Origin of the sequence: Citrobacter sp. CFNIH10, from assembly GCF_002934585.1 — a bacterium.
Taxonomy (GTDB): domain Bacteria; phylum Pseudomonadota; class Gammaproteobacteria; order Enterobacterales; family Enterobacteriaceae; genus Citrobacter_A; species Citrobacter_A amalonaticus.
Genome location: NZ_CP026213.1, coordinates 57,672 through 114,746, shown reverse-complemented (window position 1 = coordinate 114,746; position 57,075 = coordinate 57,672). Strand labels below are relative to the sequence as shown.

Annotated in this window: 56 protein-coding genes and 9 pseudogenes (2 of these 65 running past the window's edge); 38 read left to right on the top strand and 27 right to left on the bottom strand. The window is 50.2% G+C overall.

Annotated elements, in window-relative coordinates:
• The 5 genes from C2U53_RS02395 to C2U53_RS02375 all read left to right on the top strand — a co-directional run.
• Positions 1-273: the 3' portion of a hypothetical protein gene (locus C2U53_RS02395; protein WP_016241553.1), read on the top strand. It extends 27 nt beyond the left edge of the window; only the last 273 of its 300 coding nucleotides appear in the window; its start codon lies off the left edge, out of view; it ends in the stop codon at positions 271-273.
• Positions 273-1,097 (top strand): hypothetical protein, encoded by an 825-nt coding sequence (locus C2U53_RS02390; RefSeq protein WP_007372328.1) that lies wholly within the window; start codon positions 273-275, stop codon positions 1,095-1,097. Before C2U53_RS02395 ends, C2U53_RS02390 begins: the two co-directional genes overlap by 1 nt.
• 61 nt (positions 1,098-1,158) lie before the next feature.
• Positions 1,159-1,818, top strand: a complete 660-nt coding sequence (locus tag C2U53_RS02385; protein ID WP_008786574.1) for a hypothetical protein — start codon at positions 1,159-1,161, stop codon at positions 1,816-1,818.
• Between the two features lie 48 nt (positions 1,819-1,866).
• A complete protein-coding gene (locus C2U53_RS02380; RefSeq protein WP_007372330.1) occupies positions 1,867-2,112 on the top strand; it encodes a hypothetical protein in 246 nt (81 codons plus the stop codon).
• A 203-nt stretch (positions 2,113-2,315) separates the two neighbouring features.
• A complete protein-coding gene (locus C2U53_RS02375) occupies positions 2,316-5,693 on the top strand; it encodes a hypothetical protein (protein WP_007372331.1) in 3,378 nt (1,125 codons plus the stop codon).
• 221 nt (positions 5,694-5,914) lie between these two features.
• Here the strand turns inward: C2U53_RS02375 and C2U53_RS02365 are convergent, their stop codons facing one another.
• Positions 5,915-6,238: a hypothetical protein gene (locus tag C2U53_RS02365; RefSeq protein ID WP_007372332.1), complete on the bottom strand. Its 324-nt coding sequence runs from the start codon at positions 6,236-6,238 to the stop codon at positions 5,915-5,917.
• A gap of 91 nt (positions 6,239-6,329) precedes the next feature.
• The gene (locus C2U53_RS02360) at positions 6,330-6,521 is read right to left on the bottom strand and encodes a hypothetical protein (RefSeq protein WP_007372333.1); all 192 of its coding nucleotides are present in this window, start codon (positions 6,519-6,521) and stop codon (positions 6,330-6,332) included.
• Between the two features lie 143 nt (positions 6,522-6,664).
• Between C2U53_RS02360 and C2U53_RS02355 the strand changes: the two genes are divergently transcribed.
• The 5 genes from C2U53_RS02355 (at position 6,665) to C2U53_RS02335 (ending at position 9,655) form a co-directional block, all read left to right on the top strand.
• Positions 6,665-7,189, top strand: a complete 525-nt coding sequence (locus C2U53_RS02355; RefSeq protein ID WP_016241551.1) for a hypothetical protein — start codon at positions 6,665-6,667, stop codon at positions 7,187-7,189.
• 71 nt (positions 7,190-7,260) lie between these two features.
• Entirely contained in the window at positions 7,261-7,806 is a 546-nt protein-coding gene (locus tag C2U53_RS02350; protein WP_007372335.1) for a hypothetical protein, read from the top strand.
• Between the two features lie 136 nt (positions 7,807-7,942).
• Entirely contained in the window at positions 7,943-8,245 is a 303-nt protein-coding gene (locus C2U53_RS02345) for a hypothetical protein (protein ID WP_007372336.1), read from the top strand.
• 111 nt (positions 8,246-8,356) lie between these two features.
• Positions 8,357-8,782: a hypothetical protein gene (locus C2U53_RS02340; RefSeq protein ID WP_016241550.1), complete on the top strand. Its 426-nt coding sequence runs from the start codon at positions 8,357-8,359 to the stop codon at positions 8,780-8,782.
• A 153-nt stretch (positions 8,783-8,935) separates the two neighbouring features.
• Positions 8,936-9,655, top strand: a complete 720-nt coding sequence (locus C2U53_RS02335; RefSeq protein WP_007372337.1) for an HNH endonuclease signature motif containing protein — start codon at positions 8,936-8,938, stop codon at positions 9,653-9,655.
• 1,528 nt (positions 9,656-11,183) lie between these two features.
• On the opposite strand, the gene C2U53_RS02325 is transcribed toward C2U53_RS02335, so the two are convergent.
• Positions 11,184-12,302 (bottom strand): RepB family plasmid replication initiator protein, encoded by a 1,119-nt coding sequence (locus C2U53_RS02325; protein WP_016241547.1) that lies wholly within the window; start codon positions 12,300-12,302, stop codon positions 11,184-11,186.
• A gap of 925 nt (positions 12,303-13,227) precedes the next feature.
• Between C2U53_RS02325 and C2U53_RS02320 the strand changes: the two genes are divergently transcribed.
• The 9 genes from C2U53_RS02320 to C2U53_RS02280 all read left to right on the top strand — a co-directional run bounded on the left by C2U53_RS02320 (position 13,228) and on the right by C2U53_RS02280 (position 20,416).
• The gene (locus C2U53_RS02320) at positions 13,228-13,476 is read left to right on the top strand and encodes a hypothetical protein (protein ID WP_016241546.1); all 249 of its coding nucleotides are present in this window, start codon (positions 13,228-13,230) and stop codon (positions 13,474-13,476) included.
• A gap of 572 nt (positions 13,477-14,048) precedes the next feature.
• A complete protein-coding gene (locus tag C2U53_RS02315; RefSeq protein ID WP_008786567.1) occupies positions 14,049-14,915 on the top strand; it encodes a RepB family plasmid replication initiator protein in 867 nt (288 codons plus the stop codon).
• 410 nt (positions 14,916-15,325) lie between these two features.
• Positions 15,326-15,811, top strand: a complete 486-nt coding sequence (locus C2U53_RS02310; protein WP_007372340.1) for a hypothetical protein — start codon at positions 15,326-15,328, stop codon at positions 15,809-15,811.
• Positions 15,812-15,898: 87 nt separating this feature from the next.
• Positions 15,899-16,216, top strand: coding sequence for a hypothetical protein (locus tag C2U53_RS02305; RefSeq protein WP_009651680.1), 318 nt, complete (start codon positions 15,899-15,901; stop codon positions 16,214-16,216).
• 21 nt (positions 16,217-16,237) lie between these two features.
• Entirely contained in the window at positions 16,238-16,636 is a 399-nt protein-coding gene (locus C2U53_RS02300) for a hypothetical protein (RefSeq protein WP_016241545.1), read from the top strand.
• 126 nt (positions 16,637-16,762) lie between these two features.
• The gene (istA, locus tag C2U53_RS02295; RefSeq protein ID WP_048213832.1) at positions 16,763-17,935 is read left to right on the top strand and encodes an IS21 family transposase; all 1,173 of its coding nucleotides are present in this window, start codon (positions 16,763-16,765) and stop codon (positions 17,933-17,935) included.
• Positions 17,935-18,732, top strand: a complete 798-nt coding sequence (gene istB, locus C2U53_RS02290; protein ID WP_048213831.1) for an IS21-like element helper ATPase IstB — start codon at positions 17,935-17,937, stop codon at positions 18,730-18,732. The genes istA and istB overlap by 1 nt, the downstream gene beginning before the upstream one ends.
• A 205-nt stretch (positions 18,733-18,937) precedes the next feature.
• The gene (locus C2U53_RS30220) at positions 18,938-19,312 is read left to right on the top strand and encodes a hypothetical protein (protein ID WP_223226822.1); all 375 of its coding nucleotides are present in this window, start codon (positions 18,938-18,940) and stop codon (positions 19,310-19,312) included.
• Between the two features lie 240 nt (positions 19,313-19,552).
• Positions 19,553-20,416 (top strand): hypothetical protein, encoded by an 864-nt coding sequence (locus C2U53_RS02280; protein ID WP_016241543.1) that lies wholly within the window; start codon positions 19,553-19,555, stop codon positions 20,414-20,416.
• 35 nt (positions 20,417-20,451) lie between these two features.
• On the opposite strand, the gene C2U53_RS02275 is transcribed toward C2U53_RS02280, so the two are convergent.
• Positions 20,452-20,775, bottom strand: a complete 324-nt coding sequence (locus C2U53_RS02275; RefSeq protein WP_007372343.1) for a hypothetical protein — start codon at positions 20,773-20,775, stop codon at positions 20,452-20,454.
• A 282-nt stretch (positions 20,776-21,057) separates the two neighbouring features.
• Here C2U53_RS02275 and C2U53_RS02270 point away from each other — a divergent pair, with 282 nt between their 5' ends.
• The 3 genes from C2U53_RS02270 to C2U53_RS02260 all read left to right on the top strand — a co-directional run bounded on the left by C2U53_RS02270 (position 21,058) and on the right by C2U53_RS02260 (position 23,947).
• Positions 21,058-21,276, top strand: a complete 219-nt coding sequence (locus C2U53_RS02270) for a hypothetical protein (RefSeq protein WP_007372345.1) — start codon at positions 21,058-21,060, stop codon at positions 21,274-21,276.
• A gap of 260 nt (positions 21,277-21,536) precedes the next feature.
• Positions 21,537-21,773 carry a hypothetical protein gene (locus tag C2U53_RS02265; RefSeq protein WP_071602877.1) on the top strand — a complete coding sequence of 79 codons (237 nt, stop codon included), beginning with the start codon at positions 21,537-21,539 and terminating at the stop codon, positions 21,771-21,773.
• 560 nt (positions 21,774-22,333) lie between these two features.
• Entirely contained in the window at positions 22,334-23,947 is a 1,614-nt protein-coding gene (locus tag C2U53_RS02260; protein WP_007372347.1) for an HNH endonuclease signature motif containing protein, read from the top strand.
• A gap of 297 nt (positions 23,948-24,244) precedes the next feature.
• On the opposite strand, the gene C2U53_RS02255 is transcribed toward C2U53_RS02260, so the two are convergent.
• Positions 24,245-24,942 (bottom strand): IS1-like element IS1B family transposase gene (locus tag C2U53_RS02255; RefSeq protein ID WP_095033700.1). Its coding sequence is split into 2 segments (ribosomal slippage): positions 24,245-24,693 and positions 24,693-24,942, totalling 699 coding nucleotides; the frame shifts between segments, so codons are not numbered across the junction.
• A 56-nt stretch (positions 24,943-24,998) separates the two neighbouring features.
• On the opposite strand from C2U53_RS02255, the pseudogene C2U53_RS02245 reads away from it, so the two are divergent.
• From C2U53_RS02245 to C2U53_RS02235, 3 genes and pseudogenes are all read left to right on the top strand, one after another.
• Positions 24,999-25,241: pseudogene (locus C2U53_RS02245) on the top strand (IS3 family transposase); the annotation flags it as partial.
• A gap of 160 nt (positions 25,242-25,401) precedes the next feature.
• Complete coding sequence (nhaA, locus tag C2U53_RS02240; protein ID WP_001000602.1) at positions 25,402-26,553, top strand: Na+/H+ antiporter NhaA; 1,152 nt, start codon at positions 25,402-25,404, stop codon at positions 26,551-26,553.
• Between the two features lie 192 nt (positions 26,554-26,745).
• Entirely contained in the window at positions 26,746-27,450 is a 705-nt protein-coding gene (locus C2U53_RS02235; RefSeq protein ID WP_045347821.1) for an IS6-like element IS26 family transposase, read from the top strand.
• 58 nt (positions 27,451-27,508) lie between these two features.
• Here the strand turns inward: C2U53_RS02235 and C2U53_RS30660 are convergent.
• Positions 27,509-27,625, bottom strand: a pseudogene (locus C2U53_RS30660) (DUF4158 domain-containing protein); the annotation flags it as partial.
• Between the two features lie 94 nt (positions 27,626-27,719).
• On the opposite strand from C2U53_RS30660, the gene C2U53_RS02225 reads away from it, so the two are divergent.
• On the top strand, positions 27,720-28,325 hold the full coding sequence (locus tag C2U53_RS02225; protein WP_000509966.1) for a recombinase family protein: 606 nt from the start codon (positions 27,720-27,722) through the stop codon (positions 28,323-28,325).
• A gap of 35 nt (positions 28,326-28,360) precedes the next feature.
• Here the strand turns inward: C2U53_RS02225 and C2U53_RS02220 are convergent.
• From C2U53_RS02220 to C2U53_RS02185, 7 genes and pseudogenes are all read right to left on the bottom strand, one after another.
• Positions 28,361-28,429, bottom strand: a pseudogene (locus C2U53_RS02220) (IS6 family transposase); the annotation flags it as partial.
• A gap of 63 nt (positions 28,430-28,492) precedes the next feature.
• Positions 28,493-30,799: pseudogene (lacZ, locus tag C2U53_RS02215) on the bottom strand (beta-galactosidase); the annotation flags it as partial.
• A 121-nt stretch (positions 30,800-30,920) separates the two neighbouring features.
• Positions 30,921-32,003: a DNA-binding transcriptional repressor LacI gene (gene lacI, locus C2U53_RS02210; protein ID WP_024196106.1), complete on the bottom strand. Its 1,083-nt coding sequence runs from the start codon at positions 32,001-32,003 to the stop codon at positions 30,921-30,923.
• A gap of 167 nt (positions 32,004-32,170) precedes the next feature.
• Positions 32,171-32,638 carry a hypothetical protein gene (locus tag C2U53_RS02205; RefSeq protein ID WP_246876122.1) on the bottom strand — a complete coding sequence of 156 codons (468 nt, stop codon included), beginning with the start codon at positions 32,636-32,638 and terminating at the stop codon, positions 32,171-32,173.
• A 151-nt stretch (positions 32,639-32,789) separates the two neighbouring features.
• The gene (locus C2U53_RS02200) at positions 32,790-32,978 is read right to left on the bottom strand and encodes a hypothetical protein (RefSeq protein ID WP_007372207.1); all 189 of its coding nucleotides are present in this window, start codon (positions 32,976-32,978) and stop codon (positions 32,790-32,792) included.
• Between the two features lie 35 nt (positions 32,979-33,013).
• Positions 33,014-33,991, bottom strand: coding sequence for a hypothetical protein (locus tag C2U53_RS02195; RefSeq protein WP_371415042.1), 978 nt, complete (start codon positions 33,989-33,991; stop codon positions 33,014-33,016).
• Between the two features lie 99 nt (positions 33,992-34,090).
• Positions 34,091-35,071: an IS5-like element ISKpn26 family transposase gene (locus C2U53_RS02185; RefSeq protein ID WP_104445627.1), complete on the bottom strand. Its 981-nt coding sequence runs from the start codon at positions 35,069-35,071 to the stop codon at positions 34,091-34,093.
• Between the two features lie 398 nt (positions 35,072-35,469).
• Between C2U53_RS02185 and C2U53_RS02180 the strand changes: the two are divergent.
• Positions 35,470-35,718, top strand: a pseudogene (locus C2U53_RS02180) (transposase); the annotation flags it as partial.
• Positions 35,719-35,727: 9 nt separating this feature from the next.
• On the opposite strand, the gene C2U53_RS02175 reads toward C2U53_RS02180, so the two are convergent.
• Positions 35,728-36,879 carry an IS30-like element IS30 family transposase gene (locus tag C2U53_RS02175; protein WP_001254932.1) on the bottom strand — a complete coding sequence of 384 codons (1,152 nt, stop codon included), beginning with the start codon at positions 36,877-36,879 and terminating at the stop codon, positions 35,728-35,730.
• Positions 36,880-36,943: 64 nt separating this feature from the next.
• Here C2U53_RS02175 and C2U53_RS02170 point away from each other — a divergent pair.
• From C2U53_RS02170 to C2U53_RS02155, 3 genes and pseudogenes are all read left to right on the top strand, one after another.
• Positions 36,944-37,372: pseudogene (locus C2U53_RS02170) on the top strand (IS3 family transposase); the annotation flags it as partial.
• 672 nt (positions 37,373-38,044) lie between these two features.
• Positions 38,045-39,553, top strand: coding sequence for a group II intron reverse transcriptase/maturase (ltrA, locus tag C2U53_RS02160; protein WP_001189111.1), 1,509 nt, complete (start codon positions 38,045-38,047; stop codon positions 39,551-39,553).
• Between the two features lie 80 nt (positions 39,554-39,633).
• Positions 39,634-40,110 (top strand): annotated as a pseudogene (locus C2U53_RS02155) (IS3 family transposase); the annotation flags it as partial.
• 152 nt (positions 40,111-40,262) lie between these two features.
• On the opposite strand, the gene C2U53_RS02150 reads toward C2U53_RS02155, so the two are convergent.
• The 3 genes from C2U53_RS02150 to C2U53_RS02140 form a co-directional block, all read right to left on the bottom strand.
• Complete coding sequence (locus tag C2U53_RS02150; RefSeq protein ID WP_016241518.1) at positions 40,263-40,688, bottom strand: hypothetical protein; 426 nt, start codon at positions 40,686-40,688, stop codon at positions 40,263-40,265.
• Between the two features lie 13 nt (positions 40,689-40,701).
• Positions 40,702-41,130 (bottom strand): hypothetical protein, encoded by a 429-nt coding sequence (locus C2U53_RS30210; RefSeq protein ID WP_032155219.1) that lies wholly within the window; start codon positions 41,128-41,130, stop codon positions 40,702-40,704.
• Positions 41,131-41,263: 133 nt separating this feature from the next.
• Complete coding sequence (locus tag C2U53_RS02140) at positions 41,264-41,578, bottom strand: hypothetical protein (protein WP_009652923.1); 315 nt, start codon at positions 41,576-41,578, stop codon at positions 41,264-41,266.
• Between the two features lie 815 nt (positions 41,579-42,393).
• Between C2U53_RS02140 and parM the strand changes: the two genes are divergently transcribed.
• Both parM and C2U53_RS02125 read left to right on the top strand, forming a co-directional pair.
• On the top strand, positions 42,394-43,404 hold the full coding sequence (gene parM / locus C2U53_RS02130; RefSeq protein WP_223883253.1) for a plasmid segregation protein ParM domain-containing protein: 1,011 nt from the start codon (positions 42,394-42,396) through the stop codon (positions 43,402-43,404).
• A 13-nt stretch (positions 43,405-43,417) separates the two neighbouring features.
• Positions 43,418-43,804, top strand: coding sequence for a plasmid partitioning/stability family protein (locus tag C2U53_RS02125; RefSeq protein ID WP_009652914.1), 387 nt, complete (start codon positions 43,418-43,420; stop codon positions 43,802-43,804).
• 26 nt (positions 43,805-43,830) lie between these two features.
• Here the strand turns inward: C2U53_RS02125 and C2U53_RS02120 are convergent, their stop codons facing one another.
• The gene (locus C2U53_RS02120; protein ID WP_242529909.1) at positions 43,831-44,187 is read right to left on the bottom strand and encodes a GntR family transcriptional regulator; all 357 of its coding nucleotides are present in this window, start codon (positions 44,185-44,187) and stop codon (positions 43,831-43,833) included.
• A gap of 160 nt (positions 44,188-44,347) precedes the next feature.
• Between C2U53_RS02120 and hdeB the strand changes: the two genes are divergently transcribed.
• Positions 44,348-44,599, top strand: a complete 252-nt coding sequence (gene hdeB, locus C2U53_RS02115; protein WP_007372196.1) for an acid-activated periplasmic chaperone HdeB — start codon at positions 44,348-44,350, stop codon at positions 44,597-44,599.
• A 51-nt stretch (positions 44,600-44,650) separates the two neighbouring features.
• Here the strand turns inward: hdeB and C2U53_RS02110 are convergent, their stop codons facing one another.
• The 5 genes from C2U53_RS02110 to C2U53_RS02090 are packed head-to-tail and all read right to left on the bottom strand — an operon-like array spanning position 44,651 to position 50,024.
• The gene (locus C2U53_RS02110; protein ID WP_007372195.1) at positions 44,651-45,454 is read right to left on the bottom strand and encodes an MIP/aquaporin family protein; all 804 of its coding nucleotides are present in this window, start codon (positions 45,452-45,454) and stop codon (positions 44,651-44,653) included.
• A 53-nt stretch (positions 45,455-45,507) separates the two neighbouring features.
• Complete coding sequence (locus tag C2U53_RS02105; RefSeq protein WP_007372194.1) at positions 45,508-47,319, bottom strand: diol dehydratase reactivase subunit alpha; 1,812 nt, start codon at positions 47,317-47,319, stop codon at positions 45,508-45,510.
• Positions 47,320-47,329: 10 nt separating this feature from the next.
• Positions 47,330-47,758: a diol dehydratase small subunit gene (locus C2U53_RS02100; RefSeq protein WP_007372193.1), complete on the bottom strand. Its 429-nt coding sequence runs from the start codon at positions 47,756-47,758 to the stop codon at positions 47,330-47,332.
• A 2-nt stretch (positions 47,759-47,760) separates the two neighbouring features.
• Entirely contained in the window at positions 47,761-48,345 is a 585-nt protein-coding gene (locus tag C2U53_RS02095; RefSeq protein WP_009652918.1) for a propanediol/glycerol family dehydratase medium subunit, read from the bottom strand.
• 11 nt (positions 48,346-48,356) lie between these two features.
• Complete coding sequence (locus C2U53_RS02090; RefSeq protein WP_016241522.1) at positions 48,357-50,024, bottom strand: propanediol/glycerol family dehydratase large subunit; 1,668 nt, start codon at positions 50,022-50,024, stop codon at positions 48,357-48,359.
• Between the two features lie 392 nt (positions 50,025-50,416).
• Here C2U53_RS02090 and C2U53_RS02085 point away from each other — a divergent pair, with 392 nt between their 5' ends.
• Genes C2U53_RS02085 through C2U53_RS02070 form a run of 4 tightly spaced genes read left to right on the top strand, consistent with a single transcriptional unit; the run spans position 50,417 to position 52,932 of the window.
• Complete coding sequence (locus C2U53_RS02085; protein WP_007372190.1) at positions 50,417-50,845, top strand: heme-binding protein; 429 nt, start codon at positions 50,417-50,419, stop codon at positions 50,843-50,845.
• A gap of 22 nt (positions 50,846-50,867) precedes the next feature.
• Positions 50,868-52,031: a 1,3-propanediol dehydrogenase gene (dhaT, locus tag C2U53_RS02080; RefSeq protein WP_007372189.1), complete on the top strand. Its 1,164-nt coding sequence runs from the start codon at positions 50,868-50,870 to the stop codon at positions 52,029-52,031.
• A gap of 16 nt (positions 52,032-52,047) precedes the next feature.
• Complete coding sequence (locus tag C2U53_RS02075) at positions 52,048-52,401, top strand: glycerol dehydratase reactivase beta/small subunit family protein (protein ID WP_007372188.1); 354 nt, start codon at positions 52,048-52,050, stop codon at positions 52,399-52,401.
• The gene (locus tag C2U53_RS02070) at positions 52,402-52,932 is read left to right on the top strand and encodes a cob(I)yrinic acid a,c-diamide adenosyltransferase (RefSeq protein ID WP_007372187.1); all 531 of its coding nucleotides are present in this window, start codon (positions 52,402-52,404) and stop codon (positions 52,930-52,932) included.
• Here the strand turns inward: C2U53_RS02070 and dhaR are convergent.
• Both dhaR and C2U53_RS02060 read right to left on the bottom strand, forming a co-directional pair.
• Positions 52,910-54,835, bottom strand: coding sequence for a dihydroxyacetone kinase operon transcriptional regulator DhaR (gene dhaR, locus C2U53_RS02065; RefSeq protein WP_009653098.1), 1,926 nt, complete (start codon positions 54,833-54,835; stop codon positions 52,910-52,912). The genes C2U53_RS02070 and dhaR overlap by 23 nt on opposite strands.
• A gap of 89 nt (positions 54,836-54,924) precedes the next feature.
• On the bottom strand, positions 54,925-56,022 hold the full coding sequence (locus C2U53_RS02060; protein ID WP_007372185.1) for a glycerol dehydrogenase: 1,098 nt from the start codon (positions 56,020-56,022) through the stop codon (positions 54,925-54,927).
• Between the two features lie 560 nt (positions 56,023-56,582).
• Here C2U53_RS02060 and C2U53_RS02050 point away from each other — a divergent pair.
• A pseudogene (locus tag C2U53_RS02050) lies at positions 56,583-56,798 on the top strand (dihydroxyacetone kinase subunit DhaK); the annotation flags it as partial.
• Here C2U53_RS02050 and C2U53_RS30655 read toward each other — a convergent pair.
• Positions 56,788-56,937 (bottom strand): annotated as a pseudogene (locus C2U53_RS30655) (hypothetical protein); the annotation flags it as partial. The pseudogenes C2U53_RS02050 and C2U53_RS30655 sit on opposite strands and share 11 nt — an antisense overlap.
• Positions 56,938-57,050: 113 nt before the next feature.
• Positions 57,051-57,075 carry the final stretch of a glycerol dehydrogenase gene (locus C2U53_RS02045; RefSeq protein WP_007372182.1) on the bottom strand. 1,073 nt of this gene lie beyond the right edge of the window, so 25 of the gene's 1,098 nt are visible here — the last part of the coding sequence; its start codon lies off the right edge, out of view — the gene reads right to left on this strand; its stop codon occupies positions 57,051-57,053.

Genomic DNA, 57,075 nt, shown 5'->3' with positions numbered 1-57,075 from the left:
GACTCGATGATTACTGAGACTACAACTGAACTGCTATATGCGCAGAGGGCACTTATCAGCCCAAGCCGAGCTGATGCGATGGAAAAGAAAGCGTCTCAATTACTCAGCATATTATTGGAGTTAAAGGAACTAAGAAATAAAAGCCCACAAAAAATCATACTGCCACCCCCTGCATGTTGCTTTGCAGATCATAGTTATCCTGCATATTCCAGAGACCAAGTTATTGCAATACTTGATTCTCTTGGACATAAAATTATTGAAAAGGAAAATTAATGCGCCAGACAAAAATCGTAAATATATTCTATGCCAGTGCTGAAGAGCTTCAGCTAGGCATTAACGAGATAGATACTGAGATTACGACCGCTTTGCAGAACGGCAATATGGAAGCCGTCAAAAAAGCAACGTTACTTAAAAACACCATGATTAGTCTGCTGGACAACAAACAGAAGGGCGAGCTGGTTCAAGAAACGTGTACGTCAGGCGAAAAGGCTGATTCATCGGTAGAAATAACGGACGCAATGGCCTACGCGTTCCACGCGGCATCTGGTGAGGGTGCAATTGGTTCCGATGATGTTGAAGAGATAAAGCGTGGTCTGCGGGTAGTTATCAATGAGTGTGGCCTCACAAATCACCTCGTAAAGATCCCTGCTGGTTTACACGATGCAACAGCTCAGCTTGTAGTTAACTTCGCCTCTGAGATGGCGGGTAAGCTTTACCGGGCCCAGGAGAAGTATGGTCGTGGGGCTGAATGGGCAAAATCTGACTGGAAGGATGAATGCCTCAAAGAGCTCCACCGACACCTTTCAAAAGGTGATCCACGTGATGTAGCAGCCTACTGCATGTTTTCGTGGCATCACGGTTGGCTGACCCACAGCGAACAACCTGCTATAGCGGGGCTCAGCGAAAGAGTTCTGTTCGATAGCTTTATGAAAGATGATTACTCACCTGATTCAAGTGGTTCAGTATCAGAGGAAGAAGAAAGGGTCTTTCTTGAGGTGCTCTTTCACATATGGCAAGGCCGGGCCGCAGTTCAGAATGGATTAACTCAACAGGAAATGGATATCGTAATGAAGTACCGGGAACAAAATCAGAAATAACATTACTGCGTTCTGACAACCAGTAAATTAACTCGATGCGGTATTTCAGAAAGGAAAAATTATGATCGTTCTCAAATACCCTCCTTACCCATCGCCCTTCTGGTTCCGGGGGGAAAAAGATAAAACGGGTGTGGTTACCGAGGTTGGAACAGTTTATGTGGAAGCAACAAAGGATAACCTGCTGCTGGTGGAGGGCACACTCCCTCCGGTAGGTGCGACTTTGTTTCTTACACCTGACCGGTTCGATATTAAAGCTGAAACTGAGATTGATAGCCGGGCCCGACGAGAGGAACAGGCCAGACAACGTCTGACACGGCAAGAAGAAGAACGACAGCAAAAGGCCGCTCTCGATATGAAGCTGATGCAACAGGCGCAAGAGCGAAACGCTCGTTTGTATCTTCCGGTACGATGGACAAGCGGATTCAAATCGGTGATTTCCGGGCTGACGGAAAACAGTAGCGGTAACGGTATAAACCGGCGAACTGTGATTCACGTGCTTTTACTTGAGGACATACGTGATGGGCGCCTGGTCAGAAATGAAGGGGATTTTCTTTGCACCGCCGCAGGTGGAAGTAACGGCAAGCTTTGGGTTAACCCAGCCACCCATAGTGATGGTGAGTACGGGCCTTACGTATGTGAAATAACGTGTAAGCAGTGTATTAAGGCTGCTCTACGTTGGCAGGATAAAAATAAGGCCGTCCCACCGGAATGTGTTCCGTAGGTATCAGGCGAACCGATCACCACGCTATAGAGAGAGGGGACAGTGAACATGCAAGTTGCTAAAAACAAGTACGCCGTTCTGGACAGTGCGATCATGAAAATACTCGGCAAAGAGCCGGTTCCATTTTCACTGATTATGCTTCCAGACGTAGCTGGTGAGTGTTCCCGACTCGCTGATGAGGAGAGGAATAAGCCGATGCCATTCCGCATTCTTGACCGGCGGTTACAGGCGCTAAGAAAGGCTGGCAAAATTCAGTTCGTGACCGGAAAAGGCTGGGTAAACCCTCTTTCCTGACCACCCGCAATTCGTACTGCATCTTCCTTTTCGTAAAAGGCAACTCTTCGTTGCCTTTCATCCCCCAGAGCTATTCGTCACCTGCCCCCCCAACGATAAAATCAAAGTATCACAAACAATATGTCCCCCATTTAAGCCATTAGAAACACCATGTCCTAGTACAATAGCGGCAACATGGCTAAAGCCGGGGGAAGGAGATCATAATGACGGGTATCGTGCGCATTGAACAACCGGTAGAGCGAATTGAACGTTTCCATTCTCTTCAAGGCGGTCAGTACTGGCGGGCAAATGAAGCCATTGCTGAAGAGAACATTGCCGCTTCCGAAGTACTGCTGATTGAATCGCTGCGTTGGGTCGACAACAAACTGCATACGGTCATTCTGCGCACCCACCCATCAAAACATGGCCAACACATTCGGTTTGAATATACCGATGAATCTGGCCGCACTTGTGGCACTACCCGTAGCTTCACTCAGCACCGCTTTTTGTTTGATGACTTCGTTAACAAATTCACCTTTGCTGCTGACTCGAAAGAAGTCCGCGAAAGTGAAGTGCAGGCCTGCCAGCAGTTGGCTCAGAAGCTGACCGTTGAACTTTCCGAGGCGATGACAAACCCTGAACGCATGAAAGAGATCATTGCGGAACGCCTTGAAAAAGAGCAGACAGAAAAAAGCGAGAACAAACTCAATACTCTACCCGCGACGATTGACCAGTACACAAACCTCGCCACCGGCCCGTTAGAAAATGCGCTGACATCCGGTGTCAATGAGGAAAGCATTAAGGGAATGATGGAAGCGGCTCGGCATGGACATAAACTGGCCGTCATACAATCTGAATGGCTACAAGGTAAGAATAACGAAATTACCAGGGCCGTTCAGGCCGTCGTACCCTATTACCAGGAAATGGCTGCGGCGCAGCTGGCCGCATTCGAAGAGAGCAGGGAGAACGTTGAATCGCTGATGAAAGGGATTGCGTCTCTGGATCTTTTCATCGGCAAAGATGTTGTCGTCAACACGATAATCAAAGGCAATTCAGCCCCGAGCGACATTCCTCTGACATTTGTCCAGAAAAAGCTACTGATGGATGAGGAGCTCGCTGTCTATCTGGATCTGGGAGACTGGTTCGATTTCACCAAAGCAGATTTATTCGACCAGGCACTGCAAAAACACCCGGGCCTAATCGAGCAGATTTTCCCGACCCAACGTTGCGTACTGGTTATGGCCGTCACCAGACGGCACGTCAATTATCAGGATCCGTGGGAGGCTGCGGCCAAAGACTTTCAAAACAGATGTGTCTTCCTGCTGGTACGAGACGGCGAAAATATTTACCAGGTATGCAGCCCGGTTGAATCTCATCTGGGCGCTCATACGCTGTTCCCTGAACGTGACGAGCAGGACGCGCTTTTTCGCGGTTTTGACGGTTCTCGCATCACCTTCCGCGATGTAGCTTACACTGACCGGCTGCGGGCGCATGAAAAGATGGCGCTGCACTATAAACGTTTCCTGATCCTTTGCTGCGGGCTCGACCAGCGTGAGCGCCTGTTTGGCGAATTCTATGATCGCAGTAGTAACATTAATTTCATCTCGATGGACTTCCAGGAGAAATATTGCCGCTTTATTCATGACGCAGATGGAACCGGTCTGTTGAGTGACCCGGAGGCCGATACCAGACCATCGCTGGAGTCCTACATTAAGCAGGCGAACCAGCACCTGCGTTCTGGTTCACGCGTCTTTTGTGAGTGGAGACAGGTCGTTAATCCGGTTACCGCACCCGGGGCAGCTAAGGATGATTCAGGTAACGGCTACCGGGGACATTCATTCACGGTTGATTTCGTTAAAAGCCGTAGTACCAGCGTGGCATACCAGAAGAATGAAGAGATCTACGTTGATGTGCCAGTCGTTCAGCACACCTACAGCCGTAATGCGAAGTCAGACAAACGAGAATTCAATGCCAAGGTATGCCTCTCAAAATTCAGAACCTCTGATAGCCTTGGCTATCTTTGCCTGGACACGGTGAAATCCGCCGATCTCGAATATTACATTCACAACCGGCGTATCCGGGCTAACCATCTTTATTACATCCGGCTCTTCAAAGAACTTGCGGCACTGCTGAAGCTGGAAGAAACGCATGAAGAACAATACCGAAGCAAAATGCTGGCGGCTTTAAACGCCGGGAACATCGGTGACGAAAATGACCGGGTTGCGGCTGTAGATAAAACGATTCAGACGTGGCGCTGCGCAAACCGAGGTGCATCCCTCCAAAGTGGTCTGGAAGATGAGAAGCAATGGAAAGCGCTCCTTGCCATGATGGATTTAATTGCATGGCGAGGTCATGCAAGCATCCCGCAAATTGAATGCTACTGTGAGCAACTTGGAAACTCTCCTCTACGGCTTGTGGTAATGCCAAACGGCAAACTGGGCCTGTATGTAGCCCCACGAGCTGAAGAACGAAACGATGCAGCTGAGAAACACAAATGGGCTATACGTGTGGTATTGAGTCTGACGCGTACCGGTGTGAAAGAGGTATCTCGCTCATGGGCTCTGGTTAACGAACTGAGCGTATCTGAATGCACCCTCAAAGAATGGCCGCTGGTGGATGAGTGGAAAGGGTTAAAGTCTGTATTTGAAAGCTACGACCGGAAACTTAAAGCTCTGGCAGACATTGAACTGGGCCGTGAGACTCTCAAGCGTCTGAATCCCAGCAACCAGGAAGGTCTGAGCGAGCTGGCAGAATTGTGGATTAATGCTTTTGAAGAAATGAACTTCTACCGACCGACTGGCGGGATCGTTCAAAAGCCAGTAATGATGATCCCGATTGGTCTTATTGTCGACCGTGAGGAGTGGTCATACTTATATCTTGGTACACGCGGCTCTGCGGTCGAGTATATCTATCAGAATCTGAATGATAAGGCACTCAAGGCCCGGGTAGCCCACCGTCTGATTTCAAATTACGAGGTCAAAGAGGGTAAGCTCGATAATCTTGCCAATAAGAAAACAAGTCTGGGTCTCTTTTGCACAAAACAGCGCCCGGACATGGCCCCTTTTAGCGCAGACCGAAACATAGAGACATATGGGCCTGATTTCGGCGTTAACCATGCTGTGCTTACGCATATGGTATCGTTTAAATCGCAGATAGCGCTGATTCAGCAAGAGGCAGATCGCGGCTTACACCGTCGCTTCACGATAGCCAGCAACCTGGTCAGTTCAGCCGGGGAGTTGCTTATCGATCAACTGCTCGGCGATGCGGCGCGAGATGCAGATGAGCCGGTAGATATTCTTGAGGTGGTTATTAACCCAGCGCCAACCGGTGAACCAGGGGCGAAGCTGAAGAAGAATGGTGAGACATTCTGGCATAAGCACTGGTGTGATTTGTGTAAGCCAGGAACCGAAGAAAGCCTGGCACTCTCCCACATTCACGCGCCGGATCACGTCATTACGCGGACTTCGTTCAGTTCCAAGGAGGATGCCATCCTCTTCGTACTCAAGACGATGCCGCAGGCCAGAAAATACGAAAAGGATTTCTTCCGCGACAATGATTTCGATGTACCTGATGGGATTATTGAACGGTGGATAGACCGTTAATCATATGCAGTATGAATAAAAAAAAGCCCGCTTTAGTCGTTGCAAGCGGGCTTTTTATTTCTTCGCGTTACAGCTGTGGCATCAATTACAAAACGGAACGGCTTGGTGCCGGGGCGAAGAACGGAGAAAGGGATAGGCACGAGGTGGTGATAATGTTGCTATTCATATGGGGTATGAATAAGAAACAGCCCACTTGCGAGTACTAAGTGGGCCATTGAGGGTCAGGCATAAGACTCAGACAGAGCAGTAGCGGCTTCAAGCGCCGGTTCAAGCGACAGGCTGTTATCGCTGATAACATTCCATCCCTCATTGCCGTAAACAAAATGGACGTAACCTGCACGTTCAGTTTCTTCAGGGCGATAAGCATAGAAGTAGTCTTCATCAGTAGAGAACATGGCTTCAACAATACGTTCTACGTTCGTAGAGCGCTTCAGCACAATCTCTTCTGAGTCGAATACCGAGATGCTATATCCTGCTTCAATCAACCCGGTTGCTGCTGCCCGGGCAATTTCCTGCTCAATACGTTGCCGCTGATCTACGTTCATGCCTGCTGCTCCTCGATGGGAAGTGAAGTCGAACACACGAGAAAGCATGAACTATAGTTCACATTTAATCAATAAAAAAGGGAACTATACTTCACTTATTCTTGGTTTTTTTTAATACTGGTAGTCCTGCAAGCGCATCGTTCCAATGCTGCTCGCGTTCCTCATTACCTGAAATATTACTTATCCATCTTTCGGACTTGCCCCAGCGCTGTGCCAGCGCCTGCCGCGTCCAGCCTTTGCGTTTCATCTCTGCTTTAAATTCATCGCTGGTGGGTTTGTACATAGGTTAATCCACGTGAACTATAATTCACCTGATAGTACGGTAAGGCTGGTTAAGTAACAACGGGATATCGACGGTCATCTTCCGTTCCCGCACACGGGCCAGTGCTCCTGGCTATACTGAGTCAAAAATGCGGAGGACACATTATGTTTGAACGTATAAGCAGGTTTTTCGCTGGCGCAACAAAACAGGAGAGGGCGGAACCGTCAGTCTCTATACCTGAACCTGTTACTCTTGAGGGTGATAACGCGCCATCAGCTATCGAACATGACAGAAAAATAGTCCATGACAGCAGGGTATTTATACATAGGTCTTTAGGCTTTATACTTATGGTATATTCTCCCGAATTATTCAGAAAAGCCATTAATCATGACATATGTCTTGGCTATATATATGGTTATATCATAGCGGCAATAGGTGACGACGAAGAGTTATGTAAAGCATCGGAAAATCGTCGATGGGATGTTGTCGCTGCCTATTATCGAAGTTTATTGGATTATTCAGCTGAAGCTTACTATGAGAAAACTGTAAACGCGATGGATAATTACCACTTCAAACAAGCAAGAAATGTAAGCGTAATGGATTATCACAAAAACAAAATCAATCCTGATGGCGATAATCATCATTTGCGTTTTCTAATGACCGAAATAATTGAAGATAGGGTTGAATAAATACACGTTTCGTCACATGAACGACCTATGGTTTACTGAATATAACGACAACGAACCATAGGCCAGAAAAAATGACACTTCAAAAAGCCAACGAAAAACGTATTGAAAACTTCCTAGCCAAACAAATTCGTCATAACGGTAAGATTTTATCAATGCGTGAATTTATGGATTCACTCATTGCTGACGGCTATAGCCCACGTGCAAAAGCGGAACAGAAAGTAGGACACCCCAGCAGCCGTCAAACCTTTCGCTGGAACAACGAGCAGCAAAGGGAGCACCAGATTAAGCGAGCTCTGGGGGGTACTGTTCTGAAATATTCAATGGTGTCATCTGACGGCTCATTTTATGACATTGAAAAAATTGCCTATGATTACGTCATTGAAAAAATGGGCGGGGTTAACGTTAAGCCGGAAACGATGTGTTTTGCGATTTTCAACAGCCCTTCATCATTGCGGGGCGGGAAGAGAGAGCGCTGTGTAGCTGTCTATAGCCGCACTGTGGCAACAGAGGAACAACGGGTCAGGAGCATGTTATCTACTGACTTCACGCATTATGATCTGGTCTGGTTCGGTGAAGCCACTTCCCAGAAGGAAGCGCTGGAACTAGCCGAGGGATAATATCAATTAGCCACCAAGGAAATAACCGGGGTGGCTTTTTTGTTTTAAACGATTAAAAATAAGCCAAATCACTTCGTCACAAGCATGTGGGTGGTAATATAGACATATAGGCAATCACATTCAACTGGAGGCTAATATGTCAGATTTAATTGCAGCAAGATATGATGAAGTATCAGCTTCCGAGTTTGAAGATGATATGGTTGTCATTGTCATTACCGATGAACAGAGTGAAGATATTGAGGTTATTTCAGACCTTGATGATCTTTTCGTTAATACTGAGGTTGTGGTTATTGATGGTGACGCTTTAGAAGTCGACTATGATAACGCTGGATATTTTTCATCAGAGAATAGCTATGAAGTTTCAGTAGACGATATGTTATTCGACAATACCGTTGGTGAGCAACTTATGGATTGTGGTTTTTTCGGCACTCAAAGCTAATAGATACTCGTTATTTATTATCGCGTCCCAATCGTCATGCAGGTGTGGTTATTTATTTACTGAAAAGCCATGTTTTAAATAACAGGCAACGATAATCTAACAGGAGCGGCTATGAAACTCGAAAACATTAACAAAGAGCAGCAGCTCTATGTTCTTAAATGTGGCTCTATTCTATCAAGCTACGGATTTGATCTCCTGCATACAAAAGCAACCGCCGTAGCTGACTGGATGGACGTTGAAGCACCAGTAGCTGCACTGGGTACAGAAGAACATTTTGAACAATGTGCAGAACTCATGCGGCGCGGGCAGGTATATGCTAACGCTTCCCGGAAATGCTGCCCCGGTAATCTTTCCCCCCAACTAATTGGGCTTGAAGGTTGTCGTGTTAGAGTCACTACCGATGACGGTGAGGAACGCTGTTTCTGGGTTGCAAAAACGACCGGATGGATGCCGGGTCACCTCGAAGTTCCACGCTCGAATACGGCTTATGGCCACCCTGCACAAGCGCATTACAAGTCAGTTCAGACTATTCGATAAGTCACCGGTGCTCCGATTTCGACATGATGCATACCAACCAGACTCACTACTGTTGTCATCGACAAGAATGACAACAGTAGTGAGTATCTATGGCTTATCCTCGGAAAACAGCCCATTATTCATGCCTCCCTCTTCCGGTATGGCATAGCTCACATGGCTTCAGATAAAAATCAAACCGATAAACTCGCCCGCGATATTAAAGACAAGGTTCTCGCCAGGCCTGCTGGCTCATCAGGAGAACCAGTGGAGTACCGGAGTGTCCATGAATTTATGACACTAACCCGCACGGGAACCCCTGCTGATGCCCGCCAGTTCCGGCTGGCTGTTAAAGCTAAGGGAATAGCTATCTGGCCTGATGATGACCCACGCGTAGGGCAGCAATTTGCACGTGACGGCATTCGCTGGGAAGTTCGTCTGAAGACCTTCCGGCCTGAGAGTCAGGATTCATTTGACGATGACCTGGATGAGAAAGTCTCACCAAAACGCTTTGGATATCGCCGGTACGGTGCGATGTCCCGTCCTGATCAGAAGAAATTCAGCGACAGGGTATACTTCAACTGCATGGAGCGGTGTGTCGTCACCGGTGTGAAGACAAAATGCAGGGGAGAAGCAGCACATCTGATTGAGCATCATAAAGCGGGCTCTGACCACTGGAGTAATGGCCTGTGGCTTCGGGCAGACATACATCGGTTATACGACAACGGCCTGTGTGTGATTAATCCCAGCACCCTGACAATCCATTTCCACCCCACTATCCTGGCTAAGGATGACGATCTCATCGCGTATGAAGCTCGGCCAATATTACCGACAAGAAAACCTGTAAACCCTGCCTGGTTAAAATCCCGGTGGGATGAACTTACCTGGCCGAAGTAAGCATCGTGTCTGACAACGGTAGTGAGGCCTAATCATTACCGTTGTCGTAGCAAACGGGCTTCAATGCTTGGCTCATTATCGTTGTCACCAGTCTGGTCAGCTCATAACTATTGCCATCGGCACTGAGATGCCGTCCTGCGCATCGAACTCACATCCATTGTCACTCGATTTTTGAATCTGCCGGGAGTGTAACCAGTGACAATGGTAATGATCACCTTCACATAATTAACGAACCGTTACTACTGGTAAGAGGGTGCATGGTCGACAACGGTAATGACAATTAAGGAAAGTACCTTTCTGTAATGACAACGGTAGTGACTTAATGGTTAACCCTTGTCTGGTTACCGGCAATCAAGTACAGGAACTATGACAATGGTAGTGAGTCATTACCATTGTTATGGCTCATCATACTATCCCTATATACAGCAAGTAGACGGCGTTGCTCACTACCATCGTCATTGGTTGCATGGGTAGCAGAATGTTAGATGACAACAGTAGTGATTCTGGTGCTTCACCATCCGCCTGGTGACAACGGTAATGAGTGATCGAGATCACTATCGTTGTCGCAGCGTTCGGTATGGCTACAACCGGCAAGTTGTGCCTCGACAATGGTTGTGATCCCGCACTCACTTGATTCGTCATCGCCGGAACGACCCCACTGAAATGTACTTGGAAACGATGACAATGGTAGAGACTTGAAAAAATCACATCCATTGTCATTGACCAATCAGGTTAGCTACGACAGCGGTTGGACTCATTTCCATTGTCACCGACAGGCCATGTATTCATACAACGACAACGGCAGGGAGTGACGCGGTCACTACCACGGTCATTCATCCCGCCCCTCAAGTACGAGCAGACAGTACGGCGAGTGAATCCTTACCATAGCTACCTGAAAGGCCTGATTAACCTGGAATGCATATGACAACGGTAATGACCAACAGAACTCATTTCCGTTGTCATTGTGCTGGTGGAGCAGTAAGAACTTGGTCTGAATCATGAATGACAACGGTAGTGAGTATTCTTAGTCAATACAGTGGTCATTCAAATGCGCCGGGAGCAAATGACAGCGGTAGTGAGTCAAATCACTCATTACCGTTGTCATTGTGTCATGGGAATCAGCGATAAATCCGTACTGACGATGCCGACAATGGTAGTGAGCGGTATGAGGTCTTCTCCGAGAAGCTGCTCTGGAGAGTTGTCGATGATGACAACAGCAGTGAGCTGCCAAGACTCATTGCCGATGTCATGGTGTCATGGGTATCAGCGATTTGTCTGTACCGGCGATTCCGACAATGGTAGTGAGCGGTGTAAGACCTTCCCTGAGAAGCTGGTCTGGAGAGATGTCGATGATGACAACAGTAGTGAGCTATCTAGTCTCATTACCATTGTCATGAGTGGTCACCCCGCAATGACAACAGTAGTGACCGCGTCACTCAATACCGTTGTCATTAAGCTAAACAGGATTCTCTGACGATGTGCAGGGAGGGAGGGTTCCAGGCCGTCATCTGACAGCCCGGAGGGAATGCTAGCTGGCGGGATTGTTCTTTTTCTGGCTTCTAAGGCTGCGAATGTAGTGAAGTTCTTCAGCTGTTAAGTCATGGATGGTTAACGTTTCATCCCCATCAATGGGCTCATCTGGTGGGCACAATTCACCTTCCAGTGGCTCACCATTATTTTTACCCGACGTGCCATTGTTCTCCTCATCAGCATCACCCTCGCCATCACCATCAGGTGGTGGTTGGATATTGTTCAGATTCAAATCAGGATCGCGTTTGTGGATCTGGAAATAAACCTTCCCATCTTTTTTTACTTCGGTGTACTGAAGGTAACCAATGGATGCCAGCTCCTCCAATGCCTTACGTACTGTGGCGTTCTGGCTGTTGGCACGGGTCTTAAGATTTAATCGGTTCTTAAGTCTCGTTAAGGAGATCGGGATTGGATTTGGTGGAAGTGACTCAATGAACGTGTAAAGCGCCTGTGCGCTCTCTTTTTTCGCCAGTTCCTTGATAGCCTTCAGCTGCATCAAAACCTTGTGGTCGTACTGATACAACTCGAATATCTTAGGGTCTATCTGTAGCTCTACCTGATCAGAGTCCGGGTCAAGCAAGGCAGACTGCACCAGGTGCGTCGTATACACCTTTGACGAGTGGGTGCTGGTGAAGGACAACATCACGGATGCCAGCCTGCGTAACGACGCGTCGATACGCTTACGGGATGCGGTAGAGGAACGATAATTTTCAGGGTTACAGAGCTTCAGAAACTCAGTAAATTTGAGGCTGATCTTATCGTTATCAATCGGATGGTTAGCTAGCGTTCGGATGATTCCCATCCACGTTTTGAAGTCAACAGACATATCGAGGCGCTGACCCACGATCGAGATATTGGTGAAACCCTCGCTCTCCATCAAAGAAAGTGTCTGTAGTTCTTTCGTGGCATCAAAGCCAACAGTTTTGTATTCACGACTCTGACGGCCAACGCTTTTTGGTGATGGCACAAACAACCCAAGGCGCATGAGCGCGATAGACTGAACCGTCCTGCTGCTATTAGGACGTAAAATAATTTCTTTACCTGTCTCTCTCTCTGTTACAGAGAAAGCCCTGGTAACCATCTGGCCTTGCTGCTCAGAATCTTTCTCATTGGTCATAGTGGTTTATCGACTGTATTAATCAACAGATTATTGAATACTATCGCCCAAAGCCCTCAGTGTCACTTAAGGGATCTCTGCGACGATCTCAGATTGTGCATAAGTCCAGGCTAAAAAAACGCCACGACTAAATATAAAACTCTGAAATTCACATAAAAACAAATACATACGTAGTTTATCAACAAAGGAGCAATTCCGGTGAAAAAGATCCTTTAAAAAATCACTACCATTGTCGCCGCAATCACTACCGTTGTCAAAAAACTCACTACTACCGTTAAAAAACTCACTACCAATGTCAAAATAATCACTACCGTTGTCACCGATTGGCTTCCAGGCCTTGTGCCGTCTGGCTTCCGAGCTGCGGGGATCTCTTGTGATCTATGGGAACTCGTAAGGTACTAATTATTGGAACTACCTTGTGGAAAATGGGGATAAATTCTCTCTTCGAGTTAAATCAACATCGAATAGCTAAATTGTCGAAAATATGTACGGGCATGAAAGGAAAATGCGTATAGAAAACAGTGGATAAGATTTTAATAATTTTGTTTCATCATACAGGTGATAGATGGTATCTATATGAATTATAATAGAAATATACTCAAAACTCTTTAAGAGTTATACCTTCAGATCACACAATAAAACTCACTACCATTGTCACAAATACTCACTACTAACGTCGAAATAGTCACTACCAATGTCATTTTAATCATTACCAATGTCAAAAAAGTCATTACCATTGTCATAAAATGCCCTTGAGCCCAGTAACCATGCGGCTTGCAGCGTACAGGGATCTCTTTTGTACTCCGTTGCACCTTTGGGATCTCTTTATTGGAACTGTCCTGTGGAAAAGTATCTTTTTTGCCTTCGTCAGCTACTGACTCGGTGCTTTACTGATTGTGTAAACAAAACGATAAGAGGCACTCACATGTACGCAACTGCAAAAGAAATTATCGCAAAGCTGCAAAAAATGAACCCTGACGAAAAGGTGCTAGTCCGTGTCTGGTACAAGTCTGATGTTCAGGAGTTAGCAATAGACCGAAACATGCCGCAGGTTTCAGCTAGCGAAGCTGAGTCGACCTTAGCGTTGATAGACCGAACTCACGATGGTGATATCGGTATCAACTGGGATGTTGTTCAGAGTGGTATTGAGACAGTTCGTAGTGGCCAAATTTAAGCAACCGAGTAACAAGGACGTGACTCAACTAATCCACATATCCACCGGGTAGATCAACAGATCGATCCAGATTAAGACCAAATAGAACCAAAAAGATCCCCGCTCCCGCAAACCCGCAGCTGGTAAGCTCTGAAGACCTGCCCCGGTGGGGTTGAGAGGGAAAAAAGTGAGCTCTGAAGGGCTGTCGGTGGGGTTAGCCTGGTAGCTGGTGGTGTTCAAAGGGAATAACGGTGGGATTGGAAGGGGAAAGGAACTTAATTATCAACATCTGCTGTGCTAATGAAAACATCAAATAAAAACATAATCATACGTAACAAATCTCAAAAATAGGTGATCGGTATTCATTTTTTGTCCACACTGGCAGCAGATCAAAAATTTGATGTCAACGACATTTATCCGATTCATCTCTGAAATAACGTATTGATTTAGTACAAATAAAAACCAATACCCGATAAATGGGGACTAAATGACCCCTATTTCTCATGATCAATAAAAATCACCGTGATACATTCGCCCGGACTGGGCATTCCAAGATACCCGGAAAATAACAATAAAACTGGGGGATCCACACGATGAACTCGAATGAAGTTCTTCTTTTCAAGGACGCTATTCCCGACTTCAATCAGCCGTCGACTGGAAAGCTGACGGTGACAAAAAATTCATCAGTACAACCTGTATCACTGCTCCGCCTGGGCGTTTTTACTCCCAGTTGCCGAACAGAGGCAACGGTCACGCTAAACGTGACGGAAGCGCTATCCAGTCTGGAAATTGCAAAACAGGAAGGGTACACGGACATAAAGATCACCGGCCCGATGCTGAATTATTTCCAGGACTTCCGGTGCTGGACAGCAATCGTCCATTCCTTCAGCGTATCGCCTGATGCGCTGAAAGGTAACCGGATTAAAATGCCCTTTAGTGAATTTGCCAAACTCTGCGGCTACCCATCAAAACGCTACAGCACGAAACTGCGCAATGAGATAGCCGATTCGTTGACGAAGATTCGCTCAAAAAGCATTCGGTTTGAGAAGAACCCGGGGATCACCAAGTTCAAAGTAGCCGGGTTGCTGAAAGAGGCGGAATTTGATGGTGAAAGTGATTACATCATCCTGGAAGCCGACGAACGACTCTGGGATTTGTACCGTTCAGATCATCTTACTCTGTTGCGGAAGAAACCCCTGGAGCTACTTACCAGGAATGAAACGGCTCAGGCGCTCTATACATTTTTTGAAGCGCTACCTCAACATCCAGCCCCGATCACCTTTGACAGACTTCGACAGCGTTTACTGCTCAATGGGCGCATTGCCGAACAGAACCGGAAAATGCGAACTGCTCTCGATGTGCTTGCCAGCATCGGTTACCTGAAATTTTACTACCTGGTGGACACCAGCGTACCCACCATTCAGATCACGGATCGGAATCCCAAACTAACAGGTTCCTGATGTTTGAAACGTCTTTTTGCCCGGTTCCGGGAATGTGCTGTCTCATTCCCACCGGTCAAAAACACTAAGTTGACGTTTCCCTCTCAAACCCACCCGTGATTTTGTAGTCGCTAAAGGATAAATAGTCCCATTTACATCTGAAAAGCTGATGGGGCGCGTCAGGCCTCTATTGAATACAACTTGTATTACCATGAAAAATAAAGAAAATAACACTCCTCTTTATAATTACTGCTGTTCGCCTAATCCCAAAAAGATACTTTTTTAATCTGCACAGTTTTTATCGCCGGTGGGAACGAGAGGGAAGGGGAAAATATACCCGGTGGGATTGAGAGGGAAGGCCTGTAGAAAACAACCCGACAATCTTTTGTCGGCTGGAATGACCAGGGTAAATTAAGTTCTGGAGGATAGTTATGACTTCGACATTTGGTAAGCAGCTGAAGCTTTATGCAGACCGGCAAACGGGCGCAAAACGTACTGCTCTTGATTTTCAATATGTGGTTTCGCCTGGTAAGGATGCGTTTCCCACGGTGAACATCACTATGGCTCCGATTGCTGATGGCGCAAAAGAAGCCCAATGGGAGCTTAAGCGCGTCATCCAGCTGAATCGCTATGAATTAACTCAATGTTGCGCGGTATTGTTCGGGCTGGAAAAGGAGATGAGGGCAAACTTTCACGGAACCGATAAAAACAAAGGTTTTACGCTCATCAACAATGGTGCATCCGGCTGCGGGATAAACTTTTCTCATGGTGGGGATATGCTGACGCATATGTTGAACCATGCCCAAAGAATGGAAGTAGGGGCATTTATTCTGAAACGGCAGGCGGATGCGTGGGATATGAGTGTCAGTGACGTTCTTGCACTTTTGCGTCAGTCCGTGGCCATCAAACGGGCATAAGATCACGAAGCAGGTTCAAGAACAGGCTTACCGTACAACAATTTTCAAATCCAAACTGACCCTACTTAACTTCAACTGGAAGGCGCTATGACAGAACATCAGCAGAATAGAAATGTTTGTGAAGTCGGGTTAGCCTGTGAAGCCATGACGATTGATCCCAAAACCATTCAGTCAGCAGTAATGCGTAAAGAAGCCACGCAAGTTGTTATTCCTCACTTTAAGGGGGTTTGTCCTGCTTTTGTCGAATGGGCTGAACAATGCTTACCTGGCGATAAACTTCCTCGTGGGAAATTTTTTAGGTCACGAGAATGGATGCGTCAGTTCACCACTTGCCAGATAAACTACAAGACAGATCATCCAGATGAAGGAAAGTATGGATGGCTTTTTGAAGGAACCAAATATTGAAAAGTTAAGGAGATATGATTAATGCTAATTTATGCCGCAGATCTGATTTTACCCTTAAAAATTCTGCTGGTGGTATTTGTCGTGACTATCATAGGCGCTACCATCGGGTTGAAATTTGTACGCTCCGAAAACAAGATCGTTTGCATGTGGCTCGTGCCAATAGGCTGTCTTGGGGGAATTTTTGCATTGATGATGTTTCCATCAATTACCACAAATGATTTGTTGCTCGGCAAGAGATGGTCGGAAGATTGTCGCGTGGTCGAAAAATACGAACGCCACGCTTTTGAAGCACCGACGAACCGGCTGATTTGTTCGGGGGTTGATGAGCATGTTAATTCAGAAAGTTATGCGGTATTAACGAAAGCTTACCGGGAGCGGGGGGGAGAACTTATTTCGGGATCCCATAGTGTTGAAAACTAGCCTTCAAATCTAATGCTACGGAGTTTGTTAGCGCCAATGATATAAGACGGTAATTCACCATTTGAATTGTCCGCTCCACCCAACATGTTGTTTCCTTGAGGTTCTCACACCAGAAAGGACATCGACATGCTGAGCAGAGAGGACTTTTACATGATAAAACAAATGCGCAAGCAGGGTGCGTACATTATCGATATTGCAACTCAGGTGGGTTGCTCTGAACGCACCGTCAGACGGTATCTTAAATACCCTGAGCCACCGGCCAGAAAGACGCGCCACAAAATGGCCAAACTGAAGCCGTTTATGGATTATATCGATACACGTCTGGCCGAAAATGTCTGGAATGGCGAGGTCATCCTCGCAGAAATCAAAGCGATGGGTTACACCGGTGGTCGCTCCATGCTGCGCTATTACATCCAGCCCAAACGCAAAATGCGTCCGTCGAAGAAAACGGTCCGCTTCGAAACCCAGCCCGCTTACCAGTTGCAGCACGACTGGGGCGAAGTTGAGGTGGAGGTCGCCGGGCAGCGATGCAAAGTTAACTTCGCGGTTAATACGCTGGGGTTCTCCCGTCGCTTCCATGTCTTCGCCGCGCCAAAGCAGGATGCGGAACACACCTATGAGTCGCTGGTTCGCACCTTCCGCTACTTTGGTGGCAGTGTGAAAACCGTGCTGGTTGATAACCAGAAAGCGGCGGTGCTGAAAAATAACAACGGGAAAGTGGTGTTCAACTCCGGGTTCCTGTTGCTGGCCGACCACTATGACTTCCTGCCGCGTGCCTGTCGTCCGCGCAGGGCCAGAACCAAAGGTAAGGTGGAGCGGATGGTGAAATATCTCAAGGAGAACTTCTTCGTCCGCTATCGCAGGTTCGACAGCTTCGCTCATGTTAACCAGCAACTGGAGCAATGGATGGCTGATGTGGCTGACAAACGGGAGCTTCGCCAGTTCAGACAGACCCCGGAACAGCGCTTCGCGCTCGAGCAGGAACATCTGCAGCCGTTGCCTGATACGGACTTCGATACCAGCTACTTCGACATCCGCCATGTCTCCTGGGACAGCTATATCGAGGTTGGCGGCAATCGCTACAGCGTTCCCGAAACGCTGTGTGGCCAGCCGGTCTCGATACGCATATCGCTGGATGATGAGTTGCGGATCTACAGTAATGAGCAGCAGGTGGCATCACACCGGCTCTGTTCAGCATCATCTGGCTGGCAAACGGTGCCGGAACATCATGCCCCGCTCTGGCAGCAGGTCAGCATGGTGGAGCATCGTCCACTGAGTGCGTATGAGGAGCTGCTGTGATGCATGAACTTGAAGCGCTGCTGAGTCGCCTGAAAATGGAGCACCTGAGTTATCACGTGGAAAGTCTGCTGGAGCAGGCAGCTAAAAAAGAGCTGAACTATCGGGAGTTCCTGTACATGGCGCTGCAGCAGGAATGGAACGGCAGGCATCAGCGCGGTATGGAGTCCCGGCTGAAGCAGGCTCGTCTGCCGTGGGTCAAAACGCTGGAGCAGTTCGACTTCAGCTTCCAGCCAGGCATCGATCGTAAGGTCGTCAGGGAGCTGGCCGGTCTGGCGTTCGTGGAACGCAGTGAGAACGTGATCCTGCTGGGTCCTCCCGGAGTGGGGAAAACCCACCTGGCTGTAGCCCTCGGCGTGAAAGCGGCGGATGCAGGTCACAGGGTGTTGTTCATGCCACTCGACAGACTGGTAGCAACGCTGATGAAAGCGAAGCTGGAAAACCGGCTGGAGCGTCAGCTACAACAGCTGAGCTATGCGCGTGTGCTAATCCTGGACGAAATAGGCTACCTGCCGATGAACAGAGAGGAAGCCAGTCTGTTCTTCCGCCTGCTGAATCGCCGGTATGAAAAAGCGAGCATAATCCTGACATCAAACAAAGGCTTCGCAGACTGGGGAGAGATGTTCGGCGATAACGTGCTGGCAACGGCGATCCTGGATCGGCTGCTGCACCACTCAACCACAGTGAATATAAAAGGAGAAAGTTACCGGTTGAAGGAAAAACGCAAAGCCGGAGTGCTGGCTAAAAACGCAACGCCAATCAGTGATGATGAAATGGCGGAAAGCGGACAACAGAAGTGATCAAATAGCGGACATTAAAAATGGCGAAAAACGGCCATAAATCTTGGCGTTGACAAGTTTTCATGAATAATAATCACAATGTTTTTCCTTGCAATGAATTGGGTATGGGTGATTCCAAATCGGAATTGGAAAGACTCCTTGAATTATGTGAATCCACTCCGCAAACAGGCGAGCCTAACCCCCAGATAGCTAATATGCAAGCATTTTGGAATCGATAACTGGTGGCTCATCTCATATCACTGGCTTCAATTTTTGCTCTCATATTCTTAATGGCCGTAAATTTTCCACACTCAACGATGCAGAGATAAAACAGCTAACATCTCTTCGCAATGAGGGGCGAAAAGACGGTTTTGTGGTCAGAATTCAACCTGTTGATGTAACCCCTGAACTTCAGCTTGAAAGGTATCTTGCGTCAAGTTGGGAAAGCGAAATCGAGATTTATAAACGCGTACCGTCGATTGTCGTGATCTGTAAAATCTCAGGTCTGTCTGCATTGGCAGGCTCGGGGAACAAAATGTTTTTAAATATGGATTACTTAAGTTGCGGAACTGAAACTGATGATCAGGATTGCCAGGATTAAGTCACTGATTGGCGGTTGCAACGAGCTTTGGGTTTGTTAGACTGGCCTGACATACCTTCCCCCATCGCGGGGTGCGTTGTCGGAGTATCAAAATATTGTTTTCCCCTATGCGGGGTTTAATTAGTGAGTAGCGACTGCCCGGGTTAGCGCCTGACCCGTGTCAGACTTCTGAAGGATATTTTGATATTAACCGTCCAGCTGGACGGTTTTTTTTCGTCTGTTTTTAATTTGGATAGTGGTATGGGTAGAAAAAAACAATCAAACCGCAGTGTATCAGCGCCAGCTGTTGATGCTGAAAAAGAAATTATCGACCCGAGATGGAACATCTTTTTCTTTGCGGCAATTGACCGACCGTGGGTGCTTAACCCGCATCTTTTTTACGCTGAACAAGCGCAGGAACGTTTGCTGTCGCAGTTCAGTGATGTGGAGATCAGGAGTGAAGCGACAAAGAAAGGCGAGTCATTTATAGAGTCAGCTGGAGACTGGTTCAATCCTGATTACCACGACGAAAGTGACGTATACGAGAATATTGAACAGATTGAAGCTTGCCACTGGGTTGCGTTGCGGGAAATGAAGGTCACGGTCACGCTTTCCCTGACCGCTGGGATGTACCACCAGTTTGACAAGGCATTACGAGATCTGCTTATCCGGGAGGCCAGAAGCTGGCGGTGGCTCGACATGGTTGTGATATCAGATTTGATCTGGAACCTCAGTTTTCCGAGGCTTATGGATTTGATGGAATGGCTGGGTATTGAAGTACGAAACATGCCATGTTTCCCGTTAATCAGTGCATGTCATCAGGTTGTCAACGTTTATAAACATGGAGATGGTGATGCCCACCAGAAACTGGTTAATGCTCACCCGGAGTACTACTCAGTATGGCAATGCGAAGGTTATCCGCAAGAGAGACCAGCTCGCCACGAAGAACTTGAAGTTTCCGAGGAACAGTTTAGAGAATTTGCCGAGGCGATAACGGTGTTCTGGAAGAGTCTGCCGGAAGGACTATCTTATTCGGGGATGGGAAAAGAGCCTAAGTGGTTTGGCAAGGCTTATGAAAAAGTGAAGTGCGACAAAGAAAAACGCGAGCGTAAAGCGGAAGAATAGTGGGGCACTCTAGCCCCACCGAAACAAAAGGAGAGTCAGACAGCCGGTGACGGTTGCCAGCCTGATTGAGTCTGGATCCATTTGCCTACGGAAATCATGTCGTAACCACCGTTCCCGTAGGACGACTTCACTTCTTCTATTTCGACTGGAACCGCCAGCTCGATGGGGCGGAACCAGCCATCATCACCGACTGTATACCGGCCTTCATGTTCCTTGCTCATTTCGCAGACCCGGCTGGGTGGAAGCCAGAAACCTTCATTTGCTCTTTCGGATGCGATACGAATAGCTTCATCCACGGAAGCGACTTCCCGGATGTGTTCGTTATGCGCGTTTGACATTTTGATCAGAAATGACTTCATAGAACCATTTTCCTCAGCTTAGGCCGGTAACGTTAATCGTCGGGGCGGTCGGTAATATTCCGGCGATAGTGTCCTCATATTGTACTCTGGCATGATGCATAACAGAAATTTGAGAGCGCGGGATTGAGAGGCGAAGTAGTTTGATGATAATCGCTGCGGGTGTACTATCAGCCTGATTCCTGGACTGAAGCCGAACGTCCAGCCGTGGTAAAACTGGTGAACGATGTTAACCTGGCATCGAGATATCGAGACCGTAACCATCTGACTGAATAAGGAGCTTTTATGCCGAATGGGAGAGTGATTTTTAACAAAAGAGGCCGATGGGACTGGCTTGATAGCGGTTGTGATATAGATGAGGATGAATTAAAGCAGGAAGAGTGGTTTGTTGGCGATATGTATTATCCGCCAGACTTTGAATACGATACGTCAATGCATGATCACCAGATTACAGAGTGGTTGTCTAAACCTGAAGAGCTGGTGCGGTATGAGCGAGGGCGTTAACTCAATTTGCTTATCTGAACTGGCTACATGATCTTTCAGCGTGGCCATTTCGGTTCTTCACATTTCCCTGACTCCCTCCTGACAGAACCGACTATTTCATCCATGAACCGCAAGAGCGGTAACTAAATGCCATATCGTGTGGCAGAGTGGTTTGCTCCAGTACCCGTCAAAATAGTCCAACATACAAAAACAGGGTAGCCTGCCCCGGGCTTCACCCGGGCCAGGCTACCCGGAGTCGAACCGTTAACCCGGAGTCGTGGGTGAGTAACGTCGAGTGCCCGCCTGAATTCCGTGCGGCCACCAGCATTGGCTTCACCTTTTTCCGACCGACACTTTCGTGCTGGTTTGCGGCCGCATCTTCGCCGGGCCGGAACACCCTGCATTTTGTGCCGGTGGCCATCACCGGTATTAGGATAAAGGGAAGAATATCGGTGATGGATTCCGGGATAATCGCCGGGAAAACCCGGGCAGAATTCACGTACATCACCCTCTATTAGTCCAACATACAAATAAACTTCCCCTTTCTGCCCCAAGCGAAGCGCAGGGGCAGAAAGGGGAGCCGTACCTGAAACCTCCGTGTCGTTTTCAGGATCGGGCCCGTGCCCGGGGTAACCATTCTGCCCGGGCCCACCATTTTAAAAAGAAACCGCCGTGCCCGGTCTGGCCATTTCCCCCGCCTGCGGCAACCGGGCCGTGCCGGTCTTTCCGTCCGGTTCCTGCAAACCCCACATAGGGACTCCGGTCGCTGGATGAGCCATGCGAGAAAATATGAGAAAAAGAGAGAAAAAAAGAGAAAAAAAAGAGGGGCCGGGGGCGCGAGGGTTTCAGTGGGTATTAAGGTCAAGGGCGCTTTGCAGGGTGGACGCGGGGGTGTTGACCCTGATCGCTTTTGTATGTTGGACTAATTTTGCATATATGAAGACAAGAAAAGACGCGCTGCCGACAGAGCAGGTATACTCTCGCCATCAAATGTGCGGCCAGCGGCGGGGGATAGGTAACGACCGCAGGCCTCCGCGACCGGTATCAATGATGATGATGCCCTGCCAGGTAAAGAGTAGTGACGACGAAAGTGAAGGTGAAGAAAACCCGGGCCGAACGTAAGCAGCATAGCCGGGACATGCAGGCCAAACATGAAGCGGAAAAAAAGGCCGCTAACCTGCGTAATATTCTAAAGAGAGACATTCTGGCCACGCTGGGTATCCCTAAAAATCACGGTGGGCGGGCAGCTCTTTCTACATTCATCACCGAGCACTTACTGAAGGGTGAGAGTCAGGTTCAGATTGTTGCCATGCTAACCGGCAGCGAATTGATGAAGCGGGCACAGCTTGCCGAAATCGAGCGCCTGAAGAAGATCACGGAACTGGCCAATCAAACCCGCAGAAACGAGATCACCAACCGGGCGTTTGAGCGCCTGGGTATCACAACCCGGCATCCAATGGGCGATTTAGTGCTGAGCATGGTGCGCGAACTGGCAAACCAGAATTTAAATACCGGTGAGATAGTAGAACGCCTGAATGATAACGAAACCGTACTGGAATCGCGCCGCCTGCACAAAGAGAAGCGAGCGGATCTTGAACGTCAGATTGATGAAGGTATTGCCGAGCGCAAAAAGACCCGTGTTGATATGCGGGAAGTGCTCGCCTACATGGCCCAGAAGAACGGTACAACGTATACGCCTCCCGCAGACACCTGGCGATCTCCTGAACATCCGAATGGCGATTCACCGACCCGGCATAATGGAAAAATCAGAGAGAGCCGTCTGACCGGCGCTGAAAGCACCCAGAAAGAAAACCCACGTCAGTACGGTTTGCCCAACCTGAAAACCAGTAGCGCTTCCATCAACAAGGCCGGAATGAGTGAGGCCATTAAGCTGGTGGGCGGACGTGTGACGGAATTTCGCACCTATCTTTATGAGCATCGCGATACGGGACTACGCGCTGATGTGCTGGCTCGCCGGTTTATGGCTGAGTCAATGCAAGGCAAAAAGATGGTTGACCCTGTGCCGGTCAATGAACCAGATAATCTCCCGGCTCCCACACACGAACCTGCCAAACGTAAATGGACGAAGGAAGAAAAGCAGGAAGCGCGTGACCGTGCGCTGGCCGCAGCAAGCCAGGTCGGAAAGCTTAAAGAAGCGGAAACCAACGGCATTACGCACGATGTAGTGCGAGAATCGCAGCCAGCACCCCAGCCAGCCCTGATCTCCGTCGAAGTTGAACAATCCCGCGTCTCCATGCAGGAACCGTCTGTTGCGCCCCTGGCGCACCCTAAACGTGAAGGCTCTACAACCTGCGTGGTGACCAGGCCGGATCAGGCTGATTTCGCTGCTACCGTCCGTCGAAACTGTAACGACCGCTGCGTGATTACAGGAGCAAGCTTACGCCGCAGGACAGAGGCCGCACACCTGGTAGAGCATAGTGCTGGTGGTCTGGATCACTGGAGTAATGGCTTGCTGCTTCGTATCGATCTGCACCGGCTGTTTGACGACAACGTCCTTGCCATTTGCCCGGAGACGTTGACCGTCCACGTTGACCCTGTCGCGCAGGCCGAAGATCCCGATTTGCAGCAATACGATGGCCATGTGATTACCGGGCTTTGCCGTCCGATAGACCCGGCGAATCTCGTCATGCGCTGGGAGCGTTATCAGCGCCGGTTAGAACTGACCAAGTAAAACCGGTAATCCATCAGGTGCGAATCGTGGGAATGCGCCAGCTCGGTAACCCCACGTCACCGGATTGAACCATCACAAAAAAGGAGCCCACCGGGCTCCCCAAAAACGAATTGTTTTATTGTTCCTGCTTAGTTCTACGTAGGTACTCTTCAGCCTTTATCTTTATTTGCACGAGTTCAGCGTAAAACTCACGTTCCATTTGGTATGTTGGCATCTGAGTATAATACTCTTCCACCTGTGGCCAAATTCGCTGAAGTTCTGCATATAAATCATGGAGAGCTCGGTAATAACTCCAACTTATTGATAGTGTTTTATGTTCAGATAATGCCCGATGACTTTGTCATGCAGCTCCACCGATTTTGAGAACGACAGCGACTTCCGTCCCAGCCGTGCCAGGTGCTGCCTCAGATTCAGGTTATGCCGCTCAATTCGCTGCGTATATCGCTTGCTGATTACGTGCAGCTTTCCCTTCAGGCGGGATTCATACAGCGGCCAGCCATCCGTCATCCATATCACCACGTCAAAGGGTGACAGCAGGCTCATAAGACGCCCCAGCGTCGCCATAGTGCGTTCACCGAATACGTGCGCAACAACCGTCTTCCGGAGCCTGTCATACGCGTAAAACAGCCAGCGCTGGCGCGATTTAGCCCCGACGTATCCCCACTGTTCGTCCATTTCCGCGCAGACGATGACGTCACTGCCCGGCTGTATGCGCGAGGTTACCGACTGCGGCCTGAGTTTTTTAAATGGCGGAAAATCGTGTTGAGGCCAACGCCCATAATGCGGGCGGTTGCCCGGCATCCAACGCCATTCATGGCCATATCAATGATTTTCTGGTGCGTACCGGGTTGAGAAGCGGTGTAAGTGAACTGCAGTTGCCATGTTTTACGGCAGTGAGAGCAGAGATAGCGCTGATGTCCGGCAGTGCTTTTGCCGTTACGCACCACCCCGTCAGTAGCTGAACAGGAGGGACAGCTGATAGAAACAGAAGCCACTGGAGCACCTCAAAAACACCATCATACACTAAATCAGTAAGTTGGCAGCATCACCCTTCTGCCGGGCTAATAACCTGGTCCCGAGCATGAGCCGGCGTGGCAACTGCTGGGATAATGCGGTGGCCGAATCGTTCTTCAGTTCACTGAAAAAAGAGCGCATCAGGAAGAGAATATACAAAACCCGGGATCTAGCCCGGGCGGATATCTTCGATTACATTGAAGTGTTCTACAACCGGGCCCGGCGCCACAGTCACCTCGGCGGCGTCAGTCCGGAGGCCTTCGAACAGGCCTCGTCGTGAGGACAGAATTTGTCTACGGGCGTGGGGTCAGTCCAATCAACGGCTCGGAAGTGTCTAGATTATCCGTGGCGATTCAATTATTCTAAAGTTTTCGACCGCTATACACTCTTATCATTCTTTGTTAATCGTTTATTAAGATAATAAATATAAGGACGAAACCATGAACGATGTCATTCGTGACTTTTTCAAAATGGAATCAGCTGGTGGTATTCTTCTCGTGATTGCCGCGGCAATTGCGATGACCATTGCTAACTCACCGCTGGGCGAAACTTATCAATCTGTACTGCATACTTATGTATTTGGTATGTCAGTTTCTCACTGGATTAATGACGGCCTAATGGCTGTTTTCTTCTTACTCATTGGCCTTGAAGTTAAGCGAGAGCTGCTTGAAGGTGCGTTAAAATCAAAAGAAACCGCAATTTTCCCTGCGATTGCAGCGGTTGGCGGTATATTAACTCCTGCTCTTATTTACGTAGCCTTTAATGCCAACGATCCTGAGGCGATTTCTGGTTGGGCAATTCCAGCGGCGACAGATATCGCTTTTGCTTTAGGTATCATGGCGTTATTAGGTAAGCGTGTACCAGTAAGCCTAAAAGTGTTCTTGCTGGCGGTTGCTATCATCGATGATTTAGGTGTAGTTGTTATTATCGCGCTATTTTACACCGGTGACCTGTCGACCATGGCGTTGCTTGTTGGCTTCATCATGACTGGTGTCCTATTCATGTTGAATGCGAAGGAAGTAACAAAACTTACGCCATACATGATCGTCGGTGCGATCTTATGGTTCGCGGTGCTTAAATCTGGTGTTCACGCAACATTGGCAGGTGTAGTGATTGGTTTTGCTATCCCACTAAAGGGAAAGCAGGGCGAACATTCTCCACTTAAACATATGGAGCACGCGCTTCACCCATACGTGGCATTTGGTATTCTGCCTCTATTCGCATTTGCCAATGCGGGGATTTCGTTAGAAGGCGTATCGATGTCAGGTCTAACTTCAATGCTGCCACTCGGTATTGCTTTGGGTCTACTGGTTGGTAAGCCTCTAGGTATCTTTACCTTTAGCTGGGCAGCGGTAAAAATGGGCGTTGCTAAGTTACCTGAAGGCGTTAACTTCAAGCATATCTTTGCGGTATCTGTGTTGTGTGGTATTGGCTTTACAATGTCTATCTTCATTTCCTCTTTAGCGTTCGGAAATGTAAGTCCTGAATTTGATACCTATGCTCGACTCGGTATCTTAATGGGTTCTACGACAGCAGCATTACTTGGCTATGCCTTACTGCACTTTTCTTTGCCTAAGAAAGCGCAAGCGTAAGATAAAAATGAGCTATTTTGTAAAGCCTCCCAATCGGGATAACACCGATCAGTTAAGGCATTGATCAGTTGAACGATCCTACGGATGGTTAACAATACCCTCAGTACACTAATTGCTGAGGGTATTTTTGGCACTGTTGCAAATAGTCGGTGGTGATAAACTTATCATCCCCTTTTGCTGATGGAGCTGCACATGAACCCATTCAAAGGCCGGCATTTTCAGCGTGACATCATTCTGTGGGCCGTACGCTGGTACTGCAAATACGGCATCAGTTACCGTGAGCTGCAGGAGATGCTGGCTGAACGCGGAGTGAATGTCGATCACTCCACGATTTACCGCTGGGTTCAGCGTTATGCGCCTGAAATGGAAAAACGGCTGCGCTGGTACTGGCGTAACCCTTCCGATCTTTGCCCGTGGCACATGGATGAAACCTACGTGAAGGTCAATGGCCGCTGGGCGTATCTGTACCGGGCCGTCGACAGCCGGGGCCGCACTGTCGATTTTTATCTCTCCTCCCGTCGTAACAGCAAAGCTGCATACCGGTTTCTGGGTAAAATCCTCAACAACGTGAAGAAGTGGCAGATCCCGCGATTCATCAACACGGATAAAGCGCCCGCCTATGGTCGCGCGCTTGCTCTGCTCAAACGCGAAGGCCGGTGCCCGTCTGACGTTGAACACCGACAGATTAAGTACCGGAACAACGTGATTGAATGCGATCATGGCAAACTGAAACGGATAATCGGCGCCACGCTGGGATTTAAATCCATGAAGACGGCTTACGCCACCATCAAAGGTATTGAGGTGATGCGTGCACTACGCAAAGGCCAGGCCTCAGCATTTTATTATGGTGATCCCCTGGGCGAAAAGCGCCTGGTAAGCAGAGTTTTTGAAATGTAAGGCCTTTGAATAAGACAAAAGGCTGCCTCATCGCTAACTTTGCAACAGTGCCCTGCCTAATGTTTTCCAGGTCATCATCGCCCAGCGTGTAGAACTTCAGTAGCGACAGTTCGTCCGTGGGCAGATCGAACAGCGCTGCTCGCTGCCGTTCGGTGAAAATATGGCGTCGTGACATACAAATTCGTCCCTTTTGAAGTATAGTCTGTTTTGGACAACAGCCAGCCCATATAAATCAGGGCGTTCCGATACAAAAATCCAGGAGGGTTCAATTGGGACATCGTGCCGCCATTTACTGCCGGGTTTCAACAGCGGATCAGTCTTGTGAACGCCAGGAATTTGATCTGCGAGCCTTCGCCGGCCGTGCCGGCTACGACGTGGTGGGAATATTTAAGGAAACAGGTTCAGGAACTAAACTCGACCGGGCCGAGCGAAAGAAAGTCCTGGCGCTTGCCCAGTCCAGACAAATTGATGCAATCCTGGTCACTGAGCTTTCCCGGTGGGGGCGCTCGACGCTCGATCTGCTCAATACGCTACGTGAACTGGAGAACTGGAAGGTTTCCGTGATAGCCATGAATGGAATGGCGTTCGATCTTTCGTCGCCGTATGGACGAATGCTGGCGACGTTTCTTTCCGGCATTGCGGAGTTTGAGCGGGATCTCATCAGCGAGCGGGTCAAGTCAGGCCTTGCTGTTGCGAAGGCACGTGGTAAGAGGCTTGGTCGTCAGGCCGGAGTGCGACCAAAATCAGACCGACTTTTGCCTAAGGTGGTTGCGATGAGGGCCGAGGGACGCAGCTATCGCTGGATCGCACGCGAGCTCGGTATCAGCAAGAATACCGTCGCTGACATCGTGCAACGACACAGAGCTAACGCTTAGGGTGTCATTTCGCCCTCAGCCGGAACCGACCCCTATTTGCAGTACCAGCGTACGGCCCACAGAATGATGTCACGCTGAAAATGCCGGCCTTTGAATGGGTTCATGTGCAGCTCCATCAGCAAAAGGGGATGATAAGTTTATCACCACCGACTATTTGCAACAGTGCCCATCTGTGAAAGAAAGCCTGACTGGCGGTTAAATTGCCAACGCTTATTATCCAGCTCGATGCAAAAATCCGTTTCGCTGGTGGTCAGTTGCGGGATGGCGTGGGGCGCGGAGGGGAGTGTCACGCTGAGGTTTTCCGCCAGACGCCACTGCTGCCAGGCGCTGATGTGTCCGGCTGCTGACCATGTGGTCGCGTTCGGTTGCACTACGTGAACCGTTAGCCAGAGTTGTCCGGCGCTCTTCGGCTGCGGTAGTCCAGGCAGTTCAATCAACTGTTTACCTTGTGGAGCGACATCCAGAGGCACTTCACCGCTTGCCAGCGGCTTGCCATCCAGCGCCACCATCCAGTGCAGGAGCTCGTTATCGCTATGACGGAACAGGTATTCGCTGGTCACTTCGATGGTTCGCCCGGATAAACTGAACTGGAAAAACTGCTGCTGGTGTTTTGCTTCCGTCAGCGCCGGATGCGGCGTGCGGTCGGCAAAGACCAGACCGTTCATGCAGAACTGGCGATCATTCGGCGTATCGCCAAAATCACCGCCGTAAGCCGACCACGGATTGCCATTTTCATCATATTTAATCAGCGACTGATCCACCCAGTCCCAGACGAAGCCGCCCTGTAAACGGGGGTACTGACGAAACGCCTGCCAGTATTTAGCGAAGCCGCCAAGACTGTTACCCATCGCGTGGGCGTATTCGCAAAGGATCAGCGGGCGCGTCTCTCCAGGCAACGAAAGCCATTTTTTGATGGACCATTTCGGCACAGCCGGGAAGGGCTGGTCTTCATCCACGCGCGCGTACATCGGGCAAATAATATCGGTTGCGAAGGTGTCGGCTCCGCCGCCTTCATACTGTACCGGGCGGGAAGGATCGACAGATTTGATCCAGCGATAGAGTGCGTCGTGATTAGCGCCGTGGCCTGATTCATTCCCCAGCGACCAGATGATCACACTCGGGTGATTACGATCGCGCTGCACCATTCGCGTTACGCGTTCGCTCATCGCGGGTAGCCAGCGCGGATCATCGGTCAGACGATTCATTGGCACCATGCCGTGGGTTTCAATGTTGGCTTCATCCACCACATACAGGCCGTAGTGGTCGCACAGCGTGTACCACAGCGGATGGTTCGGATAATGCGAACAGCGCACGGCGTTAAAGTTGTTCTGCTTCATCAGCAGGATATCCTGCACCATCGTCTGCTCATCCATGACCTGACCATGCAGAGGATGATGCTCGTGACGGTTAACGCCGCGAATCAGCAACGGCTTGCCGTTCAGCAGCAGCAGACCATTTTCAATCCGCACCTCGCGGAAACCGACATCGCAGGCTTCTGCTTCAATCAGCGTGCCGTCGGCGGTGTGCAGTTCAACCACCGCACGATAGAGATTCGGGATTTCGGCGCTCCACAGTTTCGGGTTTTCGACGTTCAGACGTAGGGTGACGTGATCGGCATAACCACCACGCTCATCGATAATTTCACCGCCGAAAGGCGCGGTGCCGCTGGCGACCTGCGTTTCACCCTGCCACAAAGAAACCGTCACCCGCAGCTCATCGCGCAGCTCGCCGTACATCTGAACGTCTGCCTCCAGTACAGCGCGGCTGAAATCATCATTAAAGTGAGTGGCTACATGGAAATCGCTGATTTGCGTGCTCGGTTTATACAGCAACGAGACGTCACGGAAAATGCCGCTCATCCGCCACATATCCTGATCTTCCAGATAACTGCCGTCACTCCAGCGCAGCACCATCACCGCGAGGCGGTTTTCTCCGGCGTGTAAAAATGCGCTCAGGTCAAATTCAGACGGCAAACGACTGTCCTGTCCGTAACCGACCCAGCGCCCGTTGCACCACAAATGAAACGCCGAGTTAACACCATCAAAAATAATTCGCGTCTGGCCTTCCTGTAGCCAGCTTTCATCAATATTAAATGTGAGCGAGTAACAACCTGTCGGATTCTCCGTGGGAACATACGGCGGATTGACCGCAATGGGATAGGTCACGTTGGTGTAGATAGGCGCATCGTAACCGTGCATCTGCCAGTTTGAGGGGACGATGACAGTATCGGCGTCAGGAAGATCGCGCTCCAGCCAGCTTTCTGGTACCGCTTCTGGTGCCGGAAACCAGGCAAAGCGCCATTCACCATTCAGGCTGCGCGACTCTTGGGAAGGGCGATCGGTGCGAGCCTCTTCGCTATTACGCCAGCTGGCGAAAGGGGGATGTGCCGCAAGGCGATTAAGTTGGGTAACGCCAGGGTTTTCCCAGTCACGACGTTGTAATACGACGGCCAGTGAATCCGTAATCATTGTCATAGTTGTATCCTGCGTGAATTGTTATCCGCTCACATTTTCGCATAACATACGAGCCGGACACATAGAGTGTAAAGCCTGGGGTGCCTAATGAGTGAGCTGACTCACATTAATTGCGTTGCGCTCACTGCCCGCTTTCAAGTCGGGAAACTTGTCGTGCCAGCTGCATTAAGGAATCTGCCAACGTGCGGGGAGAGGTGGTTTGCGTATTGGGCGGTAGGGTGGTTTTTCTTTTCACCAGTGAGACGGGCAACAGCTGATTGCTCTTCACCGCCTGGCCCTGAGAGAGTTTCAGCAAGCGGTCCACGCTAGTTTTCCCCAGCAGGCGAAAATCCTGTTTGATGGTGGTTAACGGCGGGATATAACACGAGCTGTCTTCGGTATCGTCGTATCCCACTACCGAGATATCCGCACCAACGCGCAGCCCGGACTCGGTAATAGCGCGCATTGCGCCCAGCGCCATCTGATCGTTGGCAACCAGCATCGCAGTGGGAACGATGCCCTCATTCAGCATTTGCATAGTTTGTTGAAAACCGGACATGGCACTCCAGTCGCCTTCCCGTTCCGCTATCGGATGAATTTGATTGCGTGTGAGATATTTATGCCAGTCCGCCAGACGCAGACGCGCCGAGACAGAACTTAATGGACCGGCTAACAACGCGATTTGCTGGTGACCCAATGCGATCAGATGCTCCACGCCCAGTCGCGTACCGTCTTCATGGGAAAAAATAATACTGTTGATGGGAGTCTGGTCAGAGACATCAAGAAATAGGGCCGGAACATTAGCGCAGGCAGCTTCCACAGCAATGGCATCCTCGTCATCCAGCGGATAGTTAATGATCAGACCACTGACGCGTTGCGCGAGAAGGTTATGTACCGCCGCTTTACAGGCTTCGACGCTGCTTCGTTCTACCATCGACACCATCACGCTGGCACCCAGTTGATCGGCGCGAGATTTAATCGCCGCGACAATTTGCGACGGCGCGTGCAGGGCCAGACTGGAGGTAGCAACGCCAATCAGCAACGACTGTTTGCCCGCCAGTTGTTGTGCCACGCGGTTGGGAATGTAGTTCAGCTGCGCCATCGCCGCTTCCACCTTTTCCCGCGTTTTCGCAGAGACGTGGCTGGCCTGGTTCACCACGCGGGAAACGGTCTGATAAGAGACACCGGCATACTCTGCGACATCGTATAGCGTTACTGGTTTCACATTTACCACCCTGAATTGACTCTCTTCGGGTGCTATCATGCCATACCACGAAATGTTTTGCGCCATTCGGAGGGGGCACGCCGAAGTGAGATTCAAAATGCCGACGTCAGTTCACAGGTGGGTAATGATACCAACGTGTTGATTTCGTATTTTCACTGACACCAGGATCATCCTGATGTTACAAGGATTGAATGACTACAGATTAAAATAGTCATCAACAGGTTGACAGCATTACCTGGCTCTGCGCCATGCTTGTTAGCCAGCCAATCAGTAAATGCCGTTAATCGATGAATATGTTTATTGACGTTATCAGTTGAGCTTGGCACCCAGTACAAGCCAGAGGGATCTAAACCATCTTCACCGATGGTGCCTGTGTAAAGACGCTTAGCAAAGGTTTGGAATAGCATTTTAGGATCTTCAAATAATCCTTTGTTGGCTTCCATGTAATCCAAGAGCAAAGAAGTGGCTTGTATAAAACCATTCATTAAAGCATTACTAGCACCATCAGCTTCCATCTTTAGCAAGTAATCGGTAACTGAACCAACTTCACCTTGTTCGGTGATCAAGATGGGGAGCTGACTTTTAATGCCAGTATTATCTTCTACGATAGTTGCTTTGACTTTAACCGATGACAAGGTTCATTCCTTTATACACGTTAAACATACAATACACTATAATTCTAAAGAGTTTATTGTCAAATAAAAAGGCAGATTTCTCTGCCTTAATACACAATATACATAGTTCAAGGTACTATATATAACTTAAGGGCGTTTTATTTTTGTGTGCTTATTTACCATCCGTTTCATCATCTACTTTCTGAGTCATGATTGGAGGCGGCGCTTCATTATCAATTTTCCTACGGCCTTCATCGCTGAAGAAGATTTTCCAGATAAAGTGCCCGACAAAAAGGATTCCGCATCCTATAATCAGCGCCCAGTCGAAAGTGTCAAATGGTCTGTTAAAATAATCAAACATATAGTTCTCCAGGGTAGAGTTCGTGACTAAGCCCGTTAAACGTTGTGTGGATAATTGCTCCACCAGACCGGGCAATGCAATTCATTGTTTTTTTCAGACCATCCGGCATCTATGAGTAATCTCTTCACAAAAAATGGCTGGTTTCTGAAGATATCTGTAGAAATTGATGTAGCTTTAATGACACTTCCTTTTTCACCAGGTTTTGTTGGTTTCTCGTAACGCGTTATACCGATATGCTGTAGACGTGACCTAATCGCGCCATCTGTCCTATTCATTTTCTTGGCAATCACTTCTATTGAACGATGCTCAGATAGAAGTGTAATTAAAAACTTATAGTTTCCACATACCCATTTGGCTGGTTTTTGTGGTTCTCTTTGGTTCCGTTCAGGCACTGATCTTTCCTTAATTTGTTGTGGTTTTTCACTATCACAATCAATGTCAGTTCTGGCCGGGTAATTTGAAATGGTTTTATCTGGTACGGTTTCATAGATAATTTCATTAAGCACTATATGCTTGCTCCACCAATCTGGGGCGGTAAGGTCGAATCCATCAATGTGCCAGCCGAATTCGATTAGTGGCAGGACATCAAGAAAACGTTTTTTTGATAATTTCGCAGAACTTATTTTTTTATTTAACCATATAACCGTACTAGATGAATCGTCTTCAGCGCCCACGGTAATCATTCCAAGCTCTATAAGTTGCTGAAGAGTGGATTGATGGCTTCTTAAGGTAAGCTCGGCAAGTGCCGTTTTACTGATACCATGTTGTATCGCCTTAAGTAAGACCCGAGTATCGTCAGGAGTCCACGGTTTACCGGTAATGAGGTGTGAAGATGTTTTCTTATGTAGCTGATCAGTATCCTCATCTTCGGGTACTAACAGGCTTGTGTTTCTTGTTCGCCACCATTCTGGAGAGTACAGAACATTTTCACCATTTATGCAGTGTGCTACCCATCCATTATCTAGGGAAGGTGCGAATAAGCAGGTCATTTCTTCCCAAGCTGACTCGCTGATTAAAATTTCGCGGATCTGGGCCGATTTTTTTCCCGCAAACACATCGAATCAGCCTATTTAGGCTATTTTTTCCACCATTTCTGGCGTTATTTCCGGTTTTTACTGAGATCTCTCCCACTGACGTATCATTTGGTCCACCCGAAACAGGTTGGCCAGGGTGAATAACATCGCCAGTTGGTTATCGTTTTTCAGCAGCCCCTTGTATCTGGCTTTCACGAAGCCGAACTGCCGCTTGATGATGCGAAACGGGTGCTCCACCCTGGCACGGATGCTGGCTTTCATGTATTCGATGTTGATGGCCGTTTTGTTCTTGCGCGGATGCTGCTTCAAGGTTTTTACCCTGCCGGGACGCTCGGCGATCAGCCAGTCCACATCCACCTCGGCCAGCTCCTCGCGCTGTGGCGCTCCTTGGTAGCCGGCATCGGCTGAGACAAATTGCTCCTCTCCATGAAGCAGATTACCCAGCTGATTGAGGTCATGCTCGTTGGCCGCGGTGGTGACCAGGCTGTGGGTCAGGCCACTCTTGGCATCGACACCAATGTGGGCCTTCATGCCAAAGTGCCACTGATTGCCTTTCTTGGTCTGATGCATCTCCGGATCGCGTTGCTGCTCTTTGTTCTTGGTAGAGCTGGGTGCCTCAATGATGGTGGCATCCACCAAAGTGCCTTGGGTCATCATGACGCCTGCTTCGGCCAGCCAGCGATTGATGGTCTTGAACAATTGACGGGCCAGTTGATGCTGCTCGAGCATGTGGCGGAAATTCATGATGGTGGTGCGATCCGGCAGGGCGCTATCCAGGGATAATCGGGCAAACAGGCGCATGGAGGCGATTTCGTACAGGGCATCTTCCATGGCACCGTCGCTCAGGTTGTACCAATGCTGCATGCAGTGAATACGCAGCATGGTCTCCAGCGGATAGGGCCGTCGGCCATTGCCCGCCTTGGGATAAAACGGCTCGATGACAGCGGTCATATTCTGCCATGGCAGAATCTGCTCCATGCGGGAGAGGAAAATCTCTTTTCGGGTCTGACGGCGCTTAGTGCTGAATTCACTATCGGCGAAGGTGAGTTGATGGCTCATGATGTCCCTCTGGGATGCGCTCCGGATGAATATGATGATCTCATATCAGGAACTTGTTCGCACCTTCCCTAGGTAAAATGGTCGTGATGACTTTAATTCATGCTATTCCATTGAGATTTGTGTTTACAATCAATAAAAATATTGTTAATAAAATGTAATCCTTAACATAAATCAACATGGATATGGAACCTACACTACAATGGCAAAGAAAAACATACATCAGGAAGAGATTGTATTCGCGAAGAAACAGCTTGTTCTCCTTGCAACATTAAAAGGGAAGGTAAGTGAATTGATTCTAAAGTGGGAAGGGAACATTGGAGCTGAGACTCCTGACTTGAATCGCCACGGGTTTAACAGACACCTCAGAGTCATTTAAGATGGCTTAAAGAGAGGTGCCCATGAGCAGTAAGCGTTATCCCGAAGAGTTTAAAATTGAAGCAGTCAAACAGGTTGTTGATCGCGGTTATTCTGTTGCCAGCGTTGCAACACGTCTCGATATCACCACCCACAGCCTTTACGCCTGGATAAAGAAGTACGGTCCGGATTCTTCCACTAATAAAGAACAGTCAGATGTTCAGGCCGAGATCCGCCGTCTCCAGAAAGAGCTGAAACGGGTTACCGACGAACGGGACATATTAAAAAAAGCCGCTGTAGATTCAATCTGTCAATGCAACACCCCTTTCAATTATCTCTTTCGGTGTTTTGAACTTCAGTGTCTTTCTCGGTCTGTTGTTTAGCTGAGCAGCAACCAGATCTAGTTCATGTTGAGTATATTGGGCAAGACATGTCTTTTTAGGAAAGTACTGCCGAATTAGCCCATTTGTGTTCTCATTTGTTCCCCGCTGCCAAGGACTCTGAGGATCGCAGAAGTAAACTTTAACGCCGGTGCTGACAGTAAATTCTAGATGTCTGGCCAGTTCCATTCCTCTGTCCCATGTCAGTGATTTTCTGAGTTCTGACGGTAAACTCAGGAATTTGTCGGTAAGAGCCTGATTTACTGAGACAGAATCTTTGCCCCTGAGTCTGAGGATGATCGTATAACGTGATTTTCGGTCTACAAGTGTGGCTATATGAGAGTTTTTTGTACCTGAGACTAAATCGCCCTCCCAATGCCCCAGAGAGCGTCTGTTATCGATATTTCGGGAACGTTCGTGAATTGGTGTTCCGTTCACTATGTTAATCGTACCTCTTTCGCCTTTGCGGGTATGACGCCTGCCATGGCGAAGGCTATGCGACCGTCGCAGATGCTGTATATTCAGGTGGTGTAGCGCTTCACGGCTACGAAAGTACAGCGTTTTATAAATTGTCTCAGGTGATATTCGCAGCGTTTTTTGACGTGGTTTTGTTCGCCTTAACCATCCTGATATTTGCTCTGGAGACCATTTCATCTCCAGCTTTTCCAGAACAAGCTTTCGCAATGGTAAATTTTGATCCAGTAAGCACGGTTTTGGCCTTTTCGCCATTCTGTTGGCTCGGTTATTAGCATCAACAGCTTTGTAATAGCGTCTGCCCCGATTACGCTGAACTTCACGTGAGATCGTCGAAGGACTGCGATTCAGCGCAGTAGCTATCGCACGAATGCTCATTTTGGCTGACAAACCAGCTCGTATCTCCTCGCGCTCAGACAGTGTCAGGTGAGCTACAGCCCGCTTACGCTCATGGGGTTTTATGCCGCCAGTATCCCTTAACATAGTGAAGATCGTTCCGGGTTTTGAACCCAGGATATTCGCTATTTCACTGAAGCCTGTTCCGTTCTTCCATAGTTCAAAAACAGAGGCTTTTTCCTCTGCTGTAAATGTTCGTCTCATTCAAAAAACCTCCGCAACCCCATGTTTTCACATAACTGTTGCGTTGACCAATTGAATCTACAGCGGCGTACTTCGCAAAGCTGTCCGACTGAGGTACGCCTTTATCCGTGACAACACCTGTTGCTGGCCTGTTCGCCTGCTCTGTCGGGTGCTGGATGTTCATCCCAGTGGTTTTTACGCCTGGCTTCAGCAGCCGCATTCACAACGCCATCAGGCAGACCTGAGACTGACAGGACAGATTAAACAGTTCTGGCTGGAATCGGGATGCGTCTATGGTTATCGTAAAATCCATCTGGATCTGCGGGACAGCGGGCAACAGTGCGGAGTGAACAGAGTCTGGCGACTGATGAAACGTGTCGGGATAAAGGCTCAGGTCGGATACCGGAGCCCGCGGGCACGTAAAGGCGAGGCCAGTATCGTGTCGCCCAACAGGCTCCAGCGACAGTTCAATCCGGATGCTCCGAATGAGCGTTGGGTAACGGATATAACCTACAGTGTGCCCGGAGTTCAGGGCGGGCATGGATGCTTAAATGAACCGCGAGTCTGTCTGGAATATTGAACCGGTAACTCACGATGAGAAACCCAACAATCCCACCGGGTGTGACGGTGGAGAACCTGAGCGGCAGTGACCTGCGGCATGCCCGCAGGGTGATGTAACCCGCTGACAACGGGGATTGAGGCGAGATCACTAAGCCGAGATGATCCTCAAGGTTAAGTACTGAAAGGCTGAAGAACATGAACCCGTTAATCCGCCTCTGTGGGTTGAAAACGTCACCACGGCCTACGTGATCTGACAGGCCGTGCAGGAGGAACTGGCAGTGATACGTAAGCACTGCCGGTCGAAGGTGTTTTGACATGTATGCGAAACACCGGGGCAGCAGCGTCTATCACGCTTGCGTTGCTGACTTCTGCCAACTTGCGGCAAGCAAGGATAAAGAGTGCGACGGGCAGCCTCCTCAGTATGCCTGAGTCCAGGCAGGTAAACCGGGGAAGGTCAGCGACGGATGTTAAGGGGGCATGGCTCCGATGACGCGCTGGCTGGCGGAGCTTCCGTAGTAGTCCGCGATGGGGAAAGCCCATTACATGGCGAAGGGAAGCAGTTTGAATGTGTTTGCGACGTGAATTAACTGACCTAACGAGGTGAAGACCTTTGATAATCAGCGAAATGCAACGCAAGCTTGCCACATGGGCAGCCACCGATCCGTCCCTACGGATTCAACGGCTGCTGCGTCTGATAACACAACCAGAATGGCTGGCTGAAGCGGCGCGGATCACGCTTTCATCAAAGGGGGCGCATACCCCCGGCGTTGATGGCGTGAACAAAACAATGCTACAGGCCAGACTGGCTGTTGAGCTGCAAATCCTCAGGGATGAATTACTCTCAGGCCACTACCAGCCCTTGCCCGCCAGACGGGTTTACATCCCTAAAAGCAACGGCAAACTGCGACCACTGGGTATCCCCGCGTTGCGGGATCGTATTGTTCAGCGGGCCATGCTGATGGCGATGGAGCCGATATGGGAGAGTGATTTTCATACGCTCTCATATGGCTTCCGGCCTGAGCGCAGTGTCCACCACGCGATCCGCACGGTGAAATTACAGCTCACAGACTGCGGTGAAACCCGGGGACGCTGGGTGATTGAAGGCGACCTGTCCAGTTACTTCGACACCGTACATCATCGACTGCTGATGAAGGCTGTACGCCGCAGGATCAGTGACGCACGTTTCATGACTCTGCTGTGGAAAACCATCAAGGCGGGACATATCGATGTCGGTCTCTTTCGGGCGGCCAGTGAAGGTGTGCCACAGGGCGGTGTTATATCGCCGCTATTATCGAACATCATGCTGAATGAGTTCGATCAATACCTGCATGAGCGCTACCTGAGCGGGAAAGCCAGAAAAGATCGGTGGTACTGGAATAACAGTATCCAACGGGGCCGAAGTACGGCGGTCAGAGAAAACTGGCAGTGGAAACCCGCGGTGGCGTACTGCCGCTATGCCGATGATTTTGTCCTCATCGTCAAAGGCACCAAAGCACAGGCGGAAGCCATCAGGGAGGAGTGTCGGGGTGTGCTCGAAGGCAGTCTGAAACTCAGGCTGAACATGGATAAGACTAAAATCACCCATGTTAATGACGGCTTTATCTTTCTGGGGCACAGGATCATTCGCAAACGCAGTCGTTATGGCGAGATGCGAGTGGTCTCAACGATCCCGCAGGAGAAAGCCAGAAACTTCGCCGCATCGCTGACAGCACTGTTATCAGGCAACTACAGTGAAAGCAAAGTCGATATGGCTGAACAACTCAACCGAAAACTGAAAGGCTGGGCCATGTTCTATCAGTTCGTTGATTTTAAGGCCAAAGTCTTCAGTTATATCGACCGTGTCGTGTTCTGGAAGCTGGCTCACTGGCTGGCCCGCAAATACCGTACAGGTATCGCTTCCCTGATGAGGTGGTGGTGTAAATCACCGAAACCGGGTCAGAGCAAAACGTGGGTTTTATTTGGTAAAACCAATCACGGCAAGCTCAGCGGCGAAATACTGTACCGGTTGGTGGGGCAAGGCAAGAAGCTGTTCCGCTGGCGGCTACCCGAAGGTAATCCCTATCTGAGGACGGAGACCAGAAACACGTATACATCGCGCTTTACAGAAGTGGCAATGGCGTTCGCCAGCATTTAAATGGAGAGCCGGATGCGCTGAAAGGTGCACGTCCGGTTCGGGGAGGAGAGGCAGGGAAATAGTCCGACTACGCCCTGCCTCTTACTCTACTCAGAACCCACGAAGGCTGGCTGTATCTTGCCGTGGTTGTTGATCTGTTCTCACGCAAAATTATCGGCTGGTCCATGCAATCCCGGATGGCAAAGGACATTGTCCTGAACGCACTGCTGATGGCTGTATGGCGGCGTAATCCCCAAAAACAGGTGCTGGTTCATTCGGATCAGGGCAGTCAGTACACAAGCCATGAGTGGCAGTCGTTCCTGAAATCACACGGCCTGGAGGGCAGCATGAGCCGTCGCGGTAACTGCCATGATAATGCGGTTGCAGAAAGCTTTTTCCAATTGTTGAAACGCGAACGGATAAAGAAAAAGATCTACGGAACGCGGGAAGAAGCCCGCAGCGATATTTTTGATTACATCGAAATGTTTTATAACAGTAAGCGTCGGCATGGTTCTAGCGATCAGATTTCACCGACAGAATATGAAAACCAGTATTATCAACGGCTCGGAAGTGTCTAGATTATCCGTGGCGATTCAACTATCATCTTTTAATGAACCAACTTGAGTCAGTAGAAAAGCAAATATTTTCTAAGATTGGTGCTTGGAAAAAGACATCTTTGCTTTGAGTGTCAGTGAAGAAAAACTTTATGAACAAACTTAATCCTCCTGCTTTATGTAATTCTTTTTTTACCAGGGATTTCTAGGAGAATCTTAGTCCATAACCCATCTGTCATAAAATCAATTATCGAGTCTGATATCATGGCTTTATTTGCAATTCTTTGAGCAGTGTAAATTGCCTGACTTTTATCTTCGATAAAGATGCCATGAGGCACTAGACTAACATTATCTTCGGTTTTCCTTGCCCACATGCGGAGGCGGTAATCTATTATGTATTCGTCATACTCTATCCACAGATGAGGTCGAATTATCTGGCCAGTTCCAGCCAACGTTACTTCTCCAACGATGCGCTGGTGCGGTATACAGAATCTATCTAGCAGGCAACTTACAACCATAGTATGACCATCACATTCGAGTGGAAGTACATCATATTTATGTAACAGCTCGCAGACATAAGCAACTTCAGGGGTTATGAACATTTACGGCCTCATATTAGACGGGGAGGGTGCTTAATTGGTCATTAAGCCTAAGTGATGATGGAGCCCAGTAGCCGGAACCGCACATCCACCGTTCACCAGGAAATGAAAAACCCTCTCTGATAAGAAACTCCCTAAGTTCGGTGCTGATGACATTCTCAACCTTTAAGATGTAGTTATTTGTCTCAGCTGCTTCTTTTAATTTCGAGAGTAACTGTCTGAAAAATCCTTTGCCTGGGGTCTTCACTGAAATGGTTGCGACTACCAGTACCGACGAACCGAGGTATGACATTTTTCCCGTCCGGGCACGGATGTATAACTCATCTACTAACTGAAGACCTTGAACCTTCATTGATTTTGAATGAAAGATGCTTTTTTTTGCTTCAACCATTAAGTGAGTGAATGATTGAAGGATCTTATTGATGTCTCTGTCATGACAACTCATATAATCACCAAATTAAATCAGCATAATAAATTGCACAGTGTATAGCGTAACTTTTCAATAAAGTTGATGCTTTGAAATAAAAGCAACAATACATAATCTTTGTGTCTTATTGACTAAGGTTGTTATGTAATTATCAGAGGTTTTTAATCCTTTCTAAAGATGCTAGATATGCTTCATAGTTATCTCCAAATTTTTTCTTTGCCCGTCTTACTCTCATCTTTTCTGCCAGTTCACTCTTATGCTCGGTCTGGTATTTTTTATTGTTTTGGAGTTTTACACCTGCACCGGAACCGGCAGCATAATTTCTGTTTTTATCGCTAATGCACAACTTGCATTTACTTTTAAGGCCAAACTTACCCTTAAGTTCCTTACCGAATTCTTCGAAGGGTTTAACCTGATTGCATCCTTTACAGCGTTTGCACCCAGAGGGGAGATCTTCATTAGCCATGTCTAGTTCCAGTGGTTAAAGGTAATGAACTGCATTTTACTGCAAACAGGCACTTCCAACCATAAAATCGACTACTTAACCATAATTCAACATAAGGTTCATTAAGCGCACCAAGGTAAGGTGTTGATTGTTAAGGGTTTATCAGGGGGTTCTCTTGACTTGTTGGTATCCTCGGACTCAGGCTGTTACGTATCCTGTGACTAACTGAGCCCCGTCCGTGGTGACCAGTTAACAGATTCTCCAAGGAACCTTGTTAACGCTGCTTTAGCATACTGAGGCTTTGAGTAGTATCTGGGAAACCAGCCATCATAAGTTTGTGTGCCATTGCGCCGGTATTCTGGCCTGACTGACAGCTTACATCCATTACCATCAGTAGAAATACAAAAAGTGTACCCATCAACAGAATCAGAAGTAAGCAGAATGGATGTCATTGGGGATACCTCATTATTGAACTAACCAGAAACTACAATGGTGATCCGACATGGTTTCCTCGATTTTACCGACTGAGCTGTCATATAGCGATACCTTTTATTCTTAGGTTCTCTTGCAGTATTGGCTATCGATTGTCACAATTTAGTCTGGTGGCACTGGTTCATTTTTCGGGTGGTTTGTTACTTTTTCCGTTGGTGTTCCAGGGCTACCGACCTCTGCATGTACGTATACATCCCTCTTTCTCGTTTACCCCGCCAGATTTCAATCCGATAGAATCGTTCCTGTTTTACTCACTCGTAATTCACTTTTCATAGTCATTTTGTGGACATTAAACGTGCGCTACAGGTGCGCATTCCTTGCTTCAGGATGGCTTACTATCTAAAATGGCAGAGATTTTTGATACTTTTGAACATTTTAATGAGGTATATACCATGATGAACATCGCTTGTGATGACGGCTCAACGAACGTAAAACTTGCCTGGATTGAGAATGGTGAAATCAAAACTCATGTTTCGCAGAACGCCTTCCGCGAAGGCTGGGCTACTCCACTCGCATTTGGTGGTAAAACTATCTACAACTATCTCATTGATGGGCGGAAATTTACTCACGACATTGGTTCAACATCTGCAATTACAACAACGCATACCTCTTTCCAGTTCGACGCTGTAAGTCGCGTAGCAATTCATCATGCCCTTTTGACTTCCGGTCTTGAGCCACAGGATGTTGAACTTACAGTGACACTGCCGGTGGCCATGTTCTTCACGAGCGATGCGCAGTTGAACGAAGCTAATATTGAAAAGAAAAAGGCCAACGTTATGGGCCCAATAACCCTGAATAATGGCGAAACTTTTCATGTTGTAAAAGTTAACGTAATGCCTGAATCAGTACCTGCGGCTGAATATCTGATTGATCCTAAAACAACCACGCAGCTTACACGAACCCTGGTTGTCGATCTGGGGGGAACAACCCTAGACCTGGCCATCATTCAGGGGGCAATGGAGGGCATATCTGATATCTTTGGCAACAGCGATGTTGGCGTTTCACGAGTGACAAAAGCTGTTATGGCTGCGCTCCAGGATGCCCAGTCTCCAAGTAGTTATGCCATTGCGGATATCATCATTAAAAACCGTCATGATAGAGCGTTGATTGCTTCTGCGGTCAATGATCACTCTAAAATTGATGCCATCATTGACGTTATCGATTCTGAGTCGAAAAATCTGGCCGAAGCTGTTGCAGCTGATATACGTCGTCAGAACAGCGTCCACAAAATCATACTGGCCGGGGGCGGTGCTGAGCTCATCCATTCTCATATTGTCGAACTATTCCCTAAGCTGGATGTCATCAAAGCGCCTGACGCGCAGCTCGCGCTCGTCAAAGCAATGGCAAGCGTCTAAACGAGGTTATGTGATGGAAGAAGATAAACGTTTACTCGTCTGGCTCCGCCCCGGCAATAATCCAGAAGACGGTAAAGCTCTTGATATTATGGAGCGCTTACCCCGCCGATCCCGGGGGGAATTTTACCGTAAGGCACTGGTAATTGCGTCTGCCTTGCATGAGCTCGACCCTCGGTTAATAAATTTGCTGGCCGCACAAACCACGACATCGTTTAATGCCGAAACGCTGAGCAACATTCTGTCGCAAACGCTGGGCATTGCCGTTGAACGGAATTCTTCACCAGTGGAAACCCAGGCCACAGGTATCCGAGCAACAACCATCATTGATTCGGATAAGCCTGCTGAGCAGAAAGAACCAATTCCTAAACCCTCCCTGATGATGCAAACCCTCAAACGTTGAATCCGAACCGGCTACTAGTAGCCGGTTTACTCACCTTGCTCGGTTAACAAGCTGAGATAGATCCGCAACCCCTTATCCAGTGACTCTCTAATGGCATCTGCTGCTGCCCCTGCATCCCTGTTTGAAAGAGCGAGTTCAAGCGACGAGAAAAATATTGGCCATTTATCCTCCGAGTCAGATTCGAACGTGTAACTCAGAGTTGGCCACAGGTTAATCCACAGTTGGGTTACAATTTTGAAAAACTCAGGCAGACCGGCGTATATGTAAAGCTTCAGCCGCAGAGTGAGGTTTAGCTGGTGCGCCAGATAAACATCCCTACGTTCATATGCGGAACGCAGCTTTTGGCACAAAGACAGGCATTCTTCAAAGCCATTGGCATCCATTTTCAGTACGGCCTTTTCTGCCAGTTCTGGCTCAATCAATCGCCTCATAATGAACCCTGTTCCATGGCTCCAGATGACAAACATGATCTCATATCAGGGACTTGTTCGCACCTTCCCTAAAGCACTCGTATTGACCGTGGCGGCTACCACATTCTGTCTGATGACCAGCCCGGCGTTCGCGGTTGAGGAAACCACGCCGCAGAATATGACCTGTCAGGAATTTATGGATATGAACCCAAAAAGCATGACCCCGGTGGCCTTCTGGGTAGTGAATCGCAACACCGACTTTAGCGGCGGCGACTATGTTGACTGGCATGAAGTCGAGACCGTTTCGGTACCGAAAATGCTGCAGGAGTGCCACAAGAACCCCGCCGCTAAACTTGGCGATCTCAGCGCGGTCATCAAAAAATAACCCCCCCGGCATCAGGCCGGGGAAACCCGCCGCGCTGCGGCGGGTCCCGCTTTACTCATCGATACCGCATTCGCACGGCAGAAAGCGGCCGATAAGCTTGCGATACAAAAACGCCCCGATAATCGCCCCCACCACCGGCGCCAGCAGCGGCACCAGAAAGTAAGGGATCGCCAGCACACCGGTAAAGGCGATCGAGCCCCACCCGGCCAGACTGGTAAACAGTTTTGGGCCGAAGTCGCGCGCCGGATTCAGCGCAAAGCCGGTTAGCGGCCCCATCGACGCGCCGATCACGGCGATCAGCAAGCCAATCAGCAACGGCGCCAGCGGCCCGCGCGGAATTCCGTTGCCGTCGTCGGTCAGGGCCATGATCATCGCCATCAGGATTGCCGTGATGGTGGTCTCAACGGCAAACGCTTGTATAAAAGTGATATGTGGATGCGGGTACGTGGAAAAGACCCCGGCCAGGTTAAGGCTGGCGGCAGTGCCGCGCACGATATGCTGACTCTGTTCAAGATCGAGAAACAGCTGGCGATAGAGCCCATACACCAGCGCGGCGGCGCAGAAGGCCCCGGCCGTCTGGGCAACAATAAACGGCAGCACCTTGCGGCGTTCAAAACAGGCGAACAGCCACAGGGCAATGGTCACCGCCGGATTAAGGTGCGCGCCGGAGACACCGGCCGTCAGGTAGATGGCCATGGCGACGCCAAGGCCCCAGATAATACTGATCTCCCACTGACCAAAGCTGGCCCCGGCGACCCGCAGCGCAGCGACGCAGCCCGCGCCGAAGAAAATGAGCAATCCGGTGCCAAGAAACTCGGCCACGCACTGCCCGGTTAAGGTAGAAGTCTGGTTCATTATCGGCATCCTGAAATAGCACGTTAAAGAGAGAGGCTGGCGCGAGCGCCCGTTTAATTCGCCTGACCGGCCAGTAGCAGCCCGGTGGCGACCGCATTGCGCGGCCCTTCTGTTCCCCGAATATTGCCCTGCCCGGCGACTACGCCATAGTGCGACAAGGCTTCCGTGATAAGCTGCGGGATCTCAAAGTCCAGCGATGAGCCGCCCACCAGCACCACAAAGGCGATATCGCGAATGGAACCGCCGGGTGAGACCTGGCGCAGCGCGCGCAGGCAGTTGGTGACAAACACTTTCTCTTTCGCCTGCCGGCGCACGAGACGAATTTTTTCCAGCGGGCTGGCGTTATCGATCGGCACCAGTTCGCCCTCCTTGATGTACACCACTTTGGCGAACACCGCCGGGCTGAGGGCTTCCCGAAAGAACTCCACCGCGCCATTCTCGTGACGAATACTGAACAGGCTTTCCACTTTGGCCAGCGGGTATTTTTTTATCGCTTCCGCCAGCGAAAGATCCTCGAGGCCCAGCTCGGTTTTAATCAACAGGCTGACCATATTCCCCGCCCCGGCGAGATGGACCGCCGTTATCTGCCCCTCCGCGTTGACGATCGCCGCATCCGTCGAGCCGGCGCCGAGATCGAGGATCGCCAGCGGCGCCGCACAGCCGGGAGTGGTTAACGCCCCGGCGATGGCCATGTTGGCCTCCACGCCGCCCACCACCACCTCGGTCTGCAGTCGGGCGCTCAGTTCGCGGGCGATAACCTGCATTTGCAGACGGTCCGCTTTCACCATCGCCGCCATCCCGACGGCATTTTCCATGGCGCACTCGCCGGCCATCCCGCCCTGCACCTTGCGCGGAATAAACGTATCCACCGCCAGCAGATCCTGGATGTATATCGCGCTCATCTCATGGCCGGTCAGGGACGCCATTACCTTTCGCACCCGCTCCAGCATGCCGCCTGCGTGCGTGCCTGCTTCACCACGAATATCACACACGGGCGCGCAGGCGCTCATCGCCTGCATAATGGCCTGCGCGCCTTGCGCTACGTCGGCTTCACCGCCACGCTTTTCACCACGGATAAAGATCTTACCCGCCGGGATCACTCTTGATCGCACATCTCCCTGCGGGGTTTTCAGCACCACAGCGGAACGGTTGCCAATCAGCGCTCTGGCGATGGGGACAATAGTTTGTGTTTCCTCAGGGGTCAGGGCAAAGAAGGTTGCGATACCGTAAGGATTCGACAGCACCCGCACCACCTGTCCCGGGGCCGCCACTTCCACCGCCGCCAGCACGCCTTCCGGCACCTTCTCCAGTAGAGTGACTTCATCAACCACCGGTATTGGCCGATGCAGGCGATTATTCACCAGCACGCCATCATCTTTTTTCAGGATGGCCGCCACCACGTTGACGCCGCGATCCAGCGCTTCATTGATAAACCAAACCGCCTCAAGGAAATCCATCTCCTCACCCACCAACGGTATCCAGCCCTGGGCAAATCGATCCTCGCTCAACGCCGCCAACTTCTCCACGGCGATGGTGGTTCCCATGCCCACGCCAACGCCGCCGGGCGTTTGCGGGTTATGACCAATCATCGTTGATTCGGTAATGATGGTTTCAGTGATGGTTTCCATCGCCACATCGCCAATCACCGGTGCGGCCTCGTTGATGCAGATTTTTGCCACGTCCTGCAGCGACCACGGCGTTTTATCCAGCGCCTGCTGCAGGGACGCGACCACCCCGGCGATATTCTCCCGCGTGCCTTTCATCCCGGTCGTGGCGACAATCCCGCTGCCGATAAACCGGCCATCCTGCGCCAACGCCACTTCAGTGGTGGCGTTGCCGATATCGATCCCTGCAATTAACGGCATGCTGCCTCCGTCACTGACTGCCTTTACGCAGCTTATTTCTCTGCTGGTATACCTCTGCCGACTCGCGGACAAACCCGGCGTTCACCGTGGCGTGCCAGGTGTGTTCCAGTTCATCGGCAATGGCCTGCAACTCGGCGAACGAAGAACGAAACGGCCTCAGTGCGTTGTAGATCTCCAGAATGCGGGCATCCGGGATCGCAATCAGTTCTGCCGCACGACGAAAATTGCGCGCCACGGCATGACGCTGCATCTGCTCGGCAATCTGCGCCTGGTACTCCAGCGTTTGCTGAGAAATACGCACATCCTGCGGCCCTACGCGGCCCGCCAGCACATTCTCAAGGGTAATGTCGGTTAGCGGCTTGCCGCCAGGCGTCCGGATTTTCTCCGGGCAGCGGGTGGCTAATGGGTAATCCTGCGCGGTCATGATGTTGTCGTTCATGGTCATTCCCTTACCAGTGCAATATGCAACGTGACAGGCGCAGCATCCTGCACCACGTGTTTGGTTTCTTTGATGTGAAACAGCGCGGCCTTGGCCATAAATTTAGGGCGCACCATCTGGTCATTGACCACTGGCACCGGCGAAGGCGACTCTTTGCGTGCATAGCGTGCGGCGTTTTTACCAATCTGACGATAGGTTTCCAGCGTCAGCAGCGGAGCCTGAGAAAACAGTTCCAGGTTACTTAGCGGCAGCAGATCGCGCTGATGAATCACCGTGGTTCCTTTCGACTGGATACCAATCCCAATGCCTGAGCCGCTGAGATTTGCCGCATCCCATGCCATAAAAGAAACATCTGAGGTGCGCAGGATCCTCACTACTCGCGCATGCAGCCCCTCTTCTTCGATGCCAGCAACCAGCTCTTTCAAAATCGCGTTGTGCGGCATATCAATCAAGGTTTTATGCTGATACTTATCAAAGGCCGGGCCGACGCCTATCACGACTTCATCCACGCGTTCGTCCGCTTTAGCCGCCTCGCCTTCGCTCACCTGTAAGATGAAAACCGGCTTACGTTCAGTTGTGCATTCCACTGTGTACCGCCTTATTCGATCGAGCCGGGCTGAACCACGCCCGCAATATTTTTAATTTCCGCCCAGCGTTCGGCACTGATGCGATAGCCGGTACCAGGTCCCTGATAATCATTGATGTCGTTGACGGCGCTGACGACGTCGAACTGGCGATCCAGAATAGCCGACGTTTGCAGGTAATCACCGGTAACACGCTGTCTCAGCATATTGAGGATGTTACTGGCGATATCTTCGAAACCGCTACGGCTTAGTGCGCCGACGATATCCAGCCCGGTGATATTGCGCTTCATCATCTCTTCCACGGCGGCCAGATCTTCCACCACATTGCGCGCGGGCATATCTTTGCTGCCGTGAGCATAAGTAGCAGCTTCGACTTCTTCATCGCTAATCAGCGGCAGGCCCAGTTCGCGGAACACTGCCTGAATGGCGCGTGCCGCCTTGTTGCGGATGGCGATGGTTTCTTCTTCGGTTACAGGACGCAGACCACCATCAACCATCAGATCGCGTTGCAGAATGTTGTAATCATCGAAGTCTTCCGCGTCGAAGTTCGACCCGGCAAACATGTTGTCGTAGTTCGGTACGGCGCTATAGCCGGAGAAGATAAAGTCGGTGCCGGGAAGCATTTGCATCAGGGTACGGGCGGTACGGCGAATATCAGAGTGGGAAAAGGTCTGGTCATTGGCGGAGGCCACTTCAAGGTCGAGCATTGAGGCAATCAGGTTTTCCGCCAGCACCGCGCGGATCCCCGACGGCACCGCGCCGGTCATGCCAATACAGCTGACCGCACCGTTTTGCAGCCCCTGTACGCCCGCGCCTTTGGTGATAAAGATGCAGCGCGACTCCAGATAGAGCATCGATTTACTCTCGGAATAGCCCATCAGCGCTTCCGAACCGGTGCCAGAGGTGTAACGCATTTTCAGTCCGCGAGACGCATAGGCCGAGGCGAGAAACGCTTTGGACCACGGCGTATCATCGCCGTCGGTAAACACAGACTCTGTACCGTATACCGACACGGTTTCGGCGTAGCTGGTTAACCCGCGCATCCCCAGCTCCAGCTCAGTCGCCTCCTCAACGGAACATTGCGTCAGCACGCCGGGGCGACCGCACTGGGAACCGACCAGCAGCGCCAGGGCGTTAAACGGCGCATAGCGGGCGATCCCGACCGTCGTTTCCTGTTCTGAAAAACCACGGATCCCCGCTTCAGCCGCATCGGCGGCAATCTGTACCGGGTTGTCTTTCAGGTTGGTGACATGGCACTGGTTGGACGGCGTGCGTCTGGCGCGCATTTTTTGCAGCGCCATCATCATTTCCACCACGTTCATTTGCGCCATCACCTCCACCGCTTTCGCCGGGGTGATAGCGGTGGTAATAGCAACAATCTCTTCCCGGCTGACGTGGATATCCACCAGCATTCTGGCGATCTCCAGCGCGTCGAGCCGCATTGCCCGTTCAGTTTCAGCCACGTTAATCGCGTAGTCGGCAATAAAACGGTCAATCATGTCGAACTCGGCGCGGCTCTTGCCGTCCAGCTCAACAATACGACCATTCTCTACCTTCACCGACGAAGCCGGATCGTAGGGGCTTTCCATGGCGATCAGTCCCTCTTCAGGCCATTCGCCAATCAGCCCATCCTGATTTACAGGGCGCTTCGCAAGCACTTCGAATCGTTTTGATCTTCTCATAGTTTATGGACTCAAAAGATAAAAAATAGGGACGCCGGGCCGTATTGCCGGGGACACACCTCCCGGCATTCGCCTTTCATCAGCAATGGCCGAACTCTAAATGAGCACAGCAATAAAAAAATAAAATTAATTTCGTTCCAATTTGGCACGTAATAAAAATTCATCGTTCCATATTGAAACGGTTCTCAGGAATATTCGTAGCGAATTGTGACGAAGTTAAATGATCATTATCAATAAACACTAATACACAAAATTAAATTAATACTTTTTAAATTTTCACCCTATTGACTTAATAACGCGCGGCGAGAAAATAAAGCCAAACCCAATGATAAAAAATAGCTGTATCGCGATATTTTCGTGACATCAGCCCTACAACATTTTCAGGAGAGACTGTGAATAAGAGCCAACCAATCGCCACCATTACGCTGGCGGCGGCGAAAAAAATGGCGCAGGCCGTCGAGGCTAAAGCGCTTGAGATCAACGTGCCGGTGGTCTTTTCCGTGGTGGATCGCGGCGGCAACACGCTGCTGATGCAACGCATGGACGACGCGTTCGTCACCAGCTGTGATATTTCTCTTAATAAAGCGTATACCGCCTGCTGTCTGCGGCAGGGGACCCATGAAATTACCGACGCGGTACAACCGGGTGCGTCACTATATGGTTTACAGCTAACGAATCAACAGCGGATCGTTATTTTTGGTGGCGGCTTACCTGTCATGTTAAACGATAAATTAATCGGTGCTGTCGGCGTAAGTGGCGGTACTGTCGAACAAGACATGTTATTAGCGCAAACCGCACTGAATTGTTTCTCTGAATTATAATTTAAATCTAAGAAGGTAAATTATGAGCTATCGTATGTTTGATTACCTGGTGCCAAATGTGAACTTTTTTGGCCCGAATGCTATTTCCGTCGTGGGCGAACGCTGCAAACTGTTGGGCGGTAAAAAAGCGCTGCTGGTGACTGATAAAGGTCTGCGAGCCATTAAGGACGGCGCGGTTGATAAAACCCTCGAACATCTGCGTGAAGCCGGTATTGACGTGGTGGTGTTTGACGGCGTCGAGCCAAACCCTAAAGACACCAACGTGCGCGACGGCCTGGACGTTTTTCGTAAAGAGCAATGCGATATCATCGTTACCGTCGGCGGTGGTAGCCCGCATGACTGCGGTAAAGGCATCGGTATCGCGGCGACGCACGAAGGCGATCTCTATAGCTATGCCGGGATTGAAACCCTGACCAATCCGCTGCCGCCGATCGTCGCGGTGAATACCACCGCCGGTACCGCCAGCGAAGTCACCCGTCACTGCGTGCTGACCAATACCAAAACCAAAGTGAAGTTTGTGATTGTCAGTTGGCGCAACCTGCCGTCGGTTTCCATTAATGACCCACTGCTGATGCTCGGCAAACCTGCGCCACTGACTGCGGCAACAGGAATGGACGCCCTGACCCACGCCGTTGAGGCCTATATTTCAAAAGATGCCAACCCGGTTACCGACGCCGCCGCTATCCAGGCAATTCGTCTGATCGCCCGCAACTTACGCCAGGCCGTAGCACTGGGCAGCAACCTGAAAGCTCGCGAGAATATGGCCTATGCCTCTTTGCTGGCGGGTATGGCCTTCAACAACGCCAACCTTGGCTACGTTCACGCGATGGCGCATCAGCTTGGCGGTCTGTACGACATGCCGCACGGCGTAGCAAATGCCGTCCTGCTGCCGCACGTGGCGCGCTATAACCTGATCGCTAATCCGGAGAAATTTGCCGACATCGCGGAGTTTATGGGTGAGAACACTGACGGTCTGTCCACCATGGATGCTGCCGAGCTGGCGATTCGCGCCATCGCTCGCCTGTCAGCCGATATCGGTATTCCGCAGCATCTGCGCGAGCTGGGCGTCAAAGAAGCCGATTTCCCGTATATGGCGGAAATGGCGCTGAAAGACGGCAATGCCTTCTCCAACCCGCGTAAAGGTAACGAGAAAGAAATTGCCGGGATCTTCCGTCAGGCATTCTGATCAATAAGGGGGCGCAATGTCACTTTCATCACCGGGCGTACATCTGTTTTATCACTCACGCTGGCAGGATACGCGCGTGCTTGATGAACTATGCTGGGGGCTGGAAGAGCAAGGCGTCCCTTGCCGGACAATCTGTTGCGACGAGCATGACTGCGCGCTGGCCCTCAGCAAGCTGGCGGCTAAAAGCTCAACGCTACGCGTGGGTCTCGGCCTCAGCGCCAGTGGTGATATTGCCCTAACCCACGCCCAGCTACCCGAGGATCGGGCGCTGGTCTGCGGGCATATCGCCGCTGGGATAGCCAGCATCCGCACGCTCGGCGCCAATGCGGGCCAACTGGTCAAAGTGCTTCCCTTCAGCGAGATAAAATAAATGTATCGCATCTATACCCGAACCGGTGATAAAGGCACGACCGCGCTATTTGGCGGCAGCCGTATCGACAAAGACGACATCCGCGTTAACGCCTATGGTACGGTGGATGAACTGATTTCCCAGCTTGGCGTCTGCTATGCCAGCTCGCGCCAGGCAGAATTACGCCAGGATCTGCATGCCATCCAGAAGATGCTGTTTGTGCTGGGGGCGGAACTCGCCAGCGATGAGAAAGGTCTCGCCCGCTTAACGCAGACGATTAACGCCGAGGATATTCAGGCGCTGGAGCAACTTATTGATCGCAATATGGCGCAGAGCGGCCCCCTGAAAGAATTTGTCATTCCGGGGAAAAATCTGGCATCGGCACAACTACACGTGGCGCGCACCCTGGCACGGCGGCTGGAGCGGATCCTCATCGCGATGGACAAAAAGCTGACGTTACGCGATGAACCCAGGCGTTATATCAACCGGCTGTCGGATGCGCTGTTCTCCATGGCCAGAATCGAAGAAACTACTCCAGATGTTTGCGCTTAAACTGGCTGGCGTCGATGTCGTACTGCTTCATCTTACGCCACAAGGTGGTGCGACCAATATTCAGCAGTTGCGACATCTCCTGTACTCGCCCACTGGTGACACGGGCGGCATGGATAATCGCCTCTTTTTCGATAGCGGTAAACGTCAGGCTGGCTGGCAGCAGGGAAGACGCGGTCTCCAGACCGGGACGCTCGGCAAACAGATAATCAGGTAAATTACTCAGCCGGATATGCCCGTTATCGCTACTGATAGCGATGTTTTCGATAATGCTGTTCAGCTCGAAATCATTGCCCGGCCACGAATAAGCCACCAGTTGTGCCAGCGCGTCGTCGTCGATCTTCAGGCTGGATGAGAAGCGTTTTTTCAGGCTATTCAGTCGCGTATAAATCAGCGAGGGAATACTGTTACGCCGCGCCCGTAGCGGCGGGATAACAATCTCAAAAGAGTGCAGCGCGTAATACAGTTGGCGGCTAAAGCGGTTTTGCTCCACCAGATTAGCGAGATCAACCGTAGTGGTGGCGATCACTTTCACATCCACCGGAATCAGCCGACGGGCATCAAGACGGGTTAATACTCCCTGCTTAATCACCTGTAACAGCGCGGATTGCAGCTCCGGTGCCAGATATTCAATTTTCTCCAGAAACAGCGTGCCGCCGTTCGCCAGCTCAAGGCGGCTCAACCGACCATTTTCATCATCGGTAGGCGCACTGCCCATAAAATCCTGCCCCAGCACGCTGTTGGCATACAGCTGACAGTTCACGGCAATATACGGTCCGCTGGCGCGTTCGCTTTCATTGTGAATGGCCTGGCTCAGCAGCTCTTTCCCTACGCCCTCTTCCCCACACAGCAGGATCGGGAAACTCCCCCTTGCCGCCTGGCGACCAAAATGGATCAAGCGTCGGGTTTCCGGATCGTCCGTCGACATCTGCTCAAAGGTGTGGCTCACCTTACCAAGCTGGCTGGTCATCAGCTGACGCATTTGCTCCACCGGGTGCAGCAGCAGGATAAAGCTGTTGCCCTGCTCCTCAACAATCGGCTTCAGGGTGATAACAGCATCAACAAACTGGTGCTGGCTTTCAAAAGTGACTTCGACGTGATTCAGACCGCGGGCATGTTTAATTGCCCGACGCAGCAGCATGGGCATATTGAGCAGGTCGTGAATGTTTTTGCCCTGGCTGGCCTGCGCGTCGAGATGCAAAAGCAGCGCCGCGCGCGCATTGAGGAACTGCAACACCCCCTGCTCATTCCAGGCCATCACGCCATCATCCATGCTCTCCAGCAGCCCGTACATCTGGTTCAGATGGCGGTTGGATTCTGCCAGCAGGCTGTCGGTCAGCAATGAATTGCCGACTTCTCTGGCAATCGCCAGCGTCAGGGATAAATCAGAAACGGACTCATGTTCTACCAGACAGCACAATGAGATGGAGCCAAACAGATGCCCATGGTTATCGAACACCGGCGTCGAGCAGAACGACCACGGATGCAACGCCTGTTTAAAGTGCTGAGCGCCAGAGGTTTTTGTCGGCTGCCCCGGCATCGTCGCCAGCGACAGCGCACAACTGCCGATAATGCTTTCCGCGCAATAGCTGCCGTCGCGAAATCCAAGCTCCGCCAGCTGTTCTATCGTCTGCGGATCGCCGCAACGGCTGAGAATACAGGCTGATTCATCCAGAATCAGCAGTGCGCACGGACGACCGTCCATAAACTCCCAGGCATCTTCCAGCGCGGCCTGCGCAATCGTCAGCAGCGCCGTCTTGCGACGACAAATCGACTCAAAGGTCAGCCCTTGCGCCTGATGCGGCGCCTGCCAGGTTTCCCGCTGCATAAACTTGCTGCAACGATGCCAGGACTGGGCGAGAACCGAAGAGACTTCCTGCCCGATGCTATGCGTGTGCGCCGTCATATCCCTTTCCGCTGTTTTGCCATAGACAACCCCTCCGGCAGAGACTGTCAGAGGGGGAGAAGATGCTGGGTAAATTTACCTGTGCCCGATTAACGCGCCAGCCACTGCTGTCCCAGCAGGTCTGCCGTCAAAATAGCGGCATGTACGCTTTCAGGCGTCACCGGGAACGGCATATTGTGAATAGTTTCACCTTCTGCGCAGGTGGCTTTAGCCACGGCCATAATCTTGCCGTCAATGTCGTCTTTCACACCCATTTCCGCTAACGTTACCGGCAGGCCCACTTTCTGACAGAAATTCAGCACGGTTTCGATCTCTTCCATCGGGCTGTTCTGCAGCACCAGCTGCGCCAGCGTACCAAAGGCGACTTTTTCACCGTGGTACAGATGGTGGCACTCTTCCAGAATCGTAAAGCCGTTATGGATGGCATGTGCCCCCGCAAGGCCGCTGCTTTCAAAGCCGATACCGCTGAGGTAGGTGTTGGCTTCGACAATACGTTCCAGCGCATCGGTCACCACGCCAGCCTGGGCGGCTAAGCGTGCCTTTTCGCCTTCCGCCAGCAGGGTATCATAGCACAGGCGCGCCAGGCTCAGCGCCGCCACGGTGGACTGCCCGCCCGCCATGCTGGTCGCCCGAGCGTCATAACAGGCTTTCGCTTCAAACCAGGTCGAGAGCGCATCGCCCATCCCGGCCACCAGCAGACGTACCGGCGCTTTGGCAATAATTGCGGTATCCATCACCACCATATCCGGGTTTTTCGGGTAGATCAGATACTCTTCAAACTCACCCGCTTCGGTATAGATAACGGACAGCGCGCTGGTTGGCGCATCGGTTGAGGCGATGGTCGGGATCACCACTACCGGCAGCTTCTGGTAATAACCAATTGCTTTGGCGGTATCTAACGTTTTCCCACCGCCAATCCCAACCACGCCGCGGCAACCGTGTTTTTTCAGAATGGCAATCAGGCGATTAATTTCAACATGGCTGCATTCACCGTTGAAGCGTTCCGCGTGGCAGCTAATGTCATGGCTGTGCAGGCCATTGAGTACCTTTTCTCCCGCCAGCTTCATGACGAAGTCGTCCGCAATCACGAAAAAGCTGTCCGCCAGATTTTTAGCGTATTGACCAAATAAGGTAGAAGCGTCAGGACCCTGGAGATATTTGGCTGGAGATTGAATAACTTTTAGCATTCCTTTCATCCTCAAATAAGTACATGTTTTTACATGGTGAGCCCTGGCGTTAACCCGTTTAGCCTGATGTTGACGGCGAAAGCGGACGTACCGGAGCGATGTAATAACTGTATGGCGAGGCGTGTACAAAAAAATCTTTCGTCATTTTGTTCTGATATGGAACAGATAAAAATGACATGCGTTTCATATTGGAACGCTTAACCACAAAAATAATGAGATTTGCGATCTCGATCCGTTCCGTTACCGCGAAATTACCGACAAACACGATGATAAATTTCCCCAATTACGCGCCATCCTGGGTAAAGCCCCGCAAAAAAGACTGACTGCGCCGTGTGGCCTGCTCTGATCGCAGGAGGAAAAAGTCGAGCGAGTTCGCATTGTGATGATTTCTCGCCTAATTAAGTTTCATTTCGGAACAAAAAACAGCAATCACGTTTCGTAATGAAACTCATTTTCGTGTTGTTTTTTTCCATGCTGACTTCGCCAGAATCTCTCTATCGCCTCCGCACCATGAACATGCATTCGGGGGTTTGTCTTACACTCAACCTCGAGGAGCCGTTATGTCTCAATTCTTTTTTAATCAACGCCCCCATCTCGTTAGCGACGTGATCGACGGTACAATTATCACCAGCCCGTGGAATAACCTGGCGCGTCTGGAGAGCGATCCGGCCATTCGCATCGTGGTTCGCCGCGACCTTAACAAAAATAACGTGGCGGTGATCTCCGGCGGCGGTTCAGGACACGAACCCGCGCACGTTGGGTTTATTTGCGACGGCAGATCGATTCAAAGGTCAGCCCCTGCGCCTGATGCGGCGCCTGCCAGGTTTCACGCTGCATAAATTTGCTGCAGCGATGCCACGACTGGCTGATAACGGCTGAAACTTCATTTTCCGCACCCTGAGTCTGAGCTGTCATATCCCTTTTCCGCTGGAGTTAACACAGTTAAAACGACAAAACCCTCCGGCAGCGGCTGCCGGAGGGAGGAGTTGATGCCGCAATGCGCCGCGGCATAGAACCTTGTGAAAGACTTAACGCGCCAGCCACTGCTGCCCA

Excerpts from the sequence above, each read along its gene's own strand:
- C2U53_RS02390 (WP_007372328.1), top strand. The coding sequence starts at position 273 with ATGCGCCAGACAAAAATCGTAAATATATTCTATGCCAGTGCTGAAGAG.
- C2U53_RS02385 (WP_008786574.1), top strand. The coding sequence starts at position 1,159 with ATGATCGTTCTCAAATACCCTCCTTACCCATCGCCCTTCTGGTTCCGG.
- C2U53_RS02380 (WP_007372330.1), top strand. The coding sequence starts at position 1,867 with ATGCAAGTTGCTAAAAACAAGTACGCCGTTCTGGACAGTGCGATCATG.
- C2U53_RS02375 (WP_007372331.1), top strand. The coding sequence starts at position 2,316 with ATGACGGGTATCGTGCGCATTGAACAACCGGTAGAGCGAATTGAACGT.
- C2U53_RS02365 (WP_007372332.1), bottom strand. The coding sequence starts at position 6,238 with ATGAACGTAGATCAGCGGCAACGTATTGAGCAGGAAATTGCCCGGGCA.
- C2U53_RS02360 (WP_007372333.1), bottom strand. The coding sequence starts at position 6,521 with ATGTACAAACCCACCAGCGATGAATTTAAAGCAGAGATGAAACGCAAA.
- C2U53_RS02355 (WP_016241551.1), top strand. The coding sequence starts at position 6,665 with ATGTTTGAACGTATAAGCAGGTTTTTCGCTGGCGCAACAAAACAGGAG.
- C2U53_RS02350 (WP_007372335.1), top strand. The coding sequence starts at position 7,261 with ATGACACTTCAAAAAGCCAACGAAAAACGTATTGAAAACTTCCTAGCC.
- C2U53_RS02345 (WP_007372336.1), top strand. The coding sequence starts at position 7,943 with ATGTCAGATTTAATTGCAGCAAGATATGATGAAGTATCAGCTTCCGAG.
- C2U53_RS02340 (WP_016241550.1), top strand. The coding sequence starts at position 8,357 with ATGAAACTCGAAAACATTAACAAAGAGCAGCAGCTCTATGTTCTTAAA.
- C2U53_RS02335 (WP_007372337.1), top strand. The coding sequence starts at position 8,936 with ATGGCTTCAGATAAAAATCAAACCGATAAACTCGCCCGCGATATTAAA.
- C2U53_RS02325 (WP_016241547.1), bottom strand. The coding sequence starts at position 12,302 with ATGACCAATGAGAAAGATTCTGAGCAGCAAGGCCAGATGGTTACCAGG.
- C2U53_RS02320 (WP_016241546.1), top strand. The coding sequence starts at position 13,228 with ATGTACGCAACTGCAAAAGAAATTATCGCAAAGCTGCAAAAAATGAAC.
- C2U53_RS02315 (WP_008786567.1), top strand. The coding sequence starts at position 14,049 with ATGAACTCGAATGAAGTTCTTCTTTTCAAGGACGCTATTCCCGACTTC.
- C2U53_RS02310 (WP_007372340.1), top strand. The coding sequence starts at position 15,326 with ATGACTTCGACATTTGGTAAGCAGCTGAAGCTTTATGCAGACCGGCAA.
- C2U53_RS02305 (WP_009651680.1), top strand. The coding sequence starts at position 15,899 with ATGACAGAACATCAGCAGAATAGAAATGTTTGTGAAGTCGGGTTAGCC.
- C2U53_RS02300 (WP_016241545.1), top strand. The coding sequence starts at position 16,238 with ATGCTAATTTATGCCGCAGATCTGATTTTACCCTTAAAAATTCTGCTG.
- istA (WP_048213832.1), top strand. The coding sequence starts at position 16,763 with ATGCTGAGCAGAGAGGACTTTTACATGATAAAACAAATGCGCAAGCAG.
- istB (WP_048213831.1), top strand. The coding sequence starts at position 17,935 with ATGCATGAACTTGAAGCGCTGCTGAGTCGCCTGAAAATGGAGCACCTG.
- C2U53_RS02280 (WP_016241543.1), top strand. The coding sequence starts at position 19,553 with ATGGGTAGAAAAAAACAATCAAACCGCAGTGTATCAGCGCCAGCTGTT.
- C2U53_RS02275 (WP_007372343.1), bottom strand. The coding sequence starts at position 20,775 with ATGAAGTCATTTCTGATCAAAATGTCAAACGCGCATAACGAACACATC.
- C2U53_RS02270 (WP_007372345.1), top strand. The coding sequence starts at position 21,058 with ATGCCGAATGGGAGAGTGATTTTTAACAAAAGAGGCCGATGGGACTGG.
- nhaA (WP_001000602.1), top strand. The coding sequence starts at position 25,402 with ATGAACGATGTCATTCGTGACTTTTTCAAAATGGAATCAGCTGGTGGT.
- C2U53_RS02235 (WP_045347821.1), top strand. The coding sequence starts at position 26,746 with ATGAACCCATTCAAAGGCCGGCATTTTCAGCGTGACATCATTCTGTGG.
- C2U53_RS02200 (WP_007372207.1), bottom strand. The coding sequence starts at position 32,978 with ATGTTTGATTATTTTAACAGACCATTTGACACTTTCGACTGGGCGCTG.
- C2U53_RS02185 (WP_104445627.1), bottom strand. The coding sequence starts at position 35,071 with ATGAGCCATCAACTCACCTTCGCCGATAGTGAATTCAGCACTAAGCGC.
- C2U53_RS02175 (WP_001254932.1), bottom strand. The coding sequence starts at position 36,879 with ATGAGACGAACATTTACAGCAGAGGAAAAAGCCTCTGTTTTTGAACTA.
- ltrA (WP_001189111.1), top strand. The coding sequence starts at position 38,045 with ATGCAACGCAAGCTTGCCACATGGGCAGCCACCGATCCGTCCCTACGG.
- C2U53_RS02150 (WP_016241518.1), bottom strand. The coding sequence starts at position 40,688 with ATGTTCATAACCCCTGAAGTTGCTTATGTCTGCGAGCTGTTACATAAA.
- C2U53_RS30210 (WP_032155219.1), bottom strand. The coding sequence starts at position 41,130 with ATGAGTTGTCATGACAGAGACATCAATAAGATCCTTCAATCATTCACT.
- C2U53_RS02140 (WP_009652923.1), bottom strand. The coding sequence starts at position 41,578 with ATGGCTAATGAAGATCTCCCCTCTGGGTGCAAACGCTGTAAAGGATGC.
- parM (WP_223883253.1), top strand. The coding sequence starts at position 42,394 with ATGGCAGAGATTTTTGATACTTTTGAACATTTTAATGAGGTATATACC.
- C2U53_RS02125 (WP_009652914.1), top strand. The coding sequence starts at position 43,418 with ATGGAAGAAGATAAACGTTTACTCGTCTGGCTCCGCCCCGGCAATAAT.
- C2U53_RS02120 (WP_242529909.1), bottom strand. The coding sequence starts at position 44,187 with ATGGATGCCAATGGCTTTGAAGAATGCCTGTCTTTGTGCCAAAAGCTG.
- hdeB (WP_007372196.1), top strand. The coding sequence starts at position 44,348 with ATGACCAGCCCGGCGTTCGCGGTTGAGGAAACCACGCCGCAGAATATG.
- C2U53_RS02110 (WP_007372195.1), bottom strand. The coding sequence starts at position 45,454 with ATGAACCAGACTTCTACCTTAACCGGGCAGTGCGTGGCCGAGTTTCTT.
- C2U53_RS02105 (WP_007372194.1), bottom strand. The coding sequence starts at position 47,319 with ATGCCGTTAATTGCAGGGATCGATATCGGCAACGCCACCACTGAAGTG.
- C2U53_RS02100 (WP_007372193.1), bottom strand. The coding sequence starts at position 47,758 with ATGAACGACAACATCATGACCGCGCAGGATTACCCATTAGCCACCCGC.
- C2U53_RS02090 (WP_016241522.1), bottom strand. The coding sequence starts at position 50,024 with ATGAGAAGATCAAAACGATTCGAAGTGCTTGCGAAGCGCCCTGTAAAT.
- dhaT (WP_007372189.1), top strand. The coding sequence starts at position 50,868 with ATGAGCTATCGTATGTTTGATTACCTGGTGCCAAATGTGAACTTTTTT.
- C2U53_RS02075 (WP_007372188.1), top strand. The coding sequence starts at position 52,048 with ATGTCACTTTCATCACCGGGCGTACATCTGTTTTATCACTCACGCTGG.
- C2U53_RS02070 (WP_007372187.1), top strand. The coding sequence starts at position 52,402 with ATGTATCGCATCTATACCCGAACCGGTGATAAAGGCACGACCGCGCTA.
- dhaR (WP_009653098.1), bottom strand. The coding sequence starts at position 54,835 with ATGACGGCGCACACGCATAGCATCGGGCAGGAAGTCTCTTCGGTTCTC.
- C2U53_RS02060 (WP_007372185.1), bottom strand. The coding sequence starts at position 56,022 with ATGCTAAAAGTTATTCAATCTCCAGCCAAATATCTCCAGGGTCCTGAC.